The 56474-nt window shown below is 66.2% G+C and carries 59 protein-coding genes and 1 pseudogene (1 of these 60 running past the window's edge); 20 read left to right on the forward strand and 40 right to left on the reverse strand.

Features of this window, described 5'->3' with window-relative positions; translation table 11 throughout:
- The 3 genes and pseudogenes from GM1_RS22755 to GM1_RS22615 form a co-directional block, all read left to right on the forward strand.
- On the forward strand, positions 1-382 hold a 382-nt coding region (locus GM1_RS22755), incomplete at its 5' end, for a hypothetical protein (RefSeq protein WP_217997949.1).
- Between the two features lie 344 nt (positions 383-726).
- Positions 727-854: pseudogene (locus GM1_RS22305) on the forward strand (IS3 family transposase); the annotation flags it as partial.
- 148 nt (positions 855-1002) lie between these two features.
- A complete protein-coding gene (locus tag GM1_RS22615) occupies positions 1003-1458 on the forward strand; it encodes a hypothetical protein (protein ID WP_008378958.1) in 456 nt (151 codons plus the stop codon).
- Positions 1459-1466: 8 nt separating this feature from the next.
- Here the strand turns inward: GM1_RS22615 and GM1_RS23140 are convergent, their stop codons facing one another.
- The 3 genes from GM1_RS23140 to GM1_RS11380 are packed head-to-tail and all read right to left on the reverse strand — an operon-like array spanning position 1467 to position 4304.
- Entirely contained in the window at positions 1467-1589 is a 123-nt protein-coding gene (locus GM1_RS23140) for a hypothetical protein (RefSeq protein ID WP_280512941.1), read from the reverse strand.
- Between the two features lie 28 nt (positions 1590-1617).
- The gene (locus tag GM1_RS11375; RefSeq protein ID WP_008378961.1) at positions 1618-2784 is read right to left on the reverse strand and encodes a lipase family protein; all 1167 of its coding nucleotides are present in this window, start codon (positions 2782-2784) and stop codon (positions 1618-1620) included.
- The gene (locus GM1_RS11380; protein ID WP_008378963.1) at positions 2781-4304 is read right to left on the reverse strand and encodes a M28 family peptidase; all 1524 of its coding nucleotides are present in this window, start codon (positions 4302-4304) and stop codon (positions 2781-2783) included. The genes GM1_RS11375 and GM1_RS11380 overlap by 4 nt, the downstream gene beginning before the upstream one ends.
- A 71-nt stretch (positions 4305-4375) precedes the next feature.
- Here GM1_RS11380 and GM1_RS11385 point away from each other — a divergent pair, with 71 nt between their 5' ends.
- From GM1_RS11385 to GM1_RS22310, 3 genes are read left to right on the forward strand one after another with little or no spacing between them, the layout of a single operon-like run.
- Positions 4376-5059, forward strand: a complete 684-nt coding sequence (locus GM1_RS11385) for a TetR/AcrR family transcriptional regulator (protein ID WP_008378964.1) — start codon at positions 4376-4378, stop codon at positions 5057-5059.
- 56 nt (positions 5060-5115) lie between these two features.
- On the forward strand, positions 5116-5625 hold the full coding sequence (locus GM1_RS11390) for a CGNR zinc finger domain-containing protein (protein WP_223291324.1): 510 nt from the start codon (positions 5116-5118) through the stop codon (positions 5623-5625).
- A 40-nt stretch (positions 5626-5665) separates the two neighbouring features.
- Entirely contained in the window at positions 5666-5803 is a 138-nt protein-coding gene (locus GM1_RS22310; protein WP_157435967.1) for a hypothetical protein, read from the forward strand.
- Here the strand turns inward: GM1_RS22310 and GM1_RS11395 are convergent.
- The 6 genes from GM1_RS11395 to GM1_RS11420 form a co-directional block, all read right to left on the reverse strand.
- Complete coding sequence (locus GM1_RS11395) at positions 5797-6486, reverse strand: hypothetical protein (protein ID WP_008378968.1); 690 nt, start codon at positions 6484-6486, stop codon at positions 5797-5799. The genes GM1_RS22310 and GM1_RS11395 overlap by 7 nt on opposite strands.
- A complete protein-coding gene (locus GM1_RS11400) occupies positions 6486-6665 on the reverse strand; it encodes a hypothetical protein (RefSeq protein WP_040519957.1) in 180 nt (59 codons plus the stop codon). The genes GM1_RS11395 and GM1_RS11400 overlap by 1 nt, the downstream gene beginning before the upstream one ends.
- Before the next feature lie 59 nt (positions 6666-6724).
- Entirely contained in the window at positions 6725-7912 is a 1188-nt protein-coding gene (sepX, locus tag GM1_RS11405) for a divisome protein SepX/GlpR (RefSeq protein WP_008378972.1), read from the reverse strand.
- A gap of 151 nt (positions 7913-8063) precedes the next feature.
- Positions 8064-8723, reverse strand: a complete 660-nt coding sequence (locus tag GM1_RS11410) for a GNAT family N-acetyltransferase (RefSeq protein ID WP_008378974.1) — start codon at positions 8721-8723, stop codon at positions 8064-8066.
- Positions 8724-8753: 30 nt separating this feature from the next.
- Positions 8754-10058, reverse strand: a complete 1305-nt coding sequence (gene glp, locus GM1_RS11415) for a molybdotransferase-like divisome protein Glp (RefSeq protein WP_008378976.1) — start codon at positions 10056-10058, stop codon at positions 8754-8756.
- 73 nt (positions 10059-10131) lie between these two features.
- Complete coding sequence (locus GM1_RS11420; protein WP_008378979.1) at positions 10132-11061, reverse strand: UTP--glucose-1-phosphate uridylyltransferase; 930 nt, start codon at positions 11059-11061, stop codon at positions 10132-10134.
- Between the two features lie 76 nt (positions 11062-11137).
- Here GM1_RS11420 and GM1_RS11425 point away from each other — a divergent pair, with 76 nt between their 5' ends.
- Positions 11138-11719: a 5-formyltetrahydrofolate cyclo-ligase gene (locus tag GM1_RS11425; RefSeq protein WP_008378981.1), complete on the forward strand. Its 582-nt coding sequence runs from the start codon at positions 11138-11140 to the stop codon at positions 11717-11719.
- Positions 11720-11725: 6 nt separating this feature from the next.
- Here GM1_RS11425 and GM1_RS11430 read toward each other — a convergent pair whose 3' ends face one another.
- Positions 11726-11989, reverse strand: coding sequence for an FmdB family zinc ribbon protein (locus GM1_RS11430; RefSeq protein WP_008378983.1), 264 nt, complete (start codon positions 11987-11989; stop codon positions 11726-11728).
- Positions 11990-12159: 170 nt separating this feature from the next.
- Between GM1_RS11430 and GM1_RS11435 the strand changes: the two genes are divergently transcribed.
- Positions 12160-13716, forward strand: coding sequence for an alanine/glycine:cation symporter family protein (locus tag GM1_RS11435; protein WP_008378985.1), 1557 nt, complete (start codon positions 12160-12162; stop codon positions 13714-13716).
- A gap of 144 nt (positions 13717-13860) precedes the next feature.
- On the opposite strand, the gene nhaA is transcribed toward GM1_RS11435, so the two are convergent.
- Entirely contained in the window at positions 13861-15111 is a 1251-nt protein-coding gene (nhaA, locus tag GM1_RS11440; RefSeq protein ID WP_008378987.1) for a Na+/H+ antiporter NhaA, read from the reverse strand.
- A gap of 113 nt (positions 15112-15224) precedes the next feature.
- Here nhaA and GM1_RS11445 point away from each other — a divergent pair, with 113 nt between their 5' ends.
- The 4 genes from GM1_RS11445 (at position 15225) to GM1_RS22315 (ending at position 17762) form a co-directional block, all read left to right on the forward strand.
- On the forward strand, positions 15225-15863 hold the full coding sequence (locus GM1_RS11445; protein ID WP_040519961.1) for an SAF domain-containing protein: 639 nt from the start codon (positions 15225-15227) through the stop codon (positions 15861-15863).
- Positions 15864-15960: 97 nt separating this feature from the next.
- Positions 15961-16755, forward strand: a complete 795-nt coding sequence (gene mscL, locus GM1_RS11450) for a large-conductance mechanosensitive channel protein MscL (protein WP_008378991.1) — start codon at positions 15961-15963, stop codon at positions 16753-16755.
- A gap of 122 nt (positions 16756-16877) precedes the next feature.
- Positions 16878-17546, forward strand: coding sequence for a biliverdin-producing heme oxygenase (locus tag GM1_RS11455; RefSeq protein WP_008378993.1), 669 nt, complete (start codon positions 16878-16880; stop codon positions 17544-17546).
- Between the two features lie 48 nt (positions 17547-17594).
- Entirely contained in the window at positions 17595-17762 is a 168-nt protein-coding gene (locus tag GM1_RS22315) for a hypothetical protein (RefSeq protein ID WP_157435969.1), read from the forward strand.
- Here GM1_RS22315 and GM1_RS11460 read toward each other — a convergent pair.
- From GM1_RS11460 to GM1_RS11485, 6 genes are all read right to left on the reverse strand, one after another.
- A complete protein-coding gene (locus tag GM1_RS11460; protein ID WP_008378995.1) occupies positions 17749-18315 on the reverse strand; it encodes a MogA/MoaB family molybdenum cofactor biosynthesis protein in 567 nt (188 codons plus the stop codon). The two genes, GM1_RS22315 and GM1_RS11460, sit on opposite strands and share 14 nt — an antisense overlap.
- Before the next feature lie 17 nt (positions 18316-18332).
- Complete coding sequence (locus tag GM1_RS11465) at positions 18333-19817, reverse strand: S1C family serine protease (RefSeq protein WP_008378997.1); 1485 nt, start codon at positions 19815-19817, stop codon at positions 18333-18335.
- An 81-nt stretch (positions 19818-19898) separates the two neighbouring features.
- On the reverse strand, positions 19899-21317 hold the full coding sequence (locus GM1_RS11470; RefSeq protein WP_008378998.1) for a sensor histidine kinase: 1419 nt from the start codon (positions 21315-21317) through the stop codon (positions 19899-19901).
- 33 nt (positions 21318-21350) lie between these two features.
- Positions 21351-22040: a response regulator transcription factor gene (locus tag GM1_RS11475; protein WP_008379000.1), complete on the reverse strand. Its 690-nt coding sequence runs from the start codon at positions 22038-22040 to the stop codon at positions 21351-21353.
- Between the two features lie 50 nt (positions 22041-22090).
- Positions 22091-23665: a 4Fe-4S binding protein gene (locus GM1_RS11480; protein ID WP_008379002.1), complete on the reverse strand. Its 1575-nt coding sequence runs from the start codon at positions 23663-23665 to the stop codon at positions 22091-22093.
- Complete coding sequence (locus tag GM1_RS11485; RefSeq protein ID WP_008379004.1) at positions 23665-24579, reverse strand: AurF N-oxygenase family protein; 915 nt, start codon at positions 24577-24579, stop codon at positions 23665-23667. The genes GM1_RS11480 and GM1_RS11485 overlap by 1 nt, the downstream gene beginning before the upstream one ends.
- 145 nt (positions 24580-24724) lie before the next feature.
- On the opposite strand from GM1_RS11485, the gene GM1_RS11490 reads away from it, so the two are divergent.
- Positions 24725-25498 (forward strand): SDR family oxidoreductase, encoded by a 774-nt coding sequence (locus tag GM1_RS11490; protein WP_040519965.1) that lies wholly within the window; start codon positions 24725-24727, stop codon positions 25496-25498.
- Between the two features lie 8 nt (positions 25499-25506).
- Here GM1_RS11490 and GM1_RS11495 read toward each other — a convergent pair whose 3' ends face one another.
- The 4 genes from GM1_RS11495 to rpmF form a co-directional block, all read right to left on the reverse strand.
- On the reverse strand, positions 25507-27066 hold the full coding sequence (locus tag GM1_RS11495; protein WP_008379007.1) for a GMC family oxidoreductase: 1560 nt from the start codon (positions 27064-27066) through the stop codon (positions 25507-25509).
- Positions 27066-28571: an aldehyde dehydrogenase family protein gene (locus tag GM1_RS11500; protein WP_008379009.1), complete on the reverse strand. Its 1506-nt coding sequence runs from the start codon at positions 28569-28571 to the stop codon at positions 27066-27068. The genes GM1_RS11495 and GM1_RS11500 overlap by 1 nt, the downstream gene beginning before the upstream one ends.
- Complete coding sequence (gene betT / locus GM1_RS11505; RefSeq protein WP_008379011.1) at positions 28568-30739, reverse strand: choline BCCT transporter BetT; 2172 nt, start codon at positions 30737-30739, stop codon at positions 28568-28570. The genes GM1_RS11500 and betT overlap by 4 nt, the downstream gene beginning before the upstream one ends.
- Positions 30740-30932: 193 nt before the next feature.
- Positions 30933-31106: a 50S ribosomal protein L32 gene (rpmF, locus tag GM1_RS11510; protein ID WP_008379013.1), complete on the reverse strand. Its 174-nt coding sequence runs from the start codon at positions 31104-31106 to the stop codon at positions 30933-30935.
- A 174-nt stretch (positions 31107-31280) separates the two neighbouring features.
- Between rpmF and GM1_RS11515 the strand changes: the two genes are divergently transcribed.
- The gene (locus GM1_RS11515; RefSeq protein ID WP_040519967.1) at positions 31281-32213 is read left to right on the forward strand and encodes an AEC family transporter; all 933 of its coding nucleotides are present in this window, start codon (positions 31281-31283) and stop codon (positions 32211-32213) included.
- Here GM1_RS11515 and GM1_RS11520 read toward each other — a convergent pair.
- Positions 32191-33168 carry an endonuclease/exonuclease/phosphatase family protein gene (locus GM1_RS11520; protein WP_040519969.1) on the reverse strand — a complete coding sequence of 326 codons (978 nt, stop codon included), beginning with the start codon at positions 33166-33168 and terminating at the stop codon, positions 32191-32193. The genes GM1_RS11515 and GM1_RS11520 overlap by 23 nt on opposite strands.
- Positions 33169-33205: 37 nt before the next feature.
- Complete coding sequence (gene mug, locus GM1_RS11525; protein ID WP_008379019.1) at positions 33206-33769, reverse strand: G/U mismatch-specific DNA glycosylase; 564 nt, start codon at positions 33767-33769, stop codon at positions 33206-33208.
- 86 nt (positions 33770-33855) lie between these two features.
- Here mug and GM1_RS11530 point away from each other — a divergent pair, with 86 nt between their 5' ends.
- Genes GM1_RS11530 through GM1_RS11540 form a run of 3 tightly spaced genes read left to right on the forward strand, consistent with a single transcriptional unit; the run spans position 33856 to position 37249 of the window.
- Entirely contained in the window at positions 33856-35457 is a 1602-nt protein-coding gene (locus GM1_RS11530; RefSeq protein WP_174316878.1) for a circularly permuted type 2 ATP-grasp protein, read from the forward strand.
- Positions 35454-36410, forward strand: coding sequence for an alpha-E domain-containing protein (locus GM1_RS11535; protein ID WP_040519971.1), 957 nt, complete (start codon positions 35454-35456; stop codon positions 36408-36410). Before GM1_RS11530 ends, GM1_RS11535 begins: the two co-directional genes overlap by 4 nt.
- Entirely contained in the window at positions 36407-37249 is an 843-nt protein-coding gene (locus tag GM1_RS11540; RefSeq protein WP_008379023.1) for a transglutaminase family protein, read from the forward strand. The genes GM1_RS11535 and GM1_RS11540 overlap by 4 nt, the downstream gene beginning before the upstream one ends.
- Before the next feature lie 2 nt (positions 37250-37251).
- Here GM1_RS11540 and GM1_RS11545 read toward each other — a convergent pair whose 3' ends face one another.
- From GM1_RS11545 to GM1_RS11590, 10 genes are all read right to left on the reverse strand, one after another.
- Complete coding sequence (locus tag GM1_RS11545; RefSeq protein ID WP_008379025.1) at positions 37252-39222, reverse strand: VWA domain-containing protein; 1971 nt, start codon at positions 39220-39222, stop codon at positions 37252-37254.
- Positions 39212-40651, reverse strand: coding sequence for a magnesium chelatase ATPase subunit I (locus GM1_RS11550; protein ID WP_008379027.1), 1440 nt, complete (start codon positions 40649-40651; stop codon positions 39212-39214). Before GM1_RS11550 ends, GM1_RS11545 begins: the two co-directional genes overlap by 11 nt.
- Before the next feature lie 39 nt (positions 40652-40690).
- On the reverse strand, positions 40691-41662 hold the full coding sequence (locus GM1_RS11555) for a TauD/TfdA dioxygenase family protein (protein ID WP_008379029.1): 972 nt from the start codon (positions 41660-41662) through the stop codon (positions 40691-40693).
- A gap of 28 nt (positions 41663-41690) precedes the next feature.
- Positions 41691-42515 carry an ABC transporter ATP-binding protein gene (locus tag GM1_RS11560; RefSeq protein ID WP_085950669.1) on the reverse strand — a complete coding sequence of 275 codons (825 nt, stop codon included), beginning with the start codon at positions 42513-42515 and terminating at the stop codon, positions 41691-41693.
- A complete protein-coding gene (locus GM1_RS11565) occupies positions 42496-43542 on the reverse strand; it encodes a taurine ABC transporter substrate-binding protein (protein WP_008379033.1) in 1047 nt (348 codons plus the stop codon). Before GM1_RS11565 ends, GM1_RS11560 begins: the two co-directional genes overlap by 20 nt.
- Positions 43543-43547: 5 nt before the next feature.
- Entirely contained in the window at positions 43548-44372 is an 825-nt protein-coding gene (locus GM1_RS11570; protein ID WP_052005386.1) for an ABC transporter permease, read from the reverse strand.
- 215 nt (positions 44373-44587) lie between these two features.
- Positions 44588-45157 carry a DinB family protein gene (locus tag GM1_RS11575; protein ID WP_008379037.1) on the reverse strand — a complete coding sequence of 190 codons (570 nt, stop codon included), beginning with the start codon at positions 45155-45157 and terminating at the stop codon, positions 44588-44590.
- Positions 45154-45645 (reverse strand): SRPBCC domain-containing protein, encoded by a 492-nt coding sequence (locus tag GM1_RS11580; protein WP_008379039.1) that lies wholly within the window; start codon positions 45643-45645, stop codon positions 45154-45156. The genes GM1_RS11575 and GM1_RS11580 overlap by 4 nt, the downstream gene beginning before the upstream one ends.
- A complete protein-coding gene (locus GM1_RS11585) occupies positions 45642-45995 on the reverse strand; it encodes an ArsR/SmtB family transcription factor (protein ID WP_008379041.1) in 354 nt (117 codons plus the stop codon). Before GM1_RS11585 ends, GM1_RS11580 begins: the two co-directional genes overlap by 4 nt.
- 83 nt (positions 45996-46078) lie before the next feature.
- Positions 46079-46459 (reverse strand): YchJ family protein, encoded by a 381-nt coding sequence (locus tag GM1_RS11590; protein ID WP_008379043.1) that lies wholly within the window; start codon positions 46457-46459, stop codon positions 46079-46081.
- A gap of 94 nt (positions 46460-46553) precedes the next feature.
- Between GM1_RS11590 and GM1_RS11595 the strand changes: the two genes are divergently transcribed.
- The 3 genes from GM1_RS11595 to GM1_RS11605 are packed head-to-tail and all read left to right on the forward strand — an operon-like array spanning position 46554 to position 48588.
- Entirely contained in the window at positions 46554-46940 is a 387-nt protein-coding gene (locus GM1_RS11595) for a GntR family transcriptional regulator (protein WP_008379045.1), read from the forward strand.
- Positions 46937-47872, forward strand: a complete 936-nt coding sequence (locus GM1_RS11600) for an ABC transporter ATP-binding protein (RefSeq protein WP_008379046.1) — start codon at positions 46937-46939, stop codon at positions 47870-47872. Before GM1_RS11595 ends, GM1_RS11600 begins: the two co-directional genes overlap by 4 nt.
- Complete coding sequence (locus GM1_RS11605) at positions 47869-48588, forward strand: hypothetical protein (protein WP_008379047.1); 720 nt, start codon at positions 47869-47871, stop codon at positions 48586-48588. Before GM1_RS11600 ends, GM1_RS11605 begins: the two co-directional genes overlap by 4 nt.
- A 29-nt stretch (positions 48589-48617) precedes the next feature.
- Here the strand turns inward: GM1_RS11605 and GM1_RS11610 are convergent, their stop codons facing one another.
- The 7 genes from GM1_RS11610 to GM1_RS11640 form a co-directional block, all read right to left on the reverse strand.
- Positions 48618-49364, reverse strand: a complete 747-nt coding sequence (locus tag GM1_RS11610) for a sulfite exporter TauE/SafE family protein (protein WP_008379049.1) — start codon at positions 49362-49364, stop codon at positions 48618-48620.
- Positions 49365-49367: 3 nt separating this feature from the next.
- A complete protein-coding gene (purH, locus tag GM1_RS11615; RefSeq protein ID WP_008379050.1) occupies positions 49368-50933 on the reverse strand; it encodes a bifunctional phosphoribosylaminoimidazolecarboxamide formyltransferase/IMP cyclohydrolase in 1566 nt (521 codons plus the stop codon).
- Positions 50930-51562 carry a phosphoribosylglycinamide formyltransferase gene (purN, locus tag GM1_RS11620; RefSeq protein ID WP_040519975.1) on the reverse strand — a complete coding sequence of 211 codons (633 nt, stop codon included), beginning with the start codon at positions 51560-51562 and terminating at the stop codon, positions 50930-50932. Before purN ends, purH begins: the two co-directional genes overlap by 4 nt.
- A gap of 96 nt (positions 51563-51658) precedes the next feature.
- Positions 51659-53032, reverse strand: a complete 1374-nt coding sequence (locus GM1_RS11625; protein ID WP_157435971.1) for a cell division protein PerM — start codon at positions 53030-53032, stop codon at positions 51659-51661.
- An 88-nt stretch (positions 53033-53120) separates the two neighbouring features.
- A complete protein-coding gene (locus GM1_RS11630) occupies positions 53121-54083 on the reverse strand; it encodes a DUF5336 domain-containing protein (protein ID WP_008379056.1) in 963 nt (320 codons plus the stop codon).
- A gap of 112 nt (positions 54084-54195) precedes the next feature.
- Positions 54196-56115, reverse strand: coding sequence for an acetoacetate--CoA ligase (locus GM1_RS11635; protein WP_373278342.1), 1920 nt, complete (start codon positions 56113-56115; stop codon positions 54196-54198).
- An 11-nt stretch (positions 56116-56126) separates the two neighbouring features.
- Positions 56127-56474, reverse strand: the 3' portion of a protein-coding gene (locus GM1_RS11640; RefSeq protein ID WP_008379059.1) for an AMP-binding protein. 1299 nt of this gene lie beyond the right edge of the window; only the last 348 of its 1647 coding nucleotides appear in the window; its start codon lies off the right edge, out of view; it ends in the stop codon at positions 56127-56129.

Raw genomic sequence — 56474 nt, forward strand, 5'->3', positions numbered from 1 at the left:
CCCATATCTTCGCCAGTGCAAAGAAGAGGACATAGACTCGACAACTCTAATATGCGTCAATATGCACGGGGCTGGCGAGCTGTCGGGACAGTCCGCCTGGATTCGGGCAGTTCAGCGGACGCGCCCAGTCACCGCTGCGGATTTCAACAATCAGAATGAGATCTATCGAGCACCGATGTTTACTGTGGCTCGAGTGCCGGAACGGGATCGCGAAAGGCTAGGCGAGTTCGCATTCACCACTCGTAAGGACGACGAAACTGAAGTTTGGTCACTCGACTCAGATCGAGCATTCATCCAGATCGGGTATCCGCGGGGGTCAATCGACCAGGATGAACTGTGGGATACCGCGGGAAAGATCCTTGGAGCTGGTTCAGAGAACTGAGCGGCCAGCAATTGTCTCGTCAACACCTTCCCGATAGGGACCGATGCTGAAATGATCGTAGAGCCCGGAATTTGGGACCTGCATCGATCGTTTCGAACCTGAGCATCTCCAGTTGGCGCTGGCTGCTTCGGTGACGACAAGAGCCCCCGACTTCCGCGTGATACGGAAGCCGGGGGGTGTTGTCGTGCTGGGGTCAGGCCAACCAGAGACCGACACCAATCCACGATGTCGACGAGGCGAGTGACAGGAACACCGGCATCGTCGACCGGTCGACCAGGATGAGGCCCATCGGCTGGGAAGCAGCCGGCGTCCCAGGCGATGCAGAATCGGGCTCGAATGTCTCGGCGGAGCTGGAGGCTCTCCGGAGGGAGAATGCTGAATTGCGAAGAGCCAACGAGATTTTGAGGACGGCGTCAGCGTTTTTCGCAGCGGCGGAGGTCGACCGCCGACTGCGGAGATCGTCGATCGGGTACACCTCGCCGACCGAGCACGAGAAGCATTACCGTCAGGACCTCGCCTCGACACCCGAGGTGGCCTAATCAAGATCTTCGACCGGACCAGGACTGTTCAGTCCTTGCTCAGGGTCAACGTGCCCTGCGCCAAACAAACGGAGTTTCCAAGTGAGAAAGATCTCATCTATATCCGCCGCACTGACCATCAGCGCCACTCTAATCAGCGGGTGTTCCGACACACAGCAAACACCTCCGGACACGCCGCCGCCATCAACACAGAACGTTCTCAAAGGTTCATCTCTGGAAGGCAAGTCCGTCGGTGAACTCGAACGCAACTTCTGGGGATTCGACCACGGCGTGAAAGTAACATCGTTCTCCACGAACTCTGTGACAGACATCGTGCTCGAGAAATCCTCCGAGCTAGGCGAAGAAGCTGTCAGCAACTCCTTTATTGTGGCAGCGGTATTCTTTTGCGAGCCAGTTCAGGCATATGTGTACGCAGTCGACGGAACAAAGACTAATGATAAGATCACGTCACCAAGCTTTGAAACTTGGAAGGCCAAGCAAATGAAGTCACCCATTTGCAATGGGCAGCCGCCAGCCACCAATGTTTCAATGAAGTAGTGCTCCAATCACCTGACGCCTTCCAGTTGAGCGGTCGCATGGTCTGCCGCCGCGGCGTGTTTGCGGAGTTCAAAGAACGCCCGCACGTAGGTCGAGAGTTCGACTATCCCCAGATCCGTGAGAAGGCCCACGATGCCTTGGCGGGCAGAGTCCGCCAGGTCATCGACCGCGCCGAACCAACCACGCCGCAATCGATTCCGCAGCCCCTTGTGAGGTCGGAACGGGCGTGTGCCCTGCCGGATGGCCGACGAACGCGACCTGCGATCCACGTGAGCGGTAGGTGTCGACCAGCCCCGCGACAAGCGGGTACGGCGCTACTCCGTCGACGTAGCCTGCATCGATCCGGACAGGCAGGCCAACCGGAAGCCGCAGCCCTGCCACGTCGTTGGCCTCGACTATGCGGACGAGTTCAGACTTCAGGCGTGCACCTCGCGGACCGAGCATCGCCGACGGCGCCATGCCGCCGAACGAGTCGTCCGCCGTCAGTCCGCCGTAACACCGGTCGTCGATGTGGCGCATCAGCGTGAGCGCACGCCTACTCAGCCCACCGTCGCGCGCCAACTGCTCAAAAGCGGGGTCGGCAGCCGACGCCCCCGACACCAGCAGCGCAGCGAGCCCGGTCAGGTCGGCGATGAGACCGAGACCGCCGCCGACCGGCGACTGGGCAACGGAGTCGACGATCGCCCCCATCTGAGTCGGCGGGGTCACCGCAGCAACCGCCTTGAGCCGCAGACTCCCCCACCGCGACGCCGGTTGTGCCGCCGCGAACAGGGACGCCACCGCTCCCTCGGAATGGCCTGCGACAACAACCTCGTGCCCGATCCGCCGATCGAATGCGACAACCGCCGCCGCAGCGTCGATCACCGATGTGGCCAACGACGACCCGATCAGATACGGATGCGGACCGGGGCTTCCGATGCCCTCGAAGTCGGGCCTGACCACGGCGAAGCCTGCACGCAGCAGTCTTCCGACGATCTGGTCGCCCGACGTCATGTGCGGCAGCTCCGGATCACCCCGCCGCGCGACCGACGGTGCACATCTGTCGGCGCCACCGACAGTCATGTGACTCCACACCGCCAGCAGCCACCCCGCTGTCGGAGGCTTCGAGCGCGGCAGCAGGAGGGTGGCCGACATCGTGGTCGGACGCCCTCGCACCGATGTCGATCGGTATCGGATCACAGTGGTCGACGCAGCGGCAGGCAACGCGACGACGGGATCAGTCACGACCCGCTCAGTGAGCACCACCGGCGATGCGTCCGAAGATCCGGCCCCGACAAGCGACACGACAAGGGCTGCCGCCACCACACCCGCCGCCGCGCGAATCATCGTGAACCCGGAATCAATCCGATGGCGCGGCCGGGCTCACGATCCAGCTTGTCAAGGGTGTCGCGGAAGAAGCGCGCGACGGGCGCCATCTGCCCCACGTCGACCTTGTCGATGGTGTCGGCGTCGTCGTACATGTACAGCGGGCCGGAGATGAAACTGACCACTGGCACCCCGGCGACCAGCAGGAACGACGCGTCGGTCGGGATGCCCATCTGGATGAGCTGGAACGGAGCGGCGTTCAGCATCGTCGTCGACCGCACGTTGTTCCGCGTCAACGACGACGCGAGATCAGCCTTCAGTGCGAGGTTGACGTTCTCGAACAGCCCCTTCGTCTCCGGCTGATCAGTGGTGACGAGCTGACCGTTCGATGCACGCTTGGCGCGGCGCCCCACGTGCTCGATCGTGGTGTTGGCGACGATGTTCCACTTGGACTGCTTACGCACGATGTACTTGTCGACGAACGCCTGATGCGACTGGTACCCGGTGAAGTGGGTGTCGAACGTCGCGAACATCATGCTCTTGCGTCGCGGACGCTTGCCCGGAGTGCGCGCGAGGCGGCCGTAGTGTTCGGCGAGCGCGATCACCTCGGCGGTACCGGTGGCGTCCTCGACGGCGCCAGTGGTCACGGAGTCGTGGTGCGACTGCACTATCACCGTGTCGGTCGTCGCACCCGGCAGCATGCCGATGACAGTCCGGCCGGTGACTGCACTGCGGGTCACGGTCAGGTCGATCCGCGCACGGTTCCGGTTCTTGGCGAGCAGGCCCCGCATCCGCGCGCCCGCCGACCGCGTGACCCACATGCCCGGGATCCGCATGGCCAGCTGGCGGTAGTACTCGTTGTGGTAGCGGTTCGAGTTGAAGTAGTCACTGAGAACACCGACGAAACCGACGGCACCACCGTTCTGAGCAGCACGAATCGTCGACTCGAGAGAAGTCAGGTACGGGTTCGCGCTCAACATGACGTCGGGGTCGAACGTGGTGCCGTCGGGATCGTTGATGTACTCGGCCAACGGAAGCAGTCCCGCGGTCGGCAGCATGAACGCGAGATCGAACATGACGATCTTGCCGCGCACATTGCGGCCGTCGATCTTGCCGCGACCGATGTCGACGACCGGCGCGGTCAGTCCGTTCGCTCCGGTCGACCGCACCCCAGGTCCGGCGTCGGCGGGAATGAAGGAGTGCGATACGGGGAAGGCGTCGACCGCAGTGGCGCCGACACGCAGACCTGCGTTCGAGGGCTTCCAGTCGTACGACGTGACCTCCTCGAAATGCACGTCGGTCAGTCCTGCGTCGCGAAACCGCTGCGCGACGTAGTCGGACGCACGACGCCCCGCGGGCGACCCCGTTGTACGCGGCCCCATGTCCACGAGGTCGCGCACCGTCGACATCATCGATGTCGCGGTGAGCGGCGCTGTGGGCGACGCCGACGCCTCCGGTGCGAGGACTCCCCCTCCGACCACCGCGACAATGGTGACCATCGCGGCGAGAGTCTTGCCCCGCCCGACTACCTTTGAGAACACCGACGTTCCCCTTCCCTATGACGACCAACGAGTAAAGTACGCAGCGTTACTTTATACACGGAGCCTTTCAGATGAGTGCCAGTCCACAAAATCCCGACATCCCGCGGATCACCGAGGGGGCCTTCTTCACCACGCCCCAACGGCTGCCCCGCGGCCCCCACGGGCTGACACGAGACGAAGTGCAGACCATCCAACGCGAGCGGCTCATGATCGCGTACACGGAGTTGGTGGCGGCCCGGGGGTATCACGCAGTCGGGGTCCGCGACGTGGTCGCACGCAGCAGCATGTCGCGCACCGCCTTCTACGAGTGCTTCGACAATCTCGACGATTGCGCGGACGCCGCCTACCAGCGGTTCATCACCGTGCTCGTCAGCACGATGACCGAACGACTCCGCGCGACCGACGTGAGCCACGAGGTTCCGACGGTCATCCTGTCGTACCTCGAAGCGCTCCAGTTCGACCTCGTCGTCGCCCGCACCTTCCAACTCGAATTCGACGCCGCGGGGCCGGCATCCCGTCGACGACGACGCGACGCACTCGGGTTCATCGCCACCGTTCTACGAGACGAGCATCGCCGCCTCGCCGAACTCGATCCGTCGCTCGACCCGGATCTTCCGACCAGCGTGTTCCTCGCGATGGTCTACGCGCTCCGCCAGCTCGCATCCGACGCCCTCGACGACCCCGACGTCACCGATCTCCGGCATCTCGAACCGCCGCTGTCCGCGTGGCTCACTCGCAGCCTGCGCCGAGGCTGACCGCCGTCGACCCTGCGGCATGGTGAAATGGTCCAGTGAGCTTCGACCATGACAACATGACCGGTCCGCTGCTATCGGCGGACTTGGTCAACCTCATCGGCGAAGGGTGGTCGGCCCAGAGTGTCGGAGCGGTCTTCGCCCAACACACGATCCGACGGCCAGACTTCGACGACGGCGGGCTCGCCGAACTACGACGATGGGCCGTGCGCCTGCGTACCGTGTTCGAAGCGGTCGACGAGGACGCCACCTGCGACGCGATCAATGCCTTGCTCGTCGACGGCGCCGGTCAGGTGTACCTGACCACCCACGGGCATTTCGGCCCCCACCTGCATTTCGCGCCCGACGACAGCGACGTGGTGAGCCGCGTGATGGCCGTGACCTCCGGCGGACTCGCCGTCTTCACCGTCGAGGCAGGCGGACGACGACTCGGCGCCTGCGCGCGCTCGGACTGCGATCGGGTCTTCGTGGACACCAGCCGAAACGGCAGGCGCACATACTGCAGTGCACGATGCGGCAACACCGACGCCGTCAGCCGCCACCGATCCAGGGCACGCCTGAAGGTGTAATGGTTGATCTGATCTGACTCATTGCATCATCGTGGTTGGCATGACCACGGAAACCATCTGGACCACCGTCTCCAGCCACACCACCAGCACAGGTCGGATCGCCTATCAACGGAACGAGTCGGGGCAGTACCGCGTCGTAGAACGTCGCTTCGACAGCCTCGCTCCCGATGGTCAGTGACCGACCGCAGGCGCCTTCACCGTCGTCGGATGCTCGACGATCCATCTCCGGCCCGCGTCAACAGCGTGTCGAAGAGCAATCCGCTCGCCGATGTATGTGATCGGACCGCCGATCAGCGGCACCATCGACGCCCAACGAGCCACAGCGGGAGGTCCCGGTCGCGCGCCCAACGCCGATGACAGATCGTAGAGGGTCCGGCCGATACCGACCGTCACCTCGACCACGCTGTCGGCATCCGGGGCGACGATCGGATCGCCCCCGTCGTCGAGCCCGGCGACCACCGGCGAGAGGTCGCGCTTGAAGAGGATCTCACCGAGCATCACCACGCCCGCCTCACGCGTGTCGACGCCGTACTCGCGCGACACCGCCCTCAGCACCAACGCTTGGCCTGCGACGCCGAGATACGCGCCGATCGGCAGCCAGCGAGCCCAGACACCGAACATCCCGGGAAACGCCACCGCCGTCGTGGTCACCGCACCGACTCGAGTGACCCACCAGTCAGCGCGCTCGTTCATCGAGAGCTCGTTCCAGCCCCTGGTGCCGGGCCAATCGACGGCTGAGAGCACGCAGGATCGCCGCTTCAAGTCGAAGACGTCAGCGGTCGCCAGGACGTCGAGGATCTGATCGATCGACGCAACCGTCCGGTCGAGAACAGCAACCAGTCGGGCGTCAGTCAACGCCATCAGTCGTCGTCCGAGTCCTGAGCGTCGGCGGCCGCGTTACGCGCCGCTGCGATCTCGAGCGCGCGACGCGCCGACGCCTCATCGGGGTACGGCCCCATGCGGTCGAAGACGTCTCCGACCTTGCCCTGGGTGACCGCGCCAGTCGAGATCTGGTAGTACCACTGCGTGTCCTCAGCCATGTGTCCAGCGTAGAGCACCGAGCCCGTGTGCGCGCTTGTCGCGCGCCCGTCGGCCAGGGTCAGACGGCAGTGCGGTGAGCGACGTCGTCGTAGTCGGTGCCGTAGTCCTCGCGGTAGGCGAAGTCGTACGTCGGGAGGTGCTCGAACGCCGGATCCCCGTCGTCGATCTCGAGGACGATCGCCCCGCCGGGACGACGCAAGCGGGCAGGCGGCGCGACGTAACCCGGTTCGGCGTGGACACGCTCCACACGCTCGTCCTCGGCTCGCCGACGACGCTGCCGCGCCATGCGCTGCGCATGACGGATCTGGTCGGCCCGAACAGCGCGACGGAGGAACACGAGATACATGGCGAAGACTGCGACCATCACACCCGCCGCGACGTAGCCGAGCGGCTGGATGAAGAACGCCGACACGATGGCAGCGGTCGTCAGCACGGTCAACGTCGCCAGCACTCGGCGCCGCTCGCGGTACGAGGCCTCGTCATAGTCCTGCGCTCGTCCCGGTCCGTAGCCGCCGGTGCCCCGCATCGCGCGCGGCGTGGGAGCGACATGGTCGTTGTCGTCGGCCTCCGCCTCCGCCGATTCGACGTCCTCCTCGTCGTCGAGGATGTCGAACGCGGCATCGGAGTCGTCGAGATCATCGTCCTCGTCGTGCGGTGTCACCACGTCGGCACGTGCAGCCTGGGCCCGGTCGATGTCGACCACGTCGACGCCCACCGGCTCGAACACGTCGGTCACCTCGAGCGGACTCTCGGCTTCGGCGCGCAGGGTGACGGGCTTCTCGTCGGCGGCTTCGTCGAGATCGGTCTCGTCGACCGCCGCGTCATCGGTCCCCGTCTCGTCGATCTCGGCATCGAGTACGTCGGAATCGACGTCGGCTGCCGCGTCGGTCGCGTCGTCAACGGTCTCGTCATCAACGATCTCGGCGTCCAGAACTTCGGCGTCGGCGTCGGTCACGAGGTCGTCAGGGGTCTCGTCGACGGCGTCGTCAGTCGACTCGGACGCGGCTTCGGCGGCCGCTTTCCGTTCGGCCAGGCGCTTCGCTGCGCCCTCGGCGCGAGTCGATCGCGCCTGCGTGGCGCGACGACGCGCGGCGGCCCCACGACTGCCGCCACGGTGCACCACACGGGTCTGCGCGGCCGTAGCAGTCGATTTGCGAGCCTCCGGCCTGCCACGCAGCACCATCGGCACCAGCACGAACAGCCAGACCACGATCAGGAACACCCACAGCACGGAGGAGTTAGGCATGTCGGGCGACCTCCTTCTTCGAGTCGAGTGACGAGTCTCCACTGGACACCCTAGGGACGCTTGGGCTTTCAGTCCCGGCGGCGCGCCGCAACACCAGCGAAATCACAGGATTCACAGTAATCACATCAGCCACAGCGAGACGCGGTGAGGTTCACACTCGACCCAACGCGCGCCCCGATCGGACGAGACCGTCGACGGCACTGCCGACCACCTCGTCCGACGTCATCGCGAACAGCAGGTGGTCGCGCCAACGTGAATTCACGTCCATGTACCGCTTCAGCAGACCCTCTTCACGGAAGCCGATCGCTTTCAGCACCGCCTGCGATGCGACGTTGTCCGGCTGGACCGTCGCGTCGAGGCGATGCAGCCCGACCGGCCCGAAGCAATGGTCCACGCCGAGCGCGACGGCCGCTTGCGCGATTCCGCGTCCGGTGTGTTCTCGATCCACCCAGTAGCCGATCCACGCGCTCAGCACCGCACCCCGTTGAATGTTGCCGACGGTGAGCTGGCCGACGTACCGACCGTCCAGTTCGATGACGTACGGAAGCATCACTCCGCGTCGAGCTTCGCTCTTGAGGACGGAATGAAGGGGCGCCCACGCGGATGCCTGATGGCGACGCTCCCACTGGCCGACGCCGGTCGGCTCCCATGGGAGGAGTTCGTTCTGATTGCTGATGCGGAGTCGACTCCAGGTGTTGCCGTCGCGCATCCTCACCGGCCGGAGGGTCAGCAGACCCGCGTGCAGGCGCACCGGCCCGAGCGTTGACGGCCAGCCGGGATGCTTCGCAGAGTCGACCAGCCAAGAGAACACGTCTGTGAGTCTATTCGTCCGGGTTCGCGGTCAGCCGCGCTCGGCCAGGAACGACACCTCGACACGGTCACCGGTGTTCACGTCTTCGACGTCCTCCGGGATCACGATCAGGCAGTTCGCCTCTGCCAACTCCGCGAGCAGATGCGACGTGCCCGACTCCGACTCCCCGATCACCTGGACCAGGTACTCGCCGGACCGCTCGTCGCGCATCAGCTGACCTCGCAGGAAGCCGCGTCGGCCTTCGACGGACGCGATCGGTCCGATCGAGCGTGCGGTGACCGTCCGACGCATCGGTTGCCTCTTGCCGAGCGCGATGCGGATCAGCGGTCGGACCATCACCTCGAACGTGACGAGGGCGCTCACCGGATTCGACGGCAGGAGGAAGGTCGGGATCTCGTCACGGCCGAGGCGCCCGAACCCCTGAACAGAGCCGGGATGCATGCCCACACGACCCACTTCGAGATCACCGAGCCCGGCGAGCGTCTCGGTCACCATGCGCGACGCGGCGCCGCCGACGGCACCGCAGATCACCACGATCTCGGCGCGGATGGTCTGCGCCTCCACCACTTCGCGGAGTCGGTCCGGATCGCGGTCGGCGATCCCGACACGATGAACCTCTGCACCCGCATCACGGGCGGCCGCGGCGAGTGCATAACTGTTGACGTCGAACACCTGACCGGGACCCGGATCACGGTCGATGTCGACGAGTTCACTGCCGACCGCGATGACCGCCACTCGCGGACGCGGATGGACAAGCACCCGTGCGCGGCCGACAGCTGCGAGCAGGCCGACTTGAGCAGCCCCGATGACCGTACCGGTCCGGACCGCGACGTCTCCTGGCTGAACGTCGTCACCGACACGCCGCACGTAGTCGCCGCTCTCCACGGAGTGGCCGATCATCACCCGATCATCGTCGCCGTCGGTCCATCGGTGCGGCACCACGGCGTCGGCGAGAGTCGGCAACGGAGCGCCTGTCTCCACCCGAACCGCCTGGCCCGGCTGCAGCCTGGTGGGCGTGCGCGACCCGGGTTCGACGTCGCCGACGACCGGCAGACGGACCACGAGTCGACCCGATCCCTCGAGCACACTGACATCGACGGGTTCGTCGTCGAGGTCGGCGGTGTCGTCGGGTTCATCGGCGCCTGCCAACGCCACGTCGACCGCACGCACCGCGTAACCGTCGATGGCGGCCTGGTCGAACCCCGGCAGCGGATCAGTGGTGACCACTTCCTCCGCGCACAGCAGTCCCTGCGCTTCGGAGATCGCGACCTGGATCGGCCGCGGTGCCACCACTGACGCAGTCACGAGGCTCAAATGGTCCTCGACCGATCGCATCGTCTCTCCTGTCGTGTCCTGGCCCCGCCAGGGTAATGCCCACAACCGTGGGACCGGTGCAGGCGCGCGGAGTTCAGCTCTGGGCGAGCCGGTCCTGCAGCCACGCGCGCAGTTCCGGACCGTAGTCGTCGCGGTCCAGCGCGAAGTCGACGGCAGCCTTCAAGTACCCGCCGGGATTGCCGAGGTCGTGGCGGGTGCCGCGGTGCACCACCACGTGAACCGGTTCGCCCTTCTCGATGAGCAGAGCGATGGCGTCGGTGAGCTGCAGTTCGCCGCCGGCACCCGGCGTGATCTCGCGCAGCGCGTCGAAGATCTTGCGGTCGAGAATGTAGCGGCCTGCGGCTGCGAGATTCGACGGCGCCTGGTCTGCCGGTGGCTTCTCGACCATTCCGCGAACCCGCTTAACGTCGGGCGACACTGGATCGGCGTCCTCGACGTCGAAGACGCCGTACGCACTGATCTTCTCGTCGGGAACCTCGATCGCGCACAACACGCTGCCGCCGTAGCGCGCTCGTGTCTGCGCCATGCGGCCGAGCACGCCCCCGGGCAAGACGAGGTCGTCGGGAAGGAGCACGGCGACGGCGTCCTCGTCGTCGGCGAGCTGAGGTTCCACGCAGCCGACTGCGTGTCCCAGGCCGAGCGGCTGGTCTTGGATCACGGACGCCACTTCGAGCAGGGACGGCGCGTTCCGCACCTTGGCGAGCATCGCTTCCTTGCCGCGAGAGGCCAGCGTGTGCTCGAGAACGAGGTCTTCGACGAAGTGCGCGACGACGCCGTCCTTGCCGGGTGAGGTCACCACGAGGAGCCGTTCGGCGCCTGCCGACTTGGCCTCCTCGGCGACGAGTTCGATGCCGGGCGTATCGACCACGGGAAGCAGTTCTTTGGGAACCGTCTTGGTGGCGGGCAGGAATCGGGTCCCAAGGCCGGCCGCGGGCACCACTGCGGTGTGCGGGATGCGAGGTTGACCGATCGCACCGGACGAGGACGAGACGGGATTGGACATGGTTCCGATTCTAAAGGCTGGTTCTGGCAGGATCGGCCACGCACCACTGGACGTTCGCTGAGAGGGCACCGACATCGTGACTGCGATGAAGAAGGACCGAAGGGCCGACCTGCTTGCCGCACGCGGACGGATGTCCCCGTTCGTGATCGCGCAAGTGAACGCCGAATTGGCCGAGTGGATGTACGCGTTGCCGGTCCCGGTGGCCCCGGGCGACACCGTCGCCGCTTACGTCGCAGTCGGTGACGAACCCGGCGGGACCGCGATGCTCGAGGCACTCGTCGACCGCGGTCTGCGTGTACTGCTACCCGTGGTCCCTCCCGGCGAGCCGACTGCGCTGCACTGGGGTGAGTTCCGCGGCGAGGATGCTCTCGTCCGCGGACGGTGGGATCTCCTCGAACCCGCCGACTCTCTCGGCGTCGAGGCGGTGGCCGATGCGCGGGCGATCCTGGTACCGGCGATCGGCGCAGACCGTGCGGGCGGTCGACTAGGGCGCGGTGCGGGCTACTACGACAGGACGCTGGCCGCCACGCACGCGCCGATCATCGCCGTCGTGTACGACGACGAACTACTCGACTCGATCCCGCAGGAACCGAACGACGTCCCCGTCGACTGGGTCCTCACGCCAGGCGGCGGGTTCCTCCGCACGCCGCACCCGTGAGCCGAGTCAGGCGCTCGCCGCGCCGGAGTCGGATGAGGTGGAGCTGCTGCTCGAGTCCGACGTCGACGACGCGGCGGGCAGCGAGCCCGATCCCGAGCGGGAGTCGGTGCGGTAGAAACCACTTCCCTTGAAGACGACGCCGACCGAGTTGAACAGCTTCCGCAGTTTGCCACCGCATTCGGGGCAGACTGTCAGCGAATCGTCCGAGAACGACTGCACGATGTCGAATTTGTTGTCGCACACGGTGCACGCATAGCTGTAGGTTGGCACGGGAAACCTCCGGTCGGTCAGAACACTCAGTGTAACCGGTCCTGGCACTCCGTCATTCCGAGTGCCAGCCCGACAGGCGGCAACATCCCGGAGATTTGGGAATTGTGACCCACGTCATGCCATTCTGGTGGTCGTCCACACCTACGAACACCACCGAACATGGAGCCTTGATGAGCGAACTGCTCGCCACCGCAAACGAATGGATATGGAGTAGAGGCCTGATCTTCCTGTGTCTCGGCGCAGGCGTCTACTTCTCGATCCGCAGCCGCTTCCTGCAGGTCAGGCACTTCGGCCACATGATCAAGCTGATGTTCGTCGGCGAGAAGTCGGAGTCGGGCGTCTCGTCGTTCCAGGCCCTCGCGATGTCGCTGGCCGGACGTGTCGGCGCAGGCAACATCGTCGGCGTCGCGACCGCGATCGCGTTCGGCGGACCGGGCGCGCTGTTCTGGATGTGGGCTGTCGCCTTCCTGGGTGCATCGACCTCGTTCGTCGAATGCACCCTCGGCCAGATCTACAAGGTCAAGGATCCGCTGACCGGCGAGTACCGCGGCGGTCCCGCCTACTACCTGAGCCGCGCACTGGCCCACACCAAGGCGTCGACGCCGTTCAAGATCTACGGCATGGTGTTCGCCGCGGTCACGATCATCGCGTGTGGTGTCCTGATGCCGAACATCCAGTCGAACTCCATCGCCGAGGGCGCGGCCAACGCCTGGGGCACCGAGAAGTGGCTGGTAGGCGCCATCACGATGCTGCTGCTGGCCTTCGTCGTCATCGGCGGCGTGAAGCGCATCGCAACGTTCGCGGGCATCGTCGTCCCGTTCATGGCCATCGTCTACATCCTCATCGCGATCATCGTCGTCATCGCCAACGCCTCTGAGATCCCCGAAGTCCTGCGCCTGATCTTCTCCAGCGCCTTCGGCGCCGACGCGGCGTTCGGTGCGATCCTCGGCTCGGCGATCATGTGGGGCGTCAAGCGCGGCATCTACTCGAACGAGGCGGGCCAGGGCACCGGACCGCACTCGGCGGCGGCAGCCGAGGTCAGCCATCCCGCCAAGCAGGGACTCGTCCAGGCTTTCGCCGTCTACATCGACACGCTCTTCGTCTGCTCGGCCACCGGCTTCCTGATCTTGTCGACCGGCGCCTACCGCGTCTACTCGGGCGAGTCCGCCGACGGCGACATCATGCGCCCGTCGGCAGTGCTGGACCAGTCCGGCGTCGTGGCAGGCGACGGCCCCGGCGCGTCGTATGTGCAGGCGGGCATGGACACCCTGTGGGACGGCGCGGGCGCGTCGTTCGTCGCGATCTCGTTGGCGTTCTTCTGCTTCACCACGATCGTCGCCTACTACTACATGGCCGAGACCAACCTCCGGTACATGCTGGGCAACGCCGCGACGAAGCCGTTCCGCTTCCTCGCCGACACCGTCGGCGGAAACGTCACTCGCCTGCTGCAGCTCGTGATCTGCCTGTCGGTTCTGGCAGGTGCGATCGCATCCGCGGAGGACGCCTGGGCGCTGGGCGACATCGGTGTCGGCACGATGGCGTGGCTCAACATCATCGGCATCCTGATCCTGCAGGCTCCGGCGTACAAGGCGCTCCGCGACTACGAGCAGCAGAAGAAGATGGGGGCCGACCCGGTCTTCGACCCGCAGAAGCTCGGCATCATCGGTGCGACCTTCTGGGAGACCTACGTTCCGCCGACTTTGAAGAAGGAGAAGGTCGACGTCTGACCTCACTCCCCTGGTTCCTCTGACGGCAGCCCCTCGACATCGGTCGAGGGGCTGCCGTTGTCTGCCCTGGAGAACTTTGGCGGCGATTCCCGCCGTGGGACCGGAAACCGCCGCCGACGGTGAGAGACAGCGTTTCCGGAAGAGTCAGATGACTCGTTTGTCGATGTCGGGCACTCCGTCGCGGTTCTCGTCGTCGGAGCGTGCCCGTGAGGCGTCCCAGCGCAGGAGGATCGCGCCGAGGACCGCGGCGACGAGCGACCCGAGGAGAATGCCGACCTTCGCTGCAGGCTGGTGGTCGGCAGACAGGCCCGACTCCGGGGAGAACGACAGCTCAGCGATGAGCAACGCAACCGTGAACCCGATGCCGGTGAGCAGCCCGACGGGCAGGAGATCGCGGAGACCTATGGCGTCCGGCAGACGGAGAGGCGTGATCCGGGTGACGATCGCCACCGTCGCCATCACACCGATCACCTTTCCGACGACGAGGCCGGCGAAGATGCCCACACTCACCGGTTGCACGATGTGCCCGAGCCCGACAACGGTCACGCCCGCAGATGCGAATGCGAACAGCGGCAGGGCTATCGCGGTGGAATAGGGGGTCACCCGCTCGCCGATCGACTCGGTTCGCGGATGACGCTCCCCCTCCCTGGCGATCGCCGGCACGGTGAAGCCCAGCAGCACGCCCGCCACGGTCGCGTGAACACCGGACGAATGCACGAAGCCCCAGGCGGCGATCGCGAGCGGGATCAGAACCCAGACGCGGATCCGTGCCATTCTCGCGGCGACTCCGAACACCGCGACGCAGGCGAGGCCCGCCGCCAGCATCACAAAATCGATCGAGTCGGTGTACACCGTGGCGATCACCGCGATCCCGAGGAGATCGTCGACGACGGCGAGCGTCATCAGGAACACCCGCAGGGCCACCGGAAGGCCTCGGCCGAAGACGGCGAGGACCGCGAGCGCAAATGCGATGTCGGTGGCTGTCGGCGTCGCCCAGCCGCGCAGCGCCTCCGGTTCGAACGACCCGACGATCGCCACGTAGACCAGAGCCGGGGCGATCATCCCGCCCACTGCGGCCGCGATCGGCACCCCCGCACTCCGCGGATTGCGCAGACTGCCCGCGACGAACTCCTGCTTCAGTTCGACGCCGACGACGAAGAAGAAGATCGCGAGCAGACCGTCCGAGGCCCACTGGGCGAGCGTCAGATTCAGGTGAATCGATTCGGGGCCGACTGTCACGGCGAGGAGGTCGTGGTACGCGTCGCGCCACGGCGAATTGGCCCACACGAGAGCGAGTACAGCGGCGGCCATCAACAGGGCCCCGCCCGTGGTGTCCGCACCTACCCACGCCCTCAAACGATCAATCGATCCAGTTTTCGCAGGCGTCTGTTCCATACGTCCACCTTCTCAGACGCCGCCCCTGTGGATGAGGGCAACAACTCGACACACTCGTCCACAACTCGATTCTCGGGCCGTTCGACAATACCGCCCCGACGTACATTTCCGACATGAGTGATGACCGCCGTGCACACACCCTCAATCCGACGCCGATCGACCGAGTCCGAGAACTCACCGCCCCCACCTGGGTGAGGTCCGTCGCATTCCGTCGTTGTGTCGCGGCGCTCCTCATGGTCGGCGCCGGAGTCCTGACGGTCATCGACAACCGGACCCCGACCTCTCCGACCGCCCTCGTCGCCGCGCGAGACTTGAAGCCGGGCGAAATCGTCACCGCGGACGACGTCCGGGTGGCACCGGTGCCTCACGATTTGATGCCCGACGACCCTCCCGACGTCAATGCGATAGCCGGCCGTCACGTCACCGGACCCATCCACGCGGGGGAGATCATCACACGTCATCGCCTTCTGGATCCCCGTCTGCCCGCCGAGATGACCGGCGACGACCAGGCCCGGCTCGTGCCGGTGCGGCCCGCGGACGAGTCGTCGACGGCCTTCATCCGGCCGGGCGACACCGTCGATCTCCTCACCGAGAACGGTGACGTTCTCGCACGGGATGCGACGGTCGCGCTCTCCCCCCAGACCGACGGTTCGGGCCGCCCCGGGCCGGTTCTCGTCGCGCTGCCCGCGGCGGCTGCTCACCGGGTCGCATCGGCCGGACTTCGTGAACAGATCACTTTTGTATTGCATTGAAATTCGATAACGCGCCGAATGTTGCCGCGAAATGACAGCGATGCTGCATTAGACTCAGCGACGTCACGGCACAACGAATAACTTTAGGGGGAGCCTCGTGCTCAAAGGATTCAAAGACTTCCTGATGCGGGGGAACGTCGTCGAATTGGCCACCGCGGTCATCATCGGCGCAGCATTCACCGCCATCGTCACCGCATTCACCGAGAAGATCGTCAACCCGCTGATCGCATCGATTCCGATCAGCACCGACTACGCCGGCCTCGGTATCCGCCTGCGCGACGGCATGCCCGAGACCTTCGTCGATTTCGGCGCGGTGATCACCGCACTGATCAACTTCGTGATCGTCGCCGCGGTCGTCTACTTCCTGATCGTCATGCCCTACAACAAGCTGTCCGAGCTTCGTAAGCTCGGCGACGCCGAGGTCGAGGAGGACGAGGTCTCGCTGCTCACCGAGATCCGCGACCTGCTCGACCCGACCGCCAAGGAGCGCAAGGCCGCAGAGACCGCCGCCGCGAAGGCTGCCGCCGAAGCCGAGGAGACACGGTTGCGCGACGAGCTGCGCGCCCGCGAGGACGCGGCACGTTTCGACTCCGCAGAACAGCCCAGCTCCCCATTCCCGGAGCAGCCGCAGCAGCCCAACTACGGCCAGCCCGGCGTCACACAGCAGTTCACCGCTCCCCCGCAGGCCCAACAGCCGTACGGCCAGCCGCAGGCTCCGGCGGGTCCGCCCAGCGGAGGCTTCCCGACACCCAATCCGGCACCGGGCCAGTACCCGCCGCCCGGAAACCTTCCTCCGGGTCAGTACGCGCCGGGCCAGTACCCGCCGCCGCCCGAGGGTGGCCAGTTCCCGCAGGGACAGTTCCCGAACGATGGGCCGCGCCACTCGCGCTGACACCGGGATCGACATCGAAGAAGGCTCCGTTTTGTGCCGGAACGGAGCCTTCTTCGTGTTCTCGTCCCACCGATGTTAGGTTTACCTCCACGATTGACCGTCCTTATCCATGGAGGCCCCGCATGACCGTCGACGCACCCACGATCGTCGCTACTGAGGACACGTTGTCCGCAGCGATGAAAAAGGGCTCTGCCGTCGAGCACGAGCAGGCCGAAGGATCGACGTTCATGTCGGCGCTCCTCGACGGACGCATGCCTGCCGCCGGGTACGTCGCGTACCTGCGGCGACTCCGCCCGATCTACGCTGCGCTGGAGTCGACAGCGGCTGCACTCGCGGACGATCCGATCGCATCCAAAGTCGTCGATCCCGCATTGAACCGGCTCGCCACCATCGACACCGACCTCGCCCACTGGGCGCCGGAGAGCACCGACGACGTCCTCGATTCGCCTGCCGCCGCTGAATACACGGCCCGTGTCAACGCCTCCGCAGAATGGCCCGGCGCTTTTGTCGCGCACCACTACACCCGGTACCTCGGCGATCTGTCGGGCGGACAGGCGATCGGCCGCATCCTCGACCGCAATTTCGAACTCGACGGCGCGGGCATCGCGTTCTACGCGTTCGACGAGGTGGGCAAGGTCAAGCCGTACAAGGACGCCTACCGCGATCAGCTCGACAAGATCGGCGAGACGCTGACCGCGGACGAACGCGCCCGTCTCGTCGACGAGGTCAAGGTCGCTTTCCGTCTCAACCAGGCACTGTTCGCCGAACTCAGCCAGCTGTTCCCGAGCTGAATCCAGCCACACTCAAAGGACGGCCTCTCGAATCCGAGAGGCCGTCCTTTGAGTGTTTCATCCGTGATGTGGTGGACGGTTCTCGTCGTACCACTCGCGGCCGCGACCGCTGTGCCGACGCTCACCAGGCTCCGTGATCTGCTCCGGCAGGTCGTCGCCGAACACCGCGTCAAGGCGGCGTCGGCGTTCCCAGTCGGCTTCGTCAGATGTCACTGATGTGCCCGATCACGTGCCGGGCCAGCGGCAACAGTGTCGCCATGCCGTCGCGGACGGCGGCGCGCGAGTCGGCGATGTTGACCACCACTGTCTGGCCGGAGATGCCGGCGAGGCCACGTGAGAGTCCACCGTCGGTGGCGCCCGCGGACAGGCCGGAACTGCGAATGGCCTCCTCGACACCTTGCAGACGACGGTCGAGGAGAGGTTCGGTGGCTTCCGGGGTCACGTCGCGAGCTGCGACGCCGACGCCGCCGACCGACACCACGAGGTCGACACCACCGATGACCGCGGTGTTCAGGGTGTTCCGGATCTCGATCTCGTCGCCGGGAACGGTGACGGTGGCGTCGACGTGGAATCCGGCCTCTTCGAGCAGTTCGCCCACGAGGGGACCGAGTGAACTGGGGCCTTCGCCGTGCGCGACTCGATCGTCGACGACCACCACCAGGGAGCGGGCGAATCCATCTCCGGGCGCAGTGGCTGCGAGTCCCGGGCTTGTCGACCGGGCGGCCGCGTCCGCGGCCTGCGCATCGGGGTCGTCGAGGATGTCAGTCATGTCTGCCTCTCTGGATGTCATAGCGTGCCGAGGGTGACGTCGACGGTCTTGCTGTCTCCGTTCACCGTGTACGTCACCTTCACCGTATCCCCCGGAGCGTTGGAACGTACGGCGGCGACGAGAGAATCCGCCGACGTGATGTGACGGTCGTTGACGGCGGTGATGAGTGCACCGACCGGGATCCCAGCGCGTTCCGCGGGTCCGCCGCGGACGACGTTCGCGACGACTGCTCCGGGCTTCTCCAGATCCGCAGCCGGTCGCACAGACACACCGATGTTCGCCTGGGTCGCCTTGCCGGAGGTGCGCAACTGGTTGGCGACTCGCATCGCCTGGTCGACGGGGATCGCGAACCCGAGACCGATGCTGCCCGACTCCGAACCCGTACTCGCGCCGAGCGTGGCGATCGCCGTGTTGATGCCGATGAGGGCGCCAGCCGAGTTGATCAGCGCGCCACCTGAGTTGCCGGGATTGATGGCAGCATCGGTCTGGATCGCATCGATCACCGAGTCCTGGCCGTCCGCGCCGGACGTCGACACCGGACGGTTCAGTGCGGAGATGATTCCGGTGGTGACAGTGCCCTCCAGGCCGAGCGGCGAACCGATCGCGATCACGTTCTGACCGACGGTCAGGTTGTCGGACTTTCCGATCGTGATGGGAGTGAGGCCGGTCTTGTCCGCCTTGATCACGGCGACGTCCGACACCGGATCGGCGCCGAGCACACGGGCCCTGGCACGCGACCCGTCGCTGAAGCTGACCAGGACCTGCATGTTCGGTCCGCCGACCACATGGTTGTTGGTCAGGATGGTGCCGTCGTCCGACAGCACGACACCTGAGCCGGAGCCGACCTCACGTCCGTTCGAGACGGTGATCGACACCACGGACGGCAGTACACGCGCCGCAGTCTCCTGGACCGATCCGGGAGCGGCGGGCGGCTGCGCGGTCTGCGTCGGGCCGGTCGCGATCGAGGTGTCGGTGTTCGACGACGTGCCGTTGCGGTCGGAGACCAGGTACCCGACTCCGCCGCCGACGCCGCCCGCGAGCACCGCGACGACGGCGGCGCCCACGAGGAGCTTCTTACCCGACCCGCCGCGACCCGAGCCGCCCCCCGGAGCCGGATCCGAGCCGATCGGCGGAAGCGATCCCGTCGGCGGTCCGCTCGGCGACGCGGCGGCGAACTGACCGGTGCCGTACGGCTGCTGGTAGGGCGTGGTGGACGGCGCGCCGTACGGTGCTGTCGTAGCTGCGGCCCCGTAAGCCCCGGACTGATGCTGAGGCGCCTGATATTGGGGCGCCTGGTACGCGGGGGTCACGGTCGTCGGCTGTTGGGCGGCGAATCCACCGGTCGAGGTGACGCCGGTCGGGGCGTCGAACGGGCTCGAAGCGGCACCGGCGTCGCTCCCGGGAAGCGGCGGGAGCTTCGAGTACGGAGTCGGCGCGGGATTGTTCTGCGCCGTGAAGTCGTCTTGTCGATCCGAGGGGTCGCGGTATCCGCCGTCAGTCATGATTGTCAGCCTAGGCCAGGAGACTGTGAAGTCGGTCAAAGGATCCTGGGAATCCGTCCCATGACCGACGCCGCCTGCTTTTCATCGACGGACGACAACAGGGTCGGGTTCGGTGTGCAGCGCCGACCCCGGCAGGCGCATGCGGATCAGGGCGCCGCCTTCCGACGACGATTCCGCGACGACGGAACCGCCGAGGCGCACCACCACCTGCCGGACGATCGCAAGCCCGAGACCCGATCCGGGCATCGACCGAGTGGCGTCGGCACGGTAGAAGCGCTCGAACACGCGCTCACGGTCTTCCGGCGGGATACCCGGCCCGGCGTCCGCGACGGACAGTTCAGCCGTCTGCAGCCCCACTTGATGAAGACGCACATGGACGGTGCGTCCCGGCGGGCTCCACTTGGCGGCGTTGTCGAGCACGTTGAGCACGGCACGTGCCAGTCCGTGTTCCTCACCGAAGACGAACCACGGCGACGTCTGGACATCGAACTCGATGTCGGCACGACGGCGTCGGACCCGGAGCAGCGCATCGTCGATGACCGACTCGAGTGCGACCTCTTCGTGGACGGTGTCGAGTGAGTCGTCGCGAGCGAGGTCGACGAGGTCGCCGACCAGAGTCGACAGTTCCTCTATCTGAGCCATCACATCCGACCGCAGTTCCACCATGTCTGAGGCGGGGATCGGTGGCGCACCGGGCGCTGACGAGGCTATGAGCAGTTCCAAGTTGGTCCGCAGGGACGTGAGCGGCGTCTTCAACTCGTGACCTGCGTCGGCGACCAGCCGCGCCTGCTGGTCGCGGGATTCGGCGAGCGCGCCGAGCATCGTGTTGAAGCTCTCGGTGAGGCGGGCCAGCTCATCGGTGCCGGTCACCGGTATCGGTCTCAGGTCCTGGGTCTTCGCGACTCGCTCGACGGCTTCGGTCAGGCGACCCACCGGACGCAGACCGCCCCGCGCCACCGCTGTTCCGGCGAGGGCCGCGAACGCCACTCCCACCCCGCCCGCGACGAACAGCACAGATGCGAGCCGTTTCAGGATGGCGTCGGTGCGGTCGAGCGACTCGGCGAGCATCAGGGTGCTGCCGTTCGACAGTTTGCGGGCGAGCACCCGGTGGTTCGACGTGGTCCGCAGACTCTGGTTCAGCTTTCCGGGCGGGTTCACCGATCCGATGATCTGTCGTTCGGTGTCGCCGTACGGCACTTCACCCAGCATCAGCGTGTGTCCTGTCGGTTCGACGAGCGCGATCGAGATCGACGTCGAGAACACTGTTCCGGCGAGGAGATCCTCTGGACCGTTGCTGAGGCGCCCCAGTTTCGACAGCACGGTCATCCCGTCGGCGCGGGTGATCAGCTGCGTGTCGACGTCGCGGTACAGCGATCGGGAGACGACGAAGTACGCCGCGCCCGCCATGAGGGTCGCCGACAGGAGGACGACCGCGGCGGCGAGCAGCGCGACGCGGTTCCGCAGCGACACCGATCGGGTCAGTGCGTTCGGCGCACGCATCGGTCGATGTGCTCGGCTCGTCAGGAAACTCATCTAGGGTGCGGAGCTCTCACGGAGCACGTAGCCGACGCCGCGCACCGTGTGGATGAGTCGCGGTTCGCCGTCTGCCTCGGTCTTGCGCCGCAGGTAGCCGATGTACACCTCGAGAGCGTTGCCCGAGGTCGGGAAGTCGTAACCCCACACCTCTTCCAGGATCCGACTGCGCGTCAAGACCCGCTTGGGGTTCGCCATCAGCATCTCCATGAGCGCGAACTCGGTTCGTGTCAGGCTGATCTGACGTTCGCCTCGTGTCACCTCACGAGTCACCGGGTCGAGGGTGAGGTCGGTGAAGCTGACCGCTTCCGATCCCTCCTCGTCCTCCCGCGCCGTGCGCCGCAGCAGCGACCGGACTCGAGCGAGGAGTTCTTCCAAGGCGAACGGCTTGGGCAGGTAGTCGTCGGCGCCCGCGTCGAGTCCGGCCACCCTCTCGGACACCGAGTCGCGTGCGGTGAGCACCAGGATCGGCAGGTCGTCGCCCGCGGACCGGAGTCGGCGGCACACCTCCAGACCGTCCAGGCGCGGCATCATCACATCGAGCACCAGCATGTCGGGGCGATCGGCGATCACCTTCTCGAGTGCTTCGAGGCCGTCGCCCGCCGTGTCGACGGTGTAGCCGTTGAAGGACAGGGACCGACGAAGGGACTCTCGGACGGCCCGATCGTCGTCGACCACGAGTATGCGCATGCCTACAGTCTTATCGTCTCTACTTCAGATCCTGCTGAGAAACACGCGGGTCACCGTCGCCTGCGGGCCACCGCGAGCATGTCCGACACTTCGGTGAACTTGATCCGCGGGCGTCCGACAGCCTGTCCCCTCGCCCGCTCGGCGCGATCGATGGACCGCACGCCGCGGTATCGGACGAGGTTGGGCGACCTGTTCTGCACGAGCGTGCGGAAGTCGTCCGGACCGTGCGCGGTCCTGGGCAGACGCCCTGCCGCGGCGTCGTCGATGAATGCCTCCACGGTGGCGATCGCGTGCGCCTTGTTGGCGCCGATCCCTCCGATGGCCCCGCGCGCCGCCCACCCGAGGGCGTACACGCCGGGGATCGCTTCGCCTGTCTCGTTGATCACTCTGCCGTCGGCGTTGGGGATGACGCCGCGTGCGTCGTCGAAGGGCAGACCGTCGAGGCGCACCCCGCGGTACCCGATGGAACGGACGACGACGTCGGTGGTGATGTCGTGCGTCAGGTCGCCTGTCGTCACACTGACGGCTCTGACCTGTCCTCGATCACCCGCGGAGATCTGTTCGACGGCACTGTGGAACAGCAGGACGATTCGTCGCCGTTCGGGCACGGGCGGACCGTCGAGTCCCAGCCCGTCGGGGTTGTCGGCGACGATCACGTCGACCCCTGGAAGTTCTTGCAGTGCCCGGAACTCGGCTGCTGTGTACGCGGCGTCGGCCTGACCTCGTCGACCGAGCAGCACGACTTCCCGGATGTCCTGTCTCTCCAGGAGGGCCAGTGCCCGGTCGGCGATGTCGGTGGCGGCCAGCGCGTCCGGCGACGACACCAGGATTCGCGCGACGTCGAGAGCCACGTTGCCGGTTCCCACGATCACGGCGCGTCCCACTCCGTCTTCGGGAATCGGCGGCCCTTCCGCACCTGGATATGCGTTGTACCAGGCGACCAGATCGGTGGCGGCCGTCGAACCGGGCAGGTCTTCACCCGGCACTCCGAGCGCTCTGGAGTCGGGTGCGCCGACCGCGTAGAAGACGGCGTCGAAGTGGTCGGCCAGTTCCGCCGGGGTGACGGCGGATGGGCCGTCGCCGATCTCGACACCGCCGAGCAGATGGACCCGCCGGTCGCGATAAAGCAGGTCGAAGGTCCGGAGGACGCCTTTGGTGCCAGGGTGATCGGGTGCGACGCCTGCGCGGACGAGACCTCCGGGCGTCGGCAGCCTGTCGATCACCGTGACATCGGCGTCGGTACGTCCGATCAACGTGCGGACGGCGTACCCGCCCGACGGGCCGGTGCCGACCACTGCCACTCGGAGTCCGTCCGGCAGACGAGGGATCACCGGGTACACGATGTCCGACCATCCCGATGAGATGTCCGGGTTGTCGCGGTAGAAGGCGGCGTTGACCTCGATGAACACCTTGTCCCGCTCGCCGAGGCGATCGGCCGGGTAGATCGCGTCGACCGGGCACGCGTCTGCGCACGCCCCGCAGTCGATGCACGCGACCGGATCGATGTGGAGGATGTCCGACGACCCGAATCCTCGTTCCTCGGGAGTCGGGTGAATGCAGTTCACCGGGCACACGGAGACGCACGCGGCGTCGCTGCAGCACGACTGCGTGATGACGTGGGCCATCAGATCATGTGGACGCGGCGGTAGTTGCGCCGCGCGGCCCGCGTCAGCAGCCCCACGTCGTCGAGGAACTCCATCAGATGCGTGCAGTTGCTGCGGACCATCGCGTGGAAGTGCTTGTTGGTGCGACGTTCGGCGAGCGCACGGTCCACGTCGAGTCCCGCGTTCGCGTACACCTGCGGCTGGACCAGGTTCGACACGATGTACAGCGCACCGAGGGAGGTGTAGAGCGCGCAGAATCGCCGCTTGAGCGGACTCATGCCTGCCATCGACTCGCGGACCTGCTCGCGGGCGAACTTCATGTGCCGAGACTCTTCGAGCACGTGGATCTCGTTGATCGTGCGGATGAACGGGAGCACTCGTTCGTCGCGCATGCAGCCGCGCTGGAACACGTCGAGGATCTCTTCGGCGACCAGAATGCCGGCGTACGAGACCGCTCCGCGTGCCGTGTGCTGGAAGATCTTTCCGAGACGACCGATGCGACGCGGCGGGTGATACGACGTACCGACCATCTTCGACGACGCCTTCGCGAACATGATCGAGTGGCGGCATTCGTCGGCGATCTCGGTGAGCGCGAACTGAAACTCCGGCTCGTGGTATCGGCCGAGGTACTGATCGCGCAGCACCAATTCCTGCAGGATCATCTCGAACCAGATGCCGACGTTCATGATCGACGCGAACTCATGCCGAGTCAGTGTCACCTGCTGCTCGACGGTCAGCTCGTTCCAGTAGTCGGTCCCGTACAACGTGGACCACTCCGGGCTGCAGCCGTAGTGCGCCGGGTCCATCGGTTCGGACCAGTCGATCTCCGTCATCGCGTTTCGCGAGAGTCGCGCGGCGGACTCCACCAGTCGCTGCGACACTTCGTCCACCCCACGGTCAGGTGTGCTCATCGAGGCGTTCTCGAGAATGGTCATCTCGAACTCCCATCAATCGATGTGACAATATTTGTTGTCACGATAACACGCGTGTGATGAGCTTCATAGGCCCTAGTTTCCCTACCCGCGAGTAAGTAGGGTTCATGGGACAGAGATGCAGGTCAGCACACAGAGGGAGAACGTCATGCCGTCGATCGTCATCACCGGTGGAGCCGCCGGAATCGGTCTCGCCACCGCCAAACTGTTCCGCTCTCACGGCTGGACTGTCGGCATCTACGACGTGGACAAGACCGCCCTCGCAGCGGCCGCCGCCGACGACCCCGAGTTGATCACCGGAGTCCTCGACGTCCGTGACCCCGACCAGTGGGACGCAGCCCTCGCCGACTTCACCTCGCACACCGACGGACAGCTCGACGTCCTCGACAACAACGCGGGCATTCTGCTGTCGGGCAATCTCGCCGACATCAGCCCGGAGGCGATCAAAGCGCAGATCGACATCGACGCCCTCGGCGTCACACTCGGCGCCCGCGCAGCGCACAAGTATCTCAAGGCGACGCCGGACAGCCACCTGGTCAACATCGCGTCGGCCTCGGCCATCTACGGACAGCCGGGCATCGCGACGTACAGCGCGACGAAGTTCTTCGTCGCGGGCCTCACCGAAGCCCTCGAACTCGAATGGCAGCAGGACGACATCCGGGTGGTCTCCATCTGGCCGCTCTGGGCGCAGACCGCGCTCGCCGAGGACACGGATGCGAAGAGCACCCGCACCCTCGGCGTCCGGCTGACCGCCGAGGACGTCGCCGCGAAGGTGTGGGAGTCGGTGCATCCGTCGACCGTCGACCGTCTCCTGTCACGCACCAGCTACTCCGTGGGAGTGCAGACCACACTCCTCGGCAACGCGGCCAAGTTCATCCCGAACGTCCTCAACCGCGGAGTCAACAAGCTGCTGGCGCAGTAACGCCGCCGTCAGCGGTCCGCCGCGACGAGATCGGCGCAGTGTTCACCGATCATCATCACCGTGATGTTCGGGTTCACCGACGTGTGCTCGGGGAACACCGACGCGTCCGCGACGCGGAGCCCGTCGACGCCCTTGACCCGTAGTCGGGCGTCGACGGGCGCCTCGTCCGCGGATCCCATCGCCGCCGTCCCGACCGGGTGGTAGACGGTGTTGTGGGTGGCGCGGATGTACGTTGCGAGATCGGCGTCGTCGACCACACCCGGACCGGGGAACAGTTCGTCGCCCGCCCACTTCGCCATCGCCGGTTGGGCGACGATCTCGCGGGCCCGACGGATGCCCGCGGTCATGATTCGGATGTCGTATCCCTCCGGGTCGCTGAAGTAGCGCGGATCGACGAGCGGCTTGTCGCGGAAGTCGCGGGACCGAAGTCGGACGGTCCCACGCGATCGAGCGTGCGTCACATTCGGCGTCAGACAGAACACGTTGTCGGCTGTAGGGTAGCCCTGCCGGACCGTGTGCATGTCGAACGGCACGCTGCCGTAGTGCATCATCAGGTCCGGCCGATCCAAGCCGTCGTCGACCATGTCGAACACGCCGATCTCCCACCACTGGGTGGAGTCGACGGGCATCGGCTGCTTCGCGACCCAGGAGATGACTCCCTCGGGATGGTCCTGCAGGTTCAGCCCGACCCCGGGTGAGTCGACGAGGACGTCGATCCCGTGCTCCGCCACGTGCGCCGCAGGTCCGATGCCGGACAGCATGAGCAGCTTCGGGGTGTCGATGGCGCCGGCCGACAGGATGAGCTCCCGCTCGGCGGTGATCGTTCGAGCACGCCCGAATTGGTTGTCGACCACTTGAACCCCGACGCACCGGGTGCCGTCGAACATCAGACGCGTGGCCCGCAGCCCGGTCAGAAGGGTGAAGTTCGACCGGTCCGCGATCGGATGGATGTACGACACCGACGACGACGAGCGGGTGCCGTCGGCGCGCCGGTTGATCTGGAAGAAGTTCGCACCGCGGGTGACGGTGGTTCCCGTGTTGAAGCGGGTGGTCGGGATCCCTGCCTGCGCCGCCGCTTCGAGCAGCGCGACCCCGCACGGATCGTTCGGCGGCACGTTCATCAGGTGGACTGGACCGCTGCCGCCGTGGTGCGGAGCGTCCGGCCCCGCGTCCTCATTGGTCTCGAGGCGCGCGAGGATCGGCCACATGGCGTCGGCGTTCCACCCCGTGGCGCCGAACGTCGTCGCCCACTCGTCCAGGTCCTCACGCGGTGGCCAGAACGCGATGCACGAGTTGTGCGACGAGCAGCCGCCGAGCACCTTGGCGCGCGCGTGGCGCAGGAACGAATTGCCCGACGCCTGCGGTTCGACCGGGTAGTCCCAGTCGTAGCCGGATTCGAGCAGTTCCATCCATCGGTTCAGCCGAAGCACCTCGTCGACGCCTCGATCGTCGGGGCCAGCCTCGATCAGTGCGACGCGCACCGACGGGTCGTCGGACAGGCGTGCAGCGGCCGCGCAGCCGGCGGAGCCGCCGCCGACCACGACGTAGTCGAATGAATCCGTGCTCATCAGTCCTCCTCGTGTCGTCGGTCAACGAACCAGCCGGTGACCTCGGGTGCGATGTTCTGGTACACGTGTTTGGCCTCGCGGTACTCGTCCAGCCCGGTGGGGCCGAGTTCTCGCCCGACGCCGGACTGCCCGAACCCGCCCCACTCGGCTTGCGGCAGGTACGGGTGGAAGTCGTTGATCCAGATGGTGCCGTGTCGCAGGCGGTTCGCGATGCGCTGCGACTTGCCCGCGTCCTGCGTCCACACGGCGCCGGCAAGGCCGTAGACCGTGTCGTTGGCGATGGCGACGGCGTCGTCCTCGTCGGTGAACGTCTCCACGGTGACGACGGGGCCGAACGCTTCGTCGGTCACCACCGACATGCCCCGCGTGCACTGGTCGAGCACCGTCATCCGGTAGTAGAAGCCCGCATCGAGGTCGCTCGTCCCCGAGGTTCCCGTCGCGTAGTCACCGCCGCACCGGACACGAGCCCCTTCGGCGACGCCCGCCTGAACATAGGCGTGCACCTTCTCTCGGTGCGCCGAGGAGATGAGCGGACCGGTTTCCGCGGCGTCGTCGAACGGTCCGCCGAGTGTGATCTGACCTGCACGCTCGACCAACGCGTCGACGAACCTCTCGGCGATCGACTCCTCGACGACGAGGCGCGCGCCCGCCGAGCAGACCTGCCCGGAGTGGACGAATGCGGCGTTGAGAGCGTTGTCGACGGCCGCCTCGAAGTCGGCGTCGGCGAATACGACGTTGGGGTTCTTGCCGCCGAGTTCGAGCGCCACCTTCTTGACCGTCGCGGCCGCCGACGCCGCGATCATCCGACCGGTCACGAGGCCGCCGGTGAACGACACGAGGTCGACGTCGGGGTGACCGGACAGGGGTGGACCCGCCGTCGCGCCTGCACCCGTCACCAGGTTCGCCACGCCTGCGGGCAGTCCCAGCTCGTCGAGCAGACGCATCGTCAGGATCGCCGTGTGCGGTGTCAGTTCCGCGGGTTTGAGGACGAACGAACACCCGGCGGCCAATGCGGGCCCGATCTTCCACGCGGCCTGCAGCAGCGGGTAGTTCCACGGAGTGATCAGCCCGCACACACCCACCGGTTCGTACTGGATCCGACTGACCACACTCTCCGATCCGGCGTCGACGAGCCGTCCGGCGTCCTTCGACGCGAGTTCTGCGAAGTAGTCGAAGCAGTTCGCGATGTCGTCCATGTCGATCCGGGATTCGACGATCCGCTTGCCGGTGTCCAACGACTCCGCGCGTGCGAACTCCTCCCGTCGCTCCCGGATCCCGGCGGCCAGGCGGGCGAGCAGCTTACCGCGCTCTCCGGCCGACACCGAGGCCCACCGTCGATCGTCGAATGACCGCCGGGCGGCCTCGATCGCCCTGATCGTGTCCGCCGACCCGGCTTCACTGACCGTTCCGACCAGCGATCCGTCCGCCGGACAGCGGATCTCGCGAGTCTCGCCGTCGGCCGCGGCCTCCCACCGACCGTCGACGAACAGGGTCTGTGCGTTCACTTGACCTCCTTGGTCTGTCCGCTTGCTGATTGTCGGTCCGGTTCGCCGGGGTCGGTCTGTTCCGGCTCGAGCATCTCTTCGGTGAAGTCGGCCGACCAGTCGACTGTCTGTTCGTTGGAGACCGTCGCCGACGCGCTGTTGACGCCTTCGATGTAGTGGTGGTGTCGTTCGTAGTGATCGAGCACGTTCGAACTGATCTGGGCCTTGGTCAGGCCGTACACGTCGAAGCCCTCGCTGCCCTGAGCGGTGAACACCTCGAGCCGGAAGAACTTGTCGCGACTCTCCGGGGTCCGGCCGAACACCGGGGTGGGATGCCGGGTGGGATACACCTGGTAGTGGAATGTCGGTCCGTCGCCGAGGTCGACGTCGAGATGATGACTGGTCAGATCGTAGGCCTCGACGTACGCCGATCCGACCACGGCGGACATCCCCGATCGCACCAGTTCGTCCGCGACGTCGGCGAGCGCGGGCCGCACCACGGATTCGGAGAACCGCGCGACATCGTCCCGGTCCGGATAGTGAACCAGGCGCTCGACCCGCTGCCGCCAGTTGAGGGCGGTCCCGCCCGACGCACGATGCGACAACGCATGTGTCATCGCCTCGCGACGCGACGCGACCCAGTGCCCCTCCGCGCGCAACGCTCGGAACAGGCCGAGCATCATCAGCGCGACGACGATCGCGAACGGCAGGCCCATGATGACCGTCGCGTTCTGCAGAGTGGTGATGCCGCCGATGAGCAGCATCGCCATCGTCAGACCGCCTGTCGCGAGGGCCCAGAAGATTCGGACCCACTTCGCACCGTCCGACTCGTTGTCGGAGATGTGGGAGCTGAAGTGAGCCATCACGAGCGCACCGGAGTCGGCACTGGTGATGTAGAACAGCAGTCCCGTGAATGTCGCGATGACGACGAGCAGCGGTGCAGCCGGGTACTCGTGCAGCAGGGCGTAGAACGCCTTCTCCGGGGTCTCGACGGCGGTCGTCGCGAAGTCTCCGTCCCGTCGAGCGACCTCGAGTGCGCTGTTCCCGAAGACGGAGATCCAGATGAGGATGAACGCGAACGGCACTGTCAGGGTGCCGAGAACGAACTGTCGGATGGTTCTGCCGCGGGAGATCCGGGCGAGGAACAGTCCGACGAACGGCGCCCACGCGATCCACCACGCCCAGAAGAACAGAGTCCACGTCGCCTTCCACTCGCCGGTGTCCTGGTATGCGAAGGTGTCGAGGGCCATCGACGGGAATCGGCTCGCGAAGTCGCCGATGTTCTGGACCAGCCCGTTCATCAGGTAGGTCGTCGATCCGGCGATCAGGATGAAGAGCAGCAGTCCGATCGCGATCACCACGTTGATCTCCGACAGCCGCTTCACGCCCTTGTCGACGCCGGACACCGCCGACAGGATCGCGATGATCACAGCGACCGCGATCAGACCGGCCTGCGCCCAGTGACTCTGCGCGATTCCGAACAGGTCGTCGAGACCGACGTTGAGCTGCGCGACGCCGATGCCCAGGCTGGTGGCCAGACCGAAGATCGCCCCGAGAAGTGCCGCTATGTCGACGGAATCGCCGAGGAGTCCGTCGACTCTGTCCCCGAAGATCGGCTGCAACGCCGACCGCAAGCTCAGCGGCTTGTTGTACCGGTAGGCGAAGTAGCCCAACGACATGCCTACCAGTGCATACAGGGCCCACCCGATGATTCCGTAGTGGAACAGCGTCCATACGACGGCCTGGCGAGTGGCCTCCAACGTCTGCCCGTCCCCGGTGGGCGGCGCCGTCCACTGCGTCACCGGTTCGGCGACGGAGAAGAACATGAGGTCGATGCCGATCCCGGCCGCGAAGAGCATCGCAGTCCACGAGAAGAGTCGGTATGCGGGTTTTGAGTGGTCCGGTCCGAGCTTCACGCCACCGACCCGGGAGAAGGCCGCCCACAGAACGAACAGCAGAACCGCGACCACCAGTGCGATGTAGAACCATCCGAGTTCGTCCGCGACCCAGGTGACGGCCGCTTGAATCACGCGGTCCGCACCGGCGGTGTCGACGAGCGCCCAGACGATGATCGCGATCACTCCGGCGCTCGCCCCGAAGAACACCCTCTTGTTGACCGGAATCGGGGGCGGGACGACCGGCCCCGCGCCGTCCGGACGATCCGATGTCGACTGGCGAACCTGCGTCACAACCACTCCCCTGACGAACTGTGTCTGCGTTACGTGAGTTTCCGGTTTCGTTCCGTGCCCAACCTACGCAGCAGCCACCCGGGACATCGGGGTCGTGACCGCATCGAGACTTCTTTGTGACGACAAAAGGCTGCGGCCGGTGGGAGATCCCACCGGCCGCAGCCTTTGTAGTTCAGTTTGCCGCGAGCTACGCTCAGCGACGGTCGAGATCGACCAGGCCAAGCTTGACAGCCTTGACCAGGCGACGCGGCATACGCTGCGACACGCCGTTGATCTTCTCTTCCTGCAGGGTGACGTTATCCGCCTTCCACTGCGAACGACGGCTACGGGTGTTCGCCCGCGACATCCGGCGCTTCGGTACTGCCATGGTTCTCGCCTTCCTCACGTTCGGCGCGGGCATGGGTCCGGGTCTCTCCCGACCCGCCACAACCCGCTGATCGCCTGTATCCACGGCAATCCGTCCGCGGCACACAACCTGAACAGATTAACCGGCCGAGAGCCCTTGTGGCAAAACGAGCCGAGCGGGCCTACTGTTGCCCGCGTGTCTGGCGTCATCTCGGGGTTCACGGTGATCTTCCTCGTCGTCGGCCTCGGATACATCCTGGGGCGGACGGGGGCTCTCGGCGACCACGCGTCGACGACACTCGCCCGCCTCGTCTTCTTCGTCTGCACCCCCGCGTTGCTCATGCATTCGCTGGCCACCAGCGACCTGTCGGTGGTGTTCTCCCCGACGCTCGCCGTCGCGTCCGTCTCCGCGCTGATGATGGGCCTGATCTACCTGATCGTGGCGCACTTCTGGCTCAGACGGCCTATCCCCGAAGTGACGATCGGAGCACTGTCGGCGTCGTACGTGAACAGCGTCAATCTCGGCCTGCCGATCGCGATCTTCGTGCTCGACGACGCCTCGTTCATCGCGCCTCTCCTGCTGTTTCAGATCGTGTTCTACTCCCCCATCGCGCTCGCGACGCTCGACCTGACGGCCCTCGACTCGGCCCATCGCGGGTCGGTGTGGAAGACCATCGCCGTCCCGCTACGCAACCCGATCCTGATCGGCGGGGTGATCGGTCTCGCATTGTCGTTGAGCGGATGGACGCCGCCGCAGGCGATTCTCGAACCCGCGGACATGCTCGGCCAGGCGTCTGTGCCGCTCGCGCTCCTGACTTTCGGCCTCACCCTGACCGGCACCACGATCTTCGCCAAGGGAGAGAGTCCCCGACGCGACGTCGCCGTGGCGTCGTTCCTCAAGGCGATCGTGATGCCCACACTCGCGTACGTCGTCGCCCGGTGGATGTTCGGCATGTCTGGACACGATCTGTTCGCCCAGGTGGTCATCGCGGCCCTGCCCACCGCGCAGAACGTGCTCGTCTACGCCACCCGGTACGGCCGCGGTGTTGTTCTGGCTCGCGACACCGCGCTGATCACCACGGTCTTGTCGATCCCGGTCATCGCACTCATCGCATTGCTGCTCGCGTAATCGAAACCGCGCCTATGGTCGCCAGCACTGCGCGGTGATCGGCGCCGGAGATCGTGTGTGTCGTCACCGCGGACGCTCCGAATCCGCGGAGGAGGACGTGATCGATGCCGACGACCGGCGGGTACCACTTGTCGGTGGGATAGGTGGGCAGCAGGCCTGCGCCCGCGAGGTCCGCTGCGTCGGCGAACCCACCGGACAGGAGTCGTCGGAACTGCGTGTGGTCGGTGGTCGCATTGAAGTCGCCGAGCGCGATCACCGGCCGTTCCGAGGGCGCCGATCCGATTGCGGCGCGCAGTCGATCGAGCTCCTCTGCCCAATCGGACGGAAAGCTGGGCGGCACCGGATGGACGGCGAACACCTGCACCTCGCCGACGTTCGGCACCGTGACGACCGCTGTCAGATTCTCCAACCCGAAGCCGTCGAGTGAGGCCGGCGCCGACAGCTCATACCTGCTGTAGATCGCGGTTCCACCGGCCAGCGTGCGAGGCCGAACGAACGAGTAGGGCAGATCCCGTGCGATCGTCGACTCGGATATCCGCTGCACCGCGTCCGGGGTCAGCTCCTCGACCGCGAGAACATCGACTTCGTTCTTCCGGACGAGAGACGCCAATTCGCTGATGTCGCCCATTCCCAACTGGATGTTCGAGGTGAGCACTGTGAGCGCCTCCCCTGTCGGCGGGTCGTCCGATACGAAGAGAGGTGCGTGCACCGCGACACCGGAGACCGCGACAACTGCGACCATCGTTCCGCCGACCCATCGTGTACGGCCGCGCAGCGCGAACACGGCGGCGGCTGCGACGACGATCGCGATCGCGAACACGTACGGCGACACCGATGCCGCCGCGATCGTCGGCACATTCCCACCCGGCCAGTACCGGATTCCGACGGCGACGAGCGCCGTTGTCAGCGCGGCGACTCCGACTACGACAGAAGCTCTCCTGAGGAACATTCTCATCCGGCCATTCTGCCGAGAATCCCCGATCTGCGTCGGATCAGACAATTCCCGCGGCGCATGCAGCGCTCCGATACGCGGCCGCGAGTGTCGCGACGGTCTCGTGGGCGTTGAGTCCGCTCGGGTTGGGCAGCACCCAGATCGTCGTGTCGCCGATGTGGCGGTCCTGCTCGCCGACGGCCGCCTTCGGCTCCCTGAAAGCTGATCGATAGGCGGTCACGCCGAGCACTGCCAGCACCCGTGGACGCACTCGTTCAACGGTGCGGACGAGCCTGCGACCGCCGGCCTCCAGTTCGTCGCGACTCAGGTCCGAAGCCTTCGCTGTCGCGCGTGCGACGACGTTGGTGATCCCGACACCGGCGTCTGTCAGCGCGCGGGCGTCGGCCTCGCTCATACCGGCCGATGCGTCGATGAGTCGGTCCGTGATTCCCGCGGTGTACAGCGCCGGATAGAAACGGTTGCCCGGCCGCGCGAAGTGCGCGCCGGTCGCAGCCGTCCACAGTCCCGGGTTGATGCCGGAGATCAACAATCGGCAGTCGGGTCCGATCAGGTCGGGGACGGTCGTGTCGGCGTAACTCAGAAGTTCGGAACGCGAGAAGCTCACTCACCTATCACTACCACCGTGCGGATGGTTACTCAGCGGCAACATTTCCGACTGCTTCCGCAATATTCCGAGAGCACGATGCGTTCATGAACGCCTCGATGCAGTCCTCGACGGCTCCGACTCCTGTCGCACCGTATCTCCCAACAGCCGATGCAGTGGACGAGATGTATCGACGCGACGGAAGCGTGCGTCCGCCGTACCGCGGTATCGACGGTGCTCTGCGGGCACTTGAACCGTCCGACTTACGTGCTCGCCTCGACGCCCTGCATCGGGCCTTGGCAGACCAGGGGATCACCTTCACGCTCTCCGGCACCGAACGGCCGCTTCCCCTCGATCCGATTCCCCGGATCATCGACGCGGCCGAGTGGAAGACCGTGGAACGCGGGGTCGCCCAACGCGTGAAGGCGTTGGAGAAGTTCCTCGACGACGTGTACGGAGAACAGGCGATCCTCGCCGACGGTGTGCTCCCGCGGAGACTCATCCACTCGTGTGAACACTTCCATCGGCAGGCCGCAGGAATCAGGCCGCCGAACGGAGTCCGTATCCACGTTGCGGGGATCGACCTGATCCGCGACGAGGAGGGTGAGCTCCGCGTTCTCGAAGACAATGTGCGCTCACCGTCTGGAGTCTCCTATGTGATGGAGAACAGGCGAACCATCGCGCGAATTTTCCCAGACCTGTTCTCGACCCACGCCGTGCGCGCGGTCGGCGACTACCCGCGCCATCTCCTGCGAGCTCTTCGGGCGGCGGCGCCGTCGAATGTCGCTGACCCGACCGTCGTCGTGCTCACCCCAGGCGTAGCCAACTCCGCCTATTTCGAACACTCTTTGCTGGCCCGGCAGATGGGCGTGGAACTCGTCGAAGGACGTGACCTGTTCTGTCGGGACAACGTGGTCTTCATGCGAACCACCGCGGGCGACACCCGCGTCGACGTCGTGTACCGACGCATCGACGACGACTACCTCGATCCGATGCAGTTCCGCCCCGACTCGATGCTCGGTGTGGCGGGCCTGGTCAACGCGGCGCGTGAAGGCAACGTCGTGATCTCAAGCGCCGTCGGCAACGGAGTCGCGGACGACAAGCTCATATACACCTACGTGCCCGACATCATCCGGTACTACCTAGGTGAAGAGCCCGTGTTGCGGAACGTGGAGAGCCTTCGGTGCTGGCTGCCCGAAGAACGTGAAGAAGTGATCGACCGCATCGATGAGCTCGTCGTCAAACCGGTCGAAGGCAGCGGCGGCTACGGAATCGTGTTCGGTCCGGACGCATCACCCGCCGAAAGGGAGTCCGCGATCGCGGCGATCCGGGCCAACCCGCGCGGCTGGATCGCTCAGCCGATGATCTCTCTATCGACCAACCCGACGATGATCGACGATCGACTCGCACCGCGGCACGTCGACCTTCGTCCCTTCGCCGTCAACGACGGTTCGTCGGTGTGGGTGCTTCCCGGCGGTTTGACGCGGGTCGCACTGAACGAAGGCTCCCTCGTCGTCAACTCGTCCCAGGGAGGCGGATCCAAAGACACGTGGGTCCTGGCGACCCGTCCGAAGCCGACATCTCCTGGACCAGCCGCTGTCGACGGCCAATTGGAACTCCTCCGTCCGATGCCGTCCGCTTCCGCGCCGATTGTCGCCGAACAGGAGCGCCAGCAACAGCAGTCGTCTTGTACCGGAGGTTCCCGATGATGCTCTCTCGAAACGCCGAATCGCTGTACTGGATAGGCAGGTACACCGAACGAGCCGACGACATGTCACGCATCCTCGACGTCGCCGTTCACCAACTCCTCGAGGACCCGACCACCGATGTGGAGTCCGCCGTCGAGCACGTCACCGCGGTCCTCGGCTTCACACCCGAGCTCGATCGGCAGCGGACGGTGTGGAGTCTCACCGAACAGGTCGCCTACGACCGATCGGACCCCAGGTCGATCGTGGGACTGATCGGGGCCGCCCGCGAGAACGCCCGCGGTGCGCGCGAAGTGATATCCAGCGAGATGTGGGAATGCCTGAACGCTACCTACAACGATCTCGGCGAAGCCGAACTACGGGCCAGAAGGCTCGGACCGCACGAGTTCCTCAGCTATGTCAAAGCGAGGACCGCGATGTTCGCCGGACTGACCGACGCAACCCTCAGTCACGACGACGGGTACAGCTACCTGCTCGTCGGTCGTTCGGTCGAGCGCGTCGACATGATCGTCCGGATGCTTCACGCGAGATCCGGTGGGGCGGGAGGCGCTGCGTCGTGGATGAGCGTCCTCATCGCGGCCGGCGCGCAGGACACCTTCATCCGAACACATCGCGGGAGCCTCGACGCCGAACGCGTCGTCGAGTTCATCCTGCTGGATCGACTGTTTCCACGTTCGGTGTTCCACGCTCTCCGTTCGGCGGAACTCAATCTCGCGGCACTCGACCGGACGCCGGACCGCGTAGGCGCTCAATCCAGAGCTCGGACGCTCCTGGGGCGTGCACGTAGCTCTCTCGAGTTCGTCGACGCGTCGACTCTGACCGCTGACCTGTCCGCACATCTCAGCCTTCTGCAAGACACGTGCCGTGCTGTCAGCGAGTCGATATCGGCGGAGCACTTCCACCCTGCACCCTTCGTCTCGTGGACTGACGCGAGCCTGTCTCTGGAGGTCCGATGACTGCCCGACTCCGTGTCGTCCACACCACCGGGTTCACGTACACCTCGCCCGTCGCGTCGTCGTACAACGAAGCCCGACTCACCCCTCGCACCGACTCCCATCAGAATGTCGTCGCGTCGCACATCGACACCTCACCTCCAGTCCACCAATTTCGGTACACCGACTATTGGGGGACCTTTGTCACCGCTTTCGATGTGCACACTCCGCACGATCGCCTCGAAGTGACAGGCACCACCGTCGTCGAGACCGCAGACGCCGTGCCTCGCACCGACGCGATAGATTGGACCGCGCTGCATGCGGACACCGTCGCGGACGACTTCGACGAGATGCTCGCAGCGACCGACTACACGCCCTTCACCGATGACTTGGCCGACTTCGCACGGGGCGTCACCAGCGGTCTGACACCGGCCGACGCGGTCGTGGCCGTTGTCGCCGCCGTACACGACAAGATGACGTACTGTCCGGGGAGCACAGGGGTTTACACGACAGCTCCAGACGCATGGGACCGGCGCGCAGGTGTATGTCAGGACTACGCCCACATCACGTTGTCGATGATCCGGAGCCTGGGAATCCCTGCTCGCTACGTGTCCGGGTATCTTCTTCCCCGGTCCGACTCGGAGATCGGTGAGGCAGTAGACGGCGAGTCCCACGCTTGGATCGAGACCTGGACCGGTCAGTGGTGTGGCATCGATCCGACGAACGCGATCGAGATCGGTACTAACCATGTCGTCGTGGGCACCGGTCGTGACTACGCCGACGTCACTCCTGTCAAAGGGATCGTCACCGGCGGCGGCAGCTCAGGTCTAGACGTGAGCGTTCGCATGACTCGGCTGGCGTGACCTCATCTGGCACGACGCGCACGCAGGTAATCACCGACGACGGCGGCGCCGAGACCGTCGAGTTCCGGCGCGACCACTCGGCCACCGATACGCCGGGCGACGCGGTCGATGAAGTTCGCCAGACCCGGATCGTCACCGAGTCGAAAGAACGTGATCTGCGTGCCCATCCGCGACAGGTGATCGAGTTCGCGGACAGTCTTACCGATGGTCTCGGGGTGCGGCGGATACCAGAAGAACGCCTCGCCGTCCGGCTCGAGATGAGCCGTCGGCTCACCGTCGGTGACGATGAGGACCACAGGCTGAGCGTTCGGGAACCGCCGCAGATGGCGGTGCGCCAGCAGGAGGGCGTGATGGAGGTTCGTGCCCTGCTCCATCCGCGGTTCCAGCCCGGTGAGTTCGTCGACAGTCGTCGACCGCGCATGCCTGCCGAACTCGATGAGATGCAGTTCGTCGGACCGGAAGCGGGTGGAGATCAGCTGGTTCAACGCGAGCGCCGTGCGCTTCATCGGCGTCCACCGGCCCTCCATGACCATGGAGAACGACGTGTCGACGAGGAGCACGACCGCGGCCTGGGTCCGGGCTTCGGTCTCAGTGACCTCGACGTCACGGACGTCGATCTGCACTCCCGAGGTAGGGTCGCTCTGCTCGGCGACCGTGCGGAGCACGGCGTTGGTGACCGTCCGCGTCACGTCCCAGGGTTCGGTGTCGCCGAACGCCCACTCCCGGGTGGCACCGGTCGGCTCACCGAGGCGGCCGGCCAGATCGGTCCGACGGTCGCCGCCGCGGGACGACAACTGCGCGGCGACGTCCTTCAGGATCGACTGCCCCAGACGGCGCATCGCCTTCGGGCTGAGCTTCATCGAACCGTCCGGGTCGCGCCGGAAGAAGCCCTGGTCACGCAGGGCCTTCTCGAGATCAGTCAGCGTCCGCGCATCAACAGCGGCGTCGTCGCCGAGTTGTCGCGCCAGCGCGTCGAGGTCGATGTCCTCCATCTGCGCACCTGCATACGACTGCGAGAGCTGCTCGGCGAGTTCTTCGAGTTCGGCGATGTCCCGCAACGCCGCCGCGCCCTCGCCCATGCCCATCGGCTGGTCGCCGGAGAACTCCTGCGATCCACCCCAGTTCAGGTCGGGTCGGGCTTGGCGAAGAGCGTCGTCCATCTGCGACAACGCGTTCATCAACTCCGGCGAGCCGAACGCCTGCTGTGAGAGCCCGGCGAGCTCGGCCTGCTGCTCCGGAGTGAGCGAGTTGAAGAACTGTTGAGCGGCGGCCGACCGCTTGGCGAGGGCGTCGATCAGTTCGTCGACATTCTGCGGGCCTTCGGGGAAGAACTCGCCGTGCGCATTCATGAACTCGTCGAAGTCCTGCTGCGTGTCGGTGCCGTTGTTGTGCTTCGCCAACAGGTCGTTCAGGTCGGCGAGCATGTCGGTGATCCGTTGCCGATCCTCCGGCGTCGCGCCCTCGAGAGCCTCCTTCATACCCGCGAACCGCTGATCGAGGGCCTCACGGCCGAGGAGGTCCGAGATCTTCTCGTAGTCGGCACGCGCCTCCGGGCTGCGCCAGTCGTAGTCCGACAACTCCTGCACGGCCTTCGCCGTCGACGCGGGAAGGTTGCCGATCTGCATCTCGGCGAACCGTGCGTCGTCGTCGAGGTCACGAGCGAGTTGTTTCCGCTCAGCCAGCACAGCGGAGTCGAGGAGTTCTCTGATCTCGTCGAACGTGCCGTCGAGATTCCGATTCTTCAACAGTTCCCGCCGACGCCGGTTCGCCTCCTCGGCGAGCCGGTCGAGACCGCGCGACGACGCCCCGCCGCGGCGCAGGAACTCGCGCATGGCTCGCTCCGGCGACACGCCCTGCATGACGTCGTCGCCGATCGCCGAGAGCGCCTCCCTCAAGTCGACCGGCGGCGCGAGCGGGTCCGGTCCGCCGGTGTAGCGACCGTAACGAGAGCGGTGGAAACGGTTACGCGCCATCACGTTCGAGTTCGTCGTCGGCCACGACCGAGTACGCCGTGCGCCCCTGCTCGTCCTCGTCCTTCCCGATGCGCCTGGCCAGGAAGAGTCCTTCCAACGCGAGTTCCAGAGCGCTCGCACGTTCGGCGTCGTCGTCGGCGTCGAGGCGGGCCGCGATCTCGTCGAGGACGGCCAGGACCTCGGAGTCGTCGCCGATCGCACCGATGACCTCAACGGCAGGCACGCGGTCGCCGGTCAGGACCGGATGGCCCGCCTCGAGAGCGGCCACCAGCGGGCGCATGTCGAGCCCGCCGAGATGAGCGCGGACCACGTCGGCCACCGACTTGCGGAGCAGGTAGTCGAGGATCTCCAGTTCGCGTCCCTCCTCACCGGACTCGAACTCGATCTTGCCGCGGAGCACCTCGATCACCGACTGCAGGTCGACCGGACGAGCGACGGGCAGGTCCTCTCCGGTCACCGCGGCGCGGTGCAGTGCCGCGGCGGCGACCGTCTCTGCGGCCGCGATCGAGAATCGGGCGGACACGCCGGACCGCTGGTCGATCGACGGATGTTCACGTGCGTACCGGGTGAACCGGGCGAGCGTCTCGATCAGGTGTGTCGGGACGCTCGCGACAAGGTCGGCTTCTTGCTCGACCACGTCGATCTCGTCGTCCAGGTCGAGTGGGTAGTGGGTGCGGATCTCGGCGCCGAACCGGTCTTTGAGCGGCGTGATGATGCGACCGCGGTTCGTGTAGTCCTCCGGATTCGCGCTGGCGGTGACGAGGACATCGAGCGGCAGACGCAGGCTGTAGCCGCGCACCTGGACGTCGCGCTCCTCCATCACGTTCAGCATCGAGACCTGAATGCGTTCGGCGAGATCGGGGAGTTCGTTGATGGCGATGATGCCACGGTGCGACCGCGGGATCAGCCCGAAGTGAATGGTCTCCGGGTCGCCGAGGCTGCGCCCCGCGGCCACCTTCATCGGGTCGATGTCGCCGACGAGGTCGGCCACCGATGTGTCGGGAGTAGCGAGCTTCTCGCGGTACCGCTCGGTGCGGTGCCGCCACGCGACGGGCAACGCGTCGCCCAGTTCGTCCGACCGCCGGATCGACTCCGGCAGGATCGGCGAGAACGGATGCTCGTCCAGGTCGGAGCCGTCGATGACGGGTGTCCACTCATCGAGGAGTCCGACAAGAGTACGGAGCAGACGAGTCTTGCCCTGGCCGCGTTCGCCGAGCATGACTACGTCGTGCCCCGCGATCAGGGCCCGTTCGAGCTGCGGGATCACGGTGTCGTCGAAGCCGACGACACCCGGCCACGGGTCGTCTCCGTTGCGCAGTGCGGCGAGGAGGTTGTGCCTGATCTCGTCCCGCACATCGCGTTCGATGTGATCTGACGCGCGCAGCTCGCCGAGGGTGTGGATCTGGGGAGGATTGCTGGAATCTGCCACGTGACCCACGTTACCCGTGGTCGGTTCTCGAGGTTCGGCTCAGCCGACGGACTTCGACTCCGCGGCCCACCAGTGGCCCGATTCGTCACCGAACGGCTCGACATGGCCCTGCGGTCCCACCGGACGGTCGCCGCGAAGGGTCACGCGGTGCATGATGCGTCGCTGCGAGTAGTCGCGGTTCGCGTAGTGGGCAGTGCTCCGGTTGTCCCACAGGACCACGTCGCCGAGGCTCCAGCTGTGCCGCACGATGTGCTCGGGCTTGGTCAGATGCCCGTAGAACGCGTCGAGCAGTCCGCGGCTCTCCGCCTCGGAGACGCCCGCGATGTGCGAGGTGAATCCGGGGTTCACGAACAGCGCCTTCCGTCCGGTGACCGGGTGGATTCGGACGACGGGATGCCGCACTGGACGCAGGCCGGTGACCTCTTCTCCGTCCCACACGTTGCCCTTGCCTGATCGGCGATGGCGCAGGTAGTAGCCGAACTCCCGGTTGCCGTCGTGGACGGCGACGAGTTCGTCGGCGAGCCGCTGCATCGGCGACGACAACGACGCGTATGCGGCTTCGCCGTCGGCCCAGTTGGTGTCGCCGCCGAGTTGAGGGAGCACCAGCGGACGAAGGATGGACGCGGCAGGCGGACGCGGCATGAACGTGACGTCAGTGTGCCAGACGTCTGCGAACCCGTTGTCGGTGCTGTCCAGCGAGTACACCTCGGCAGGCAGGTCGGCGCCGCTGTCCCACACCGGATGCCCGGCGGTGAGATCACCGATTCGTGCGGCGAAACGGACGTGCTGGTCGTCGTCGAGGTGCTGGTCGTTCAGCACGAGGACCTTGTGTTCGGCGAGCGCGATGCGCAGCGCGGCGATCTGGGAGTCGGACGCGGTGGCGATGTCGAAACCGGAGATTCGGGCGCCGTGTGTCGGGCCGATCGGAGTGATGTCGAACTCGACACCCGACGAGATGTTGTCGGAAGCTCGCGTCGTGGTCGGAGCGGAGCCGTTGATCGATGCGGTCATGGGAGGTTCCTTTCGGTGTCTGTGATGGTCACTGCGCGGCGGACTTGACCGCTGTCGAGATCTCTTGGCGAAGCGCAGAGAATTCAAGCGAGTCGCGGACGTGTTCCGGTTTGGCGTCGCGCGCCAGGGGCGACGCGATGTCGGCCACCACCTGCCCCGGCCGTTTCGACAGGACGACGATGCGAGTGCCGAGAAACGCTGCCTCTTCTGCACTATGGGTGACGAAGATCGTGGTGCGTCCGGTGGTGGCGCTGACCAGTCGGATGTCGTCTTGGAGTCGTTCACGCGTCAGTGCATCGAGTGCGGCGAACGGCTCGTCCATCAGCAGGACGGGCGTCTCGACTGCGAGGGCACGTGCGATGGCGACACGCTGCTGCTGACCGCCGGAGATCTCCCACACCCGCCGCTTCGCGGTGCCTTCGAGTCCGACTCTCGCGAGGAGTTCGTCGGCCTTGGCGTGCCGCTGCGACCGTGCGACTCCGGCGTATCCGAGCGCCAGTTCGACGTTGCCGCGAACTGTCCGCCACGGGAACAGGCGCGGCTGCTGGAACACGACTCCCGCGGTTCGACCGGCGTGTGGCGCGCCGCCGTCGATGGCGACCGTGCCTTTGGTCGGCGAGTCGAACCCCGCCACCTGCCGGAGGAGCGTGGACTTCCCTGATCCGGATGCACCGACCAGGACGAGGAACTCTCCCGGCGCGATGTCCAGGTCGATCGGTCCGAGCGCGGTGATCCGGTCGGCTCCGGTTCCGAATCGGCGTTCCAGGTTTCGAATCTCGACGCGTCCGACGTCCGGTGTCGAGTCGGCGAGCACGGCCGGAGCGGGCGCTTTCCTACTTGTCAGCAAGGACATCGGGCAATCCCTTCGTGTACAGCGCGTTGCCGAACTCCTGCTCGCTCGGCGCGGTCGGAATCTGCTTCTGGTCGACGAGGAACTGCGCCGCGCTGAACAGGTTGAACGCCAGACGGCCGGGCTTACCGTCGGTGCCGAGCCATTCCGCTGATGCGATCTCCTCGGGCGTCAGGTACGTGCCCTGCTTGAGCTGTGCGGCGGCGTCCTCCTCGGTGGTTCCGAGTTGCGCGGCGATCGCCTTGGCTGCTGCGGCGGGGTCGGAGTGGATCAGGCGCAGCGCCCGCGCCTGGATCTTGCGCCAGGTGTCGACCACCTCGGGATGATCTTTCGCGAACGACCCGGAGACCACGCCGAGGTCGAGGGTCGGCTTGCCGGCCGTTGCGATCTCGCGGCTGGTGATCAGCGTCTTCCCATCCTTGCGGAGTTCGTCGAGCGTGGGGAGCCAGGTGTAGACGGCGTCGAGGTCCCCGCGCTGCCAGGCGGCGAGTGAGGCCTGCGGCTGCAGGTCGATGAGGTCGACCGATGCCGGGTCGACGTTCGCCTGTCGCAGTGCCGCGAGGAGCGAGTAGTGCGCGGTGGACGCGAACGCCGTCGCGACTCGCTTGCCCTTCAGGTCCGCGACGCTGTTGACGCCGCTGCCGTTGCGGGCGACGAGGGCCTCGTTGTCGCCTGCGACGTCGAGCACAAACGCGACCTTGTAGTCGATGCGGAGCGGATCGGACAGGCCGCGCGCGACGGGGCTCGACCCGATTGCGCCGAAGTCGATCTTGCCTGCGACAAAAGCCGTGTTCACGTCGGCGCCGGAGTCGAACTTGGTCCAGGCGATGTTGTAATCGGGCAGTGCGTCTTCGAGCCAGCGGTTGTTCTTGACGATGAGGTCGCCACTGGGGAACGACTGGTAGGCGAGCCGGATGGTCGGCTTGCTGGAGTCGGTTCCGTCGCTGATCGCGCAGGCGGACAGACCGGCCACGGCCGCGACGGCCACCACTGCTGCGAGAAGCCTCGTCTTGAAGCTGGTCGTACTCATATCTGTCACGCCTTTCCGCGCCATGGCACTGCACGTCGTTCGATGACGCGCAGAATTCCGTCGATCACCAGTCCCGAGAGCCCGATGGCGAGAATGCCGACCAGGACCGCGGGGGTGTTGTTGTAGTTGCTGGCGTCTTTGACGACGCCTCCGATGCCGGGGATTCCGTTGAAGAGTTCGGCCGCCACCACGGAGGAGTAGGCGATGCCGACGGACAGTCGGATGCCGGTGAACGTCTCGGGCAGCGCCGACGGGATCACCACGTCGCGCAGCACTTGGAGGCGGTTCGCTCCGAGCGCCTTAGCCGCCTCCACGAATGCGATCGGGGTCGCGGCGACGGCAGAGGTGGTCGCGACTGCGGCCGGCGGCAGTGCCGCCAGCGCGAGCAACGTCACCTTGGGCGCCTCGTCGATGCCGAGCCAGATCACCAGCAGGAAGAAGTAGGCCAGCGGCGGCAGTGCGCGCAGGAACGTGAGCCACGGCTCCACGAGCGCACGGAACCACGGGACCACGCCCATCGAGAGGCCGAGCAGCACGCCCAGGACCACACCGACGGTCACACCGAGCAGCACTCGTCGGAGAGTCATGTACAGGTGCTCCCACAGGAGATACCCGCCGTAGCCGCGGACCCCGTCGTGCGTGGTCGACATGTCGACGAACGCCTTCCAGATCGACCCGATGCTGGGGACGAACGTCGCCGACCAGATGCCGCTCGATGCGGCGACCTGCCACAGGACTGCGAACAGTGCCGCAGACAGGACGGGCAACCCGACCTTCACGAAGGCCGGATGCCGCCACAAGCCTCTCGGCTGGGGTGTCTCGTCGTCGATCGGCGACGGGGCGTCGACGTCGGTCTGTGTTGTACTCACCCGAGAAAGAATGGCCGACCGGCGTGGAGCGGCCCAGCCTTGCGATCAGCGTGGCGTTAAGGACTCGCAAACTTTCCAGGTCGCGACCTCATCACGTATGACGGCACACTCTGGACACAACTTTGGCGACGTTTCACCCCGTCGAACAGGGGAAACGCCGCCAAAGTCGGACGTGTTCAGGCGACGAACGACGGATCTCTGCCGATGAAGGCGGCGAGGGACACGACGGGATCAGATTCGTCGGGCGTCGGAAATGCGGGACCGTATTGGCCTGAGCCACGGAGGATCTCCTCGATCGGATACATGCTCTCGAGGAGGGCCGCGGCGAACTCCTGGTCCATCGCCGGACGACGGCCACCCGCCTGCGCTAGGTCCCACGTGTGCATGAACACGTCGGCGGAGTAGAACTGGTCGACGGCCCGCTCGAGCGGCAAGGTGCCGAGCCTCGGATGAGTGAAGTCCCGTGCGGCGTCACTGGATTCGAGGATGTCCTGGATGGCGTCCGATCGCGCGGACCATGCAGTCGCGGGATCGTCGTCGACCGATGCGACGGCGGGCAACTCCACTCCCCCGGCCTCGAGAAACGCGGGAAACCACTCGACGAGATGCCGGACGACGTCGCGCGCGGCCCATCCGTCGACGGGTGCCGCCGCGTCCCAATCCGTTGTTGCCGCGATCTCGGCAGCGAACCCCTCTGCGACGATGCGATGGCGGTCCGCGGGCGCCGCGGAGGCGAGTGCGGTCATGCGCCCGTCACCTCCCCGGCGGCGAGCATCGCGTCGAGCTTTGCATAGCCCTGATCGACTCCGGTCTCCATACCCGACGCCAACCACGCGTCGCGACCCTCGAAGCTGTCGACCAACGACTGCGCGTGCAGACGGGTACGTCCGTCGCCGAGATCCTCGAAACGCAGTGTTTCGAGGGAGACGTCCTCCGGCATGCCTTCGAAGGTGAACGTCTGGACGATCGTGTCGGCGCCGATGCGGTGAAAACATCCTCGGAATCCGTACTCTTCGCCATCCCTACCTGCGACGTAACGCCATTCTCCGCCGTCTCGCGCATCCCACACGACGATCCGGGTGTCCATCCCGTCGGGCCCGACCCATCGGGCGAACAGGTCCTGGTCGAGGTGAGCAGCGAGCAGCTGCGCGGGGGTGGCGGCGAAGTCGCGCGTGATGCGGATGACGGGCAGGTCCTTGTCGGCCTCGATGGCGGCCTGAGCGGTGGTGGTCATGATGCGTTCTCCTGTGACGAGTCGGTCTGTGGGTTCATCTCGGCGAGCAGCGCGTCCAGCCGCCGATACCGCGACTCCGCCTGCTGCCGATAGCGTTCGATCCATTTGGTCATCAGGTCGAACACCTCCGCTTCCAGGTGGACTGGACGACGCTGGGCGTCGCGGGTTCGAGTCACCAGACCTGCGTCCTCGAGCACCTTCAGGTGCTTGGACACCGCCTGCAGACTCACGTTGTACGGCTCAGCCAGTTCGTTCACGGTGGCATCTGCCGTGGTCAACCGGGCGATCATGTCGCGTCGGGTCGGATCGGCGAGTGCCGAGAACACTCGCGAGAGCTGATCATCCGACATCACCGACCTCCTTGTTCAACCATCCGGTTGATCACTAGTACACGCCTCTTCCACGTCATTGTCAACCATTTGGTTGAGAAAGTTCAGCGATGAACACCGGACACGTAGAGCCACCGTCCGTCGACACGTTCGAATGTGCTGCGCTCGGTCATCTCACCCCTGCCGTCGGCATCGCGATAGACCGCAGTGAACTCCACGATCCCTGCGTCATGGAACAGCGAACCGTCGACGACGTCGACGATCTCCAGATGCAGCCAGCGCGTCCCCTCGTCGAGGTCCACCGACGATGGGCGAGTCGACGGATGCCACGTGTCGAGCAGATACTCACGATCGCCGACGGCGAACGCCGTGAATCGGCTTCTCATCAGGACTTCAGCGGTCGGCGCGACCCCACCGGACAAGAATCGGCCGCAGCATTCGGCCAGGGTCTCACCACTGCCACACGGACATCGTCGCTCATTCACGGCTCCACCCTGACATGACGAATCCCTTGACACTCGGCACCCCCGGTGCCATGGTTAGTTAGTCAAGTAACTAACCAAAGAACAGGAGACGCCCATGATCGACGACGGACGGGCCCTCTTCCAGCAGATCGCGGACAGTGTGGCCGACTCGATCATCGACGGAACCCTCGCGGAAGAGACCCGCGCGCCGTCGACGAACGAACTGGCCGCCTTCCACCGGATCAACCCCGCAACAGCGGCGAAAGGCGTGAACATGCTGGTCGACAAGGGAATCCTCTACAAGCAGCGCGGCGTCGGCATGTTCGTCGCCACCGGCGCCCGCGACACGCTCCGACGCGAACGTCAGCAGGCGTTCGCGGACCGATTCATCGAGCCGTTGCTCGGTGAGGCCCGCAGGCTCGGGCTCCAACCAGACGACCTCGTCGCCCTCATCCGCGACCGCGCACCCCACACCACCGCACTCGAAGGAGACCCGACATGACGAACACGACGGCAGTCAGCGCACGCGGCCTCACCAAGCGCTACGGCGACAACACGGTTCTGGACTCCGTCGATTTCGACATCCCGACGAACACGATATGCGGCCTGTTCGGTCGCAACGGCGCAGGAAAGACAACGCTCATGTCGATCCTCACCGCACAGAACTTCGCGACGGCGGGCGACGCCCGGATCTTCGGCGAAGACCCCTACGAGAACCCGGGCGTCCTCTCCCGGATCTGCTTCGTCCGCGAGAGCCAGAAGTACCCGGACGACGCCCGGCCATCCCATGCCTTCGCCGCCGCGAAACTGTTCTTCCCGAATTGGGACGACGACCTCGCCACGCGACTCATCGACGAGTTCCGGCTGCCGTGCAAGACCCGGATCAAGAAGCTGTCACGCGGCCAGCTGTCCGCGGTCGGCGTCATCATCGGGCTCGCATCGCGCGCGGAGATCACCTTCTTCGACGAGCCGTACCTCGGCCTCGACGCCGTCGCACGACAGATCTTCTACGACCGCCTGCTGGCCGACTACGCCGAGCATCCCCGCACCGTGGTGCTGTCCAGCCACCTGATCGACGAGATCTCCGACCTGATCGAACGAGTCCTCGTGGTCGACGACGGATCGATCGTCCTCGATGAGGACGCCGACGACCTGCGAGGTCGAGCGGTCACCGTGATCGGCGCGGAGAGCGCGGTCGACGAGTTCGTCGCCGGACGCGAAGAACTCCACCGCGAACGACTCGGCTCCGTCGCATCGGCAACAGTCCTCGGCGCGCTCGACGTCGCCGACCTCCGCCGCATCGACGAGTTGAACCTGAACACCGCACCGGTGTCACTCCAAGAACTCATCGTTCGCTTCACCCAACACGCGGACACCACCCGCACGACGCCGGGCGCTCCCAGTAGAGCCCACGCGAAAGGAGCACTCCGATGACCACCGCAACCACCACCCTGCGCACCGGCAAGGTGATCCGCATGCAGTTGATAAACAAGCAGACCTTCGTCTGGATGCCCCTGTTGATCCTCAGCGCATCGTTCGCGATCACGATGGCCATCCACGGAATCGTCGCCTTCTCGGTGTCCGATCGCACCGATCCCATGTACAGCGGCGGATCGCAGGCTCCGCTCTGGTACTTCCTCGTGATCGGCGTTCAGGCGCTGTCGTTCACGTTCCCGTTCTCACAGGCCTTGAGCATCAGCCGGCGAGAGTTCTTCATCGGCACCTTCGCGACGGCGTGCATCACCTCCCTGACACTCACCGCGGCTTTCATCGTCGGCGGCGGCATCGAACGGGCAACCGACGGTTGGGGCTTCGACGCCTACTTCTTCTACCTGCCGTGGATCTGGGACTCGGGACCGATCGCGGCGATGATCCTGTACTTCACGATCGCCATGCTGGCGTTCACCATCGGGTTCTGGGCGTCCACCCTGTACAAGAGGTTCGGCTTGGTGTGGCTGATCGCAACCGGCATCGGCATCGCACTGGCGATTCTGGTCGCGGCGTTCACCATCAGCTTCGCCGACCAGTGGCCCGCCGTCGGACGCTGGCTCGCCGACCTGCGTCCGTTGGAAGCCGCAGGCCTGATCGTGGCCGTGGACGCGGTACTCGCCGGATTGTCGTACGTGACGATCCGACGTGCGATCCCCTGATCTCGTAGAACCGACTACCCGGGTCAGTTCTACGAGACCGCCAGCCAGACCGCGAGTCCGAGCCCGGCGATGCCGATGGTGATGCGCAGCGGGGTCACCGGAAGCCTCTCCACCACCGGCGGACCGGCCCATCCGCCGATGAAGCATCCGGCGCCCATCGCCAGCGCTGCGGGCCACTGAACGGGACCGAAGAATATGAAACCGACCGCGGCGACCGCATTCGCGAGACCCAACAGCGCCGACTTGTAGATCATGGCCTTCGGCAACGGCACCGACGTGACCAGGAGCGCGAGGGCGACGAAGGCGACACCGGCACCCGCACCGAAGTATCCGCCGTACACGGAGACGGCGAAGACGCCGATCAGCCACGCCACCGGCTGGTCGGCGCCATTCGTGATCCAGGTCCGCAACTTCGGCTGGACGAGCAGCGCAATCGATGCGAACGCCACGAGGTACGGCACCACGACGGCGAACACCGAGTCGGGCGCGGACAACAGCAGGATCGCGCCGACGACTCCCCCGGCGAGGGCCGCGCCGCCGCTGGCAGCGAGAGAGCGTCGTCCCACGTAGTCGATCAGCTCCCGACCGGACTTGGCGAAACTCCCGACGCCGACGGCCACCATCGCCACCGTGTTGGTGACGTTGGCGGCGAGCGGCGACAACCCGACGAGCAGAAGCGCCGGATAACTGATGATCGACGCCAGGCCCGTCACGTATCCGACGAGCCCGGCGGCGAAGCCCGCCCCGACGAGGAGCACCAAGTCGGCGGGCGTCATGGATCAGTGCGCGAAGTGGCGCGATCCGGTGAGGTACATGGTCACGCCCGCGGCCTTGGCCGCTTCGATGACCTCGTTGTCGCGGATCGAACCGCCCGGCTGAACGACGGCCCGGACACCGGCGTCGAGCAGCACCTGCAGACCGTCCGGGAACGGGAAGAACGCGTCGGACGCACCGACGGAGCCCTTCGCGCGATCACCCGCGCGGTTCACCGCGAGGTGTGCAGAGTCCACTCGGTTCACCTGGCCCATGCCGACACCGACCGACGCACCGTCGGCGGCCAGCAGGATCGCGTTCGACTTGACCGCACGGCAGGCTCGCCACGCGAACACCAGGTCGGCGAGAGTCTTCTCGTCGGCGGCATCGCCCGCGGCGAGCGTCCAGTTGGCGGGGTCGTCGCCTTCGGCGTCGATCACGTCGCGCTGCTGAAGGAGGATCCCGCCGGACACCGGCCGGATCTCGGCGGCCTTCTCACTCGGGGCCTCGGCGACGAGGATCCGGACGTTCTTCTTGCGGGAGAGGACCTCGACTGCGCCCTCGGCGTACGACGGCGCGATGATCACCTCGGTGAAGATGTCCGCGACCTGCTCGGCCATCTCGACGCTCACCTCGCGGTTGGCGGCGATGACACCGCCGTAGGCGCTGACCGGGTCGCAGGCGTGCGCACGGCGGTGTGCCTCGGCGATGTCGGCGCCCACGGCGATTCCGCAGGGGTTCGCGTGCTTGATGATCGCGACGGCCGGACCGGCGTGGTCGTACGCGGCACGCCAGGCGGCGTCACCGTCGGTGAAGTTGTTGAACGACATGGCCTTGCCGTGCAGCTGCTCGGCTTGCGCGAGGCCTGCCGGACCGTTCGTCGAGGTGTACAGGGCCGCGGCCTGGTGCGGGTTCTCGCCGTAACGGAGCACGTCGGCGCGCTCCCACGTCGCACCGGCCCACACCGGGAAGTCGGACTCGGGATCGGGGGCGACGACGCTGCTCATCCACGAGGCGACCGCGACGTCGTAGTCGGCGGTGTGACGGAACGCCTTGGCGGCGAGGGCCTTGCGCTCGGCGAGGGTGAAGCCGCCCGCGGCGACCGCTTCGGTGACTTTCGAGTAGTCGGACGGGTCGACGACGACGCCGACTGACGGGTGGTTCTTCGCCGCCGCGCGGACCATCGACGGACCGCCGATGTCGATCTGCTCGACGCACTCATCCGGAGTCGCACCGGATGCGACGGTCTCGGTGAACGGGTACAGGTTCACCACCACCAGCTCGAACGGCGCGATGCCGAGTTCGTCGAGCTGACGAAGGTGATCCGCTTTGCGGGTGTCCGCGAGAACGCCTGCGTGCACGCGCGGGTGCAGGGTCTTGACGCGGCCTTCGAGGCATTCGGGGAAGCCCGTCAGTTCGCTGACCTCGATGACGGGGACGCCCGCACCGGCGATCGTCTTCGCAGTGGAGCCGGTCGACACGATCTCCACACCCGCTGCGTGCAGCGCGGTCGCGAGTTCAGTCAGTCCTGTCTTGTCGTAGACGCTGACCAGTGCGCGCCGCACGGCGCGGCGATCTGCAGTTGCGTTCACTTGAGGTGTGCCTTTCGTCCATCGGTGACAACGCCACGGGCGGCGAGCGCGTCCACTACTTCTGGCAGCAGAGCGCGTTCGACGATTTTGATGCGTTCGTGCAGGGAGGCCTCGGTGTCGTCGGGGCGAACCTCGACGATTCGTTGAGCCAGGATCGGGCCGGTGTCCACGCCGTCGTCGACGAGGTGGACGGTGGTGCCGGTGATTTTGACGCCGTACGCGAGCGCGTCGGCGACTCCGTGCGCGCCGGGGAAGGCGGGCAGCAGGGCTGGGTGCGAGTTGACGATCGTCCCACCGAATCGGTTGAGGAACGCGGGACCGAGAATCTTCATGAAACCCGCGGTCACAACCCATTCCGGACTCATGTTCGCGACGTCGGCGGCGAGTGCGGCGTCCCACGCAGCACGGTCCGGGTGGTCTTTCAGTCGGCACCGGATGACTGGGATCCCCGCGGCGTCGGCGATGCCGACGGCTGCACAGTCCCTGTCGACGACTGCGCCGACCACGGTGAACGATGCATCGGGCCGGCTCGCATGCTCGAGAATCGACGCGAAGAGCGAGCCGGTTCCGGAGGCGAGGACCACAACGGGCGACTTCTCGGTGCGCGATGCGTCCTGGGGGCCTGTCACAGGAACGAGTTTAAGGCGTGTTGCAGACCACGTCGCCTTCCGCCCCACCTCTGCATACGCAGCGCTGTCGGAGGGGGTTCTGATCGACGAGGAGAATCAGTGCTTCCCCGGGTCGGTCTCGGTGAGTGGATCAGTGCCGAAGGCGGGCGCCTCGGCGGCATCCGTGCCCGGCGTCGACGTGTCATCGGCGAGAGCCGCATCGTCGTCGGCCTCATCGGCTGCTTCCCGACCGGCAAGATCGGGAGCGTCGTCGACGGACGCATCGCCTGCATCCGCGTCGACCGAGCCTGATTCGGGGACGTCGAACCAATCGTCGAGGTCGTCGCCGACCTCTTCGGCCGCTCGTCGACGACCGGCGAACCCGCCGTCGGCGAGCCAGAGGACTGCGACGACCAGACCTCCGCCGAGCGCGAGCCAAGCGAAGGTGTAGACACCGGCGGTCGGCACGTTGACACCGGAATGGCCGAGTTCGCCGAGGCGACCGCCGGACACCCACGCGGCGGCGACCATCAGCGCGGCGGCGACGGCTGCTCCGATGCCGACGGCTCGAAGGTGACGAACAGGGTCGTCGCTGCGGCAGTACCAGCCGAGAACCGCACCGGCGATCAGCGGGATCACGAAGACGAATGCACCGAGCGGTCCGATGCTCGTCTCGGGGAGTGCAGCGGTGACCGGCAGCGGCGGGACCTCACCGCGCGCGACGTCGAATGCGTCGAGCACGGTGGTTCCGAGTTGGGCGCTCGCCCCGGTGCTGATCGCCGTGGCGCCGACGATCATGTTGGGCAGGTACAGCACAGAGAGCACGGTGAGCCCGAGATAGCCGTCGACAGTGTTTCCGTCGTCGATCATCGTCCTCATCGCGCCCCAGTGCGCGATGATCCCCGCGAACACCATGGCCGCGCCGCCAGCGATGAACAGGCCGAACGCGATCAGACCACCGCGCGCTCCGACGCGCTCGGTGGCCGGAACCGCGAACTCGGTGAGGATCGGCTTCAAGCTCGGGATGGCGACGCCGACCAGGACCGCCACTCCCTGGACCAGCAACGTGTAGCCGAACGCCTGCAGTGAATCGGGTTGGCCGATCGGCGTCACCGCGGAACCGTCGGCGATCACCGCAAGGGACAGCGTGGTGACGAGCATCGAACCGCCGAGCGCGGCGCCGGCGATGCCGATCAGATCAGGGAGTTCACGGGCAGTCGAGGCGCCTTCGGCGACGACTTTCACCGTTCCGGCGGCCGCGAGCAGGGTCGGCAGGAGCGGAAGGATTCCCAGAGTGACGCCGCCGATCGTGACGGGCACCTGGTTCACCGCGAGCCATCCCGCAGCGACGGCGGAGCCGAGACCGGAGAGACCGTCGCCCGCCAGGAGACGAATGATCCCGATGATCACCGCGATCACGATCACGGTGATCATCGGGGACAGCAGTGCGACCTTCACCAGATCCCACGTCGCTGCCTTTCGTGGGGTCACGTCGGCACGACGAGTGAGGCGCACCTGCCGGAGGCGGGCGGCCAGGGAGTTCGGCGTTGGACTCACGCGGTCGCGGCGAACCTGAGTGTTACTGCTGCTCGGACTGCGGGGTGGCCGCGCCCGGATCGGTGTTCGGCTTGACGAACGCGGTGGTGGCGTTCACGTCGCCCGCGGGCTGACCGTACCCGGCAGCGGGCTGCTGGTTAGTCGAGATCGCCTGGGTCGCGGGGGTGTAGCCCTGCGCCTCGGGCTGCTGGGTTGCGGGAGCCTGGCCCTGAGCCTGCTGACCGTACCCGTAGCCGTATCCCGCTGCGGGCTGCTGCGCCTGCTGGGCCGCTGCCTGCTGCTGTGCGGCGTACGGATCTGCGGTCTGGGGTGCAGCGGCGTACTGGTCGGCGGCGGGTGCCGCGTAGCCGACCGAACCCGCGGTCGCTGCAGCGTCGGCGGGAGCCAACTTGATCTGGCCGCCCTCGATCAGCAGCCACACGACTGCGGCGATCGCCGCCAGAATCGACGTGATGAGCAGGATGATCGCTCCGGTGCCGTTCTCGCCTTCCGTCGTGGCGAAGACGAGCACCGTCACAACTGCCGCGGCCACAGTCGATGCGAACACCGTGCCTATCGCCCACTTCTCGGCACCGAGGACAAACGTCGACAGCGCGATCAGGCCCGCGACCACAACTGCAAGATACGGCGCGGTGTAGAACGACTCAAACAGCTTCATGCCGATGTCGGAGTACGCCTCGGCGAACCCGCAGAACAGCGTGATGACGCCGAGCGCGCCGATGACGGCGGCGACGATCGCCGGCGTGTTAGCGGGGAGTCCCTGGCTCGGGGCCGGAGCCTGCGGAGCACCGTAGCCGTACTGTGCCTGCTGGCCGTAGGGGTCCTGCGCCTGCTGACCGTACTGTGCCTGAGCCTGTTGACCGTACTGCGCGGCCTGGCCGTACTGTCCCTGCGCGGGGTCGTAACCCTGCTGGCCGTACTGCTGGTTCTGGGCCCCCTGCGGATCCTGGCCGTAGCCGTAACCGCCGGACTGCGGGTAGGTCATCGTGTCGCTCCCTCACGTCGAACTCACATCATCGGCCGTTCCGACGAACGCAGTCCACGCTAATACACGTCGCCTGAGAGGGTCCGACATGCGTGTCTGGCGCGTTCTGATCTCAGCCTCGGTGAGTACGCCCCTGCTCGGCGTACCAGTCGATGAGCGAGTAGTCGTCCACCGACTTCGGGTCGATGCTCACCTCGGTCCGGCCGGCGAGGATCGCCGTCACCGGGACTTCCAGTTTCTTGCCCGTCCGGGTATGCGGGATCCCCGGTGCGACGATCACCTCATCCGGCACGTGGCGGGCCGAGAGTCGCGTCTTGACCTGGGACGCGATCTGTGCGGTCAACTCGTCGGTCAGCTCCGCGCCCGGCACCAGGGTGACGAACAGCGGCATCCAATATTCGCCGCCGGGGCCGTCGACGCCGAGCACAAACGCCTCGGCGATCTCACTGATGCCTTCGACGACCTCGTAGATGTCAGCCGAACCCATGCGGATGCCGTTGCGGTTGAGGGTCGCATCGCTTCGTCCGTGAATGATGAGCGAGCCTCGGTCGGTGACGGTCACCCAGTCCCCGTGACGCCAGACGGTCGGGACGTCAACCGCGTCCCACTCATGCGCGAAGTACGCCTTTCGGTACCTCTCACCGTCCGGGTCGTCCCAGAAGTGGACCGGCATCGACGGCATCGGTGCGGAGATCACCATCTCCCCGACTTCGCCGATGAGCGGCTTCGCCTGCGGCGACCAGCTCTCCAGGGCCACCCCGAGATATCGGACGGACAGTTCGCCTGCGACCACCGGGACGCCCGTCGAACCACCCGCGAACGCCGACACCACATCCGTTCCGCCGCTGATGGAGGAGATCGGCAATCCGGCTGCGACGTTGTCGTCCACCCAGGTGAACAGGTCTGCTGCGAGCGTCGATCCGGTGCTTCCGAGCGCTTCCAGTGCCGATAGATCATGGTCGGCACCCGGCCGAAGTCCTGCCTTCCGCGACGCCTGCAACTGGCCCGGGCTGGTTCCGAAGTAGGTGACCTTCTCATCGGCGACGATCCGCCACAGAGTGTCGGCGTCGGGATACAGCGGCGATCCGCTGTAGGTGACGATCCGCGCACCGACGAGGAGTCCGGCGGCCTGGAAGTTCCACATCATCCAACTGAGCGCCGTCTGCCAGAAGAACACCGAGCCGGGACGCAGATCGCTGTGCAGTCCGGCGGCCTTGAGGTGCTCGAGCACCACACCGCCGTGACCGTGGACGATGCCCTTGGGCTTGCCGGTGGTTCCGGAGGAGAACAGAACCCACAGCGGATGATCGAACGGGACTTTGACTGGTTCGACAGGGCGCGTGCGGTCCGCGGTCGCCTCGTCCCAGGACACCGCGCCGTCCACGGACTCACCGACCACGATGTGCGTCGACACGCCGAGGAGCACGGCGAGTTCCTCGGAATCAGCCCGCTTGTCGACGTCCTTACCGTTGTAGCGGTAACCCGATGACGAGAAGAGCACCTTCGGGGCGAGTTGAGCCATACGCCCGGCGGCGCCTTCTGGTGCGTAGTCCTGACCGCATCCCGACCACAGTGCACCGAGCGACGCGGTGGCGAGGAACGCGATCACCGTCTCCGGAACGTCCGGCAGGTAGGCGGCGACGACGTCCCCTCGCCCGACCCCCGCCTCCGCCAACGTGCGTGCCACTGCTCCGACAAGTCCGGGGAGTTCCGCCCAGGAGATCTCCGTGCGCGTCCCGTCCTCGGTGATCCCGACGATCGCGGCGCCCTCGAGCCCCGAGTTTGCCAGCACCGCGTCGACGTAGTTCAGTTCGACGCCGGGGAACCATCGTGCGCCCGGCATGTCGCGATCCGCGAGCACGGCGTCGTCGCCGTCCTCGAGAGGCGCCGCGGCGATCGTGTCCAGGGCGAAGTGATCCCACACCGCTCGCCAGAAGCCCGGAAGGTCGGCGACCGACTGCTCCCACAGGGCGCCGTACTCGGTCAGATCACGGCCCACACTGTCGCCGTAATTCTCTGCAAAACGGCTGATCTGAGACTCGGTCACTTGACGAGCCCGAGGAACTCGATCGACTTCTCGCGCATCTCGACCTTCCGGACCTTGCCTGTCACGGTCATCGGGAACTCCTCCACCACGTGGACATACCGCGGGATCTTGTGGCGCGAGATGTGACCGGTCGCGAACTCACGTACAGCGTCGGCGTCCAACGGTGCGGCGCCATCGCGCACGCGGACCCACGCCATCAGTTCTTCGCCGTACTTCTCGTCCGGCACGCCGATGACCTGCGCGTCGACGATGTCGGGGTGCGTGTAGAGGAACTCCTCGATCTCACGCGGGTAGATGTTCTCGCCGCCGCGGATCACCATGTCTTTGATCCGGCCCGTGATGCG

This window comes from Gordonia malaquae NBRC 108250 (assembly GCF_000344135.1).
GTDB classification, from domain to species: domain Bacteria; phylum Actinomycetota; class Actinomycetes; order Mycobacteriales; family Mycobacteriaceae; genus Gordonia; species Gordonia malaquae.

What these genes read in the sequence shown, in the direction of transcription:
- GM1_RS11375 (WP_008378961.1), bottom strand. Translation starts at nt 2,784, where the DNA reads ATGATTCGCGCGGCGGCGGGTGTGGTGGCGGCAGCCCTTGTCGTGTCG.
- GM1_RS11385 (WP_008378964.1), top strand. Translation starts at nt 4,376, where the DNA reads ATGAGTGCCAGTCCACAAAATCCCGACATCCCGCGGATCACCGAGGGG.
- GM1_RS11390 (WP_223291324.1), top strand. Translation starts at nt 5,116, where the DNA reads ATGACCGGTCCGCTGCTATCGGCGGACTTGGTCAACCTCATCGGCGAA.
- GM1_RS22310 (WP_157435967.1), top strand. Translation starts at nt 5,666, where the DNA reads ATGACCACGGAAACCATCTGGACCACCGTCTCCAGCCACACCACCAGC.
- GM1_RS11395 (WP_008378968.1), bottom strand. Translation starts at nt 6,486, where the DNA reads ATGGCGTTGACTGACGCCCGACTGGTTGCTGTTCTCGACCGGACGGTT.
- GM1_RS11400 (WP_040519957.1), bottom strand. Translation starts at nt 6,665, where the DNA reads ATGGCTGAGGACACGCAGTGGTACTACCAGATCTCGACTGGCGCGGTC.
- sepX (WP_008378972.1), bottom strand. Translation starts at nt 7,912, where the DNA reads ATGCCTAACTCCTCCGTGCTGTGGGTGTTCCTGATCGTGGTCTGGCTG.
- glp (WP_008378976.1), bottom strand. Translation starts at nt 10,058, where the DNA reads ATGCGATCGGTCGAGGACCATTTGAGCCTCGTGACTGCGTCAGTGGTG.
- GM1_RS11420 (WP_008378979.1), bottom strand. Translation starts at nt 11,061, where the DNA reads ATGTCCAATCCCGTCTCGTCCTCGTCCGGTGCGATCGGTCAACCTCGC.
- GM1_RS11435 (WP_008378985.1), top strand. Translation starts at nt 12,160, where the DNA reads ATGAGCGAACTGCTCGCCACCGCAAACGAATGGATATGGAGTAGAGGC.
- nhaA (WP_008378987.1), bottom strand. Translation starts at nt 15,111, where the DNA reads ATGGAACAGACGCCTGCGAAAACTGGATCGATTGATCGTTTGAGGGCG.
- GM1_RS11445 (WP_040519961.1), top strand. Translation starts at nt 15,225, where the DNA reads ATGAGTGATGACCGCCGTGCACACACCCTCAATCCGACGCCGATCGAC.
- GM1_RS11455 (WP_008378993.1), top strand. Translation starts at nt 16,878, where the DNA reads ATGACCGTCGACGCACCCACGATCGTCGCTACTGAGGACACGTTGTCC.
- GM1_RS11460 (WP_008378995.1), bottom strand. Translation starts at nt 18,315, where the DNA reads ATGACTGACATCCTCGACGACCCCGATGCGCAGGCCGCGGACGCGGCC.
- GM1_RS11465 (WP_008378997.1), bottom strand. Translation starts at nt 19,817, where the DNA reads ATGACTGACGGCGGATACCGCGACCCCTCGGATCGACAAGACGACTTC.
- GM1_RS11470 (WP_008378998.1), bottom strand. Translation starts at nt 21,317, where the DNA reads ATGCGTGCGCCGAACGCACTGACCCGATCGGTGTCGCTGCGGAACCGC.
- GM1_RS11475 (WP_008379000.1), bottom strand. Translation starts at nt 22,040, where the DNA reads ATGCGCATACTCGTGGTCGACGACGATCGGGCCGTCCGAGAGTCCCTT.
- GM1_RS11480 (WP_008379002.1), bottom strand. Translation starts at nt 23,665, where the DNA reads ATGGCCCACGTCATCACGCAGTCGTGCTGCAGCGACGCCGCGTGCGTC.
- GM1_RS11485 (WP_008379004.1), bottom strand. Translation starts at nt 24,579, where the DNA reads ATGACCATTCTCGAGAACGCCTCGATGAGCACACCTGACCGTGGGGTG.
- GM1_RS11490 (WP_040519965.1), top strand. Translation starts at nt 24,725, where the DNA reads ATGCCGTCGATCGTCATCACCGGTGGAGCCGCCGGAATCGGTCTCGCC.
- GM1_RS11495 (WP_008379007.1), bottom strand. Translation starts at nt 27,066, where the DNA reads ATGAGCACGGATTCATTCGACTACGTCGTGGTCGGCGGCGGCTCCGCC.
- rpmF (WP_008379013.1), bottom strand. Translation starts at nt 31,106, where the DNA reads ATGGCAGTACCGAAGCGCCGGATGTCGCGGGCGAACACCCGTAGCCGT.
- GM1_RS11520 (WP_040519969.1), bottom strand. Translation starts at nt 33,168, where the DNA reads ATGAGAATGTTCCTCAGGAGAGCTTCTGTCGTAGTCGGAGTCGCCGCG.
- GM1_RS11530 (WP_174316878.1), top strand. Translation starts at nt 33,856, where the DNA reads ATGAACGCCTCGATGCAGTCCTCGACGGCTCCGACTCCTGTCGCACCG.
- GM1_RS11535 (WP_040519971.1), top strand. Translation starts at nt 35,454, where the DNA reads ATGATGCTCTCTCGAAACGCCGAATCGCTGTACTGGATAGGCAGGTAC.
- GM1_RS11540 (WP_008379023.1), top strand. Translation starts at nt 36,407, where the DNA reads ATGACTGCCCGACTCCGTGTCGTCCACACCACCGGGTTCACGTACACC.
- GM1_RS11545 (WP_008379025.1), bottom strand. Translation starts at nt 39,222, where the DNA reads ATGGCGCGTAACCGTTTCCACCGCTCTCGTTACGGTCGCTACACCGGC.
- GM1_RS11555 (WP_008379029.1), bottom strand. Translation starts at nt 41,662, where the DNA reads ATGACCGCATCGATCAACGGCTCCGCTCCGACCACGACGCGAGCTTCC.
- GM1_RS11560 (WP_085950669.1), bottom strand. Translation starts at nt 42,515, where the DNA reads ATGTCCTTGCTGACAAGTAGGAAAGCGCCCGCTCCGGCCGTGCTCGCC.
- GM1_RS11565 (WP_008379033.1), bottom strand. Translation starts at nt 43,542, where the DNA reads ATGAGTACGACCAGCTTCAAGACGAGGCTTCTCGCAGCAGTGGTGGCC.
- GM1_RS11575 (WP_008379037.1), bottom strand. Translation starts at nt 45,157, where the DNA reads ATGACCGCACTCGCCTCCGCGGCGCCCGCGGACCGCCATCGCATCGTC.
- GM1_RS11580 (WP_008379039.1), bottom strand. Translation starts at nt 45,645, where the DNA reads ATGACCACCACCGCTCAGGCCGCCATCGAGGCCGACAAGGACCTGCCC.
- GM1_RS11585 (WP_008379041.1), bottom strand. Translation starts at nt 45,995, where the DNA reads ATGTCGGATGATCAGCTCTCGCGAGTGTTCTCGGCACTCGCCGATCCG.
- GM1_RS11595 (WP_008379045.1), top strand. Translation starts at nt 46,554, where the DNA reads ATGATCGACGACGGACGGGCCCTCTTCCAGCAGATCGCGGACAGTGTG.
- GM1_RS11600 (WP_008379046.1), top strand. Translation starts at nt 46,937, where the DNA reads ATGACGAACACGACGGCAGTCAGCGCACGCGGCCTCACCAAGCGCTAC.
- GM1_RS11605 (WP_008379047.1), top strand. Translation starts at nt 47,869, where the DNA reads ATGACCACCGCAACCACCACCCTGCGCACCGGCAAGGTGATCCGCATG.
- GM1_RS11610 (WP_008379049.1), bottom strand. Translation starts at nt 49,364, where the DNA reads ATGACGCCCGCCGACTTGGTGCTCCTCGTCGGGGCGGGCTTCGCCGCC.
- GM1_RS11630 (WP_008379056.1), bottom strand. Translation starts at nt 54,083, where the DNA reads ATGACCTACCCGCAGTCCGGCGGTTACGGCTACGGCCAGGATCCGCAG.